General features: G+C 69.1%; 54 protein-coding genes and 10 pseudogenes (2 of these 64 cut by a window edge). 21 read left to right on the top strand and 43 right to left on the bottom strand.

Going from position 1 to position 55674, the window contains the following annotated elements:
• A pseudogene (locus NW895_RS34035) lies at positions 1 to 23 on the bottom strand (IS630 family transposase); its annotated part reaches 540 nt to the left of the window's first position; the annotation flags it as partial.
• 107 nt (positions 24 to 130) lie between these two features.
• On the opposite strand from NW895_RS34035, the gene NW895_RS34030 reads away from it, so the two are divergent.
• On the top strand, positions 131 to 700 hold the full coding sequence (locus tag NW895_RS34030; RefSeq protein WP_289940621.1) for a GNAT family N-acetyltransferase: 570 nt from the start codon (positions 131 to 133) through the stop codon (positions 698 to 700).
• Positions 701 to 965: 265 nt separating this feature from the next.
• Positions 966 to 1361 (top strand): Imm7 family immunity protein, encoded by a 396-nt coding sequence (locus tag NW895_RS34025; RefSeq protein ID WP_289940620.1) that lies wholly within the window; start codon positions 966 to 968, stop codon positions 1359 to 1361.
• Between the two features lie 15 nt (positions 1362 to 1376).
• Here NW895_RS34025 and NW895_RS41335 read toward each other — a convergent pair whose 3' ends face one another.
• Positions 1377 to 1667 carry a transposase gene (locus NW895_RS41335; protein ID WP_354670141.1) on the bottom strand — a complete coding sequence of 97 codons (291 nt, stop codon included), beginning with the start codon at positions 1665 to 1667 and terminating at the stop codon, positions 1377 to 1379.
• A gap of 726 nt (positions 1668 to 2393) precedes the next feature.
• Here NW895_RS41335 and tal point away from each other — a divergent pair.
• The 5 genes and pseudogenes from tal to NW895_RS33995 all read left to right on the top strand — a co-directional run bounded on the left by tal (position 2394) and on the right by NW895_RS33995 (position 7193).
• Entirely contained in the window at positions 2394 to 3515 is a 1122-nt protein-coding gene (gene tal, locus NW895_RS34015) for a transaldolase (RefSeq protein WP_289940619.1), read from the top strand.
• A gap of 1014 nt (positions 3516 to 4529) precedes the next feature.
• On the top strand, positions 4530 to 5474 hold the full coding sequence (locus NW895_RS34010) for an MIP/aquaporin family protein (protein ID WP_289940617.1): 945 nt from the start codon (positions 4530 to 4532) through the stop codon (positions 5472 to 5474).
• A gap of 7 nt (positions 5475 to 5481) precedes the next feature.
• Positions 5482 to 5853: pseudogene (locus tag NW895_RS34005) on the top strand (IS481 family transposase); the annotation flags it as partial.
• Position 5854: 1 nt separating this feature from the next.
• A pseudogene (locus tag NW895_RS34000) lies at positions 5855 to 6317 on the top strand (cation:proton antiporter); the annotation flags it as partial.
• Positions 6318 to 6623: 306 nt separating this feature from the next.
• Positions 6624 to 7193 carry a LuxR C-terminal-related transcriptional regulator gene (locus NW895_RS33995; RefSeq protein ID WP_289940673.1) on the top strand — a complete coding sequence of 190 codons (570 nt, stop codon included), beginning with the start codon at positions 6624 to 6626 and terminating at the stop codon, positions 7191 to 7193.
• 302 nt (positions 7194 to 7495) lie between these two features.
• Here NW895_RS33995 and NW895_RS33990 read toward each other — a convergent pair whose 3' ends face one another.
• From NW895_RS33990 to NW895_RS33970, 5 genes are all read right to left on the bottom strand, one after another.
• A complete protein-coding gene (locus NW895_RS33990) occupies positions 7496 to 8839 on the bottom strand; it encodes an MFS transporter (protein ID WP_289940615.1) in 1344 nt (447 codons plus the stop codon).
• A 913-nt stretch (positions 8840 to 9752) separates the two neighbouring features.
• Positions 9753 to 9884, bottom strand: coding sequence for a hypothetical protein (locus NW895_RS33985; RefSeq protein ID WP_289940614.1), 132 nt, complete (start codon positions 9882 to 9884; stop codon positions 9753 to 9755).
• 312 nt (positions 9885 to 10196) lie between these two features.
• Positions 10197 to 10487: a DUF6510 family protein gene (locus NW895_RS33980; RefSeq protein WP_289940611.1), complete on the bottom strand. Its 291-nt coding sequence runs from the start codon at positions 10485 to 10487 to the stop codon at positions 10197 to 10199.
• Between the two features lie 10 nt (positions 10488 to 10497).
• Entirely contained in the window at positions 10498 to 11217 is a 720-nt protein-coding gene (locus NW895_RS33975; RefSeq protein ID WP_289940609.1) for an FAD-binding oxidoreductase, read from the bottom strand.
• A 10-nt stretch (positions 11218 to 11227) separates the two neighbouring features.
• On the bottom strand, positions 11228 to 11821 hold the full coding sequence (locus NW895_RS33970; protein ID WP_289940608.1) for a molybdopterin-dependent oxidoreductase: 594 nt from the start codon (positions 11819 to 11821) through the stop codon (positions 11228 to 11230).
• A 340-nt stretch (positions 11822 to 12161) separates the two neighbouring features.
• On the opposite strand from NW895_RS33970, the gene NW895_RS33965 reads away from it, so the two are divergent.
• A complete protein-coding gene (locus NW895_RS33965) occupies positions 12162 to 13370 on the top strand; it encodes a cation:proton antiporter (RefSeq protein ID WP_289940607.1) in 1209 nt (402 codons plus the stop codon).
• Between the two features lie 392 nt (positions 13371 to 13762).
• Here NW895_RS33965 and NW895_RS33960 read toward each other — a convergent pair.
• From NW895_RS33960 to NW895_RS33950, 3 genes and pseudogenes are all read right to left on the bottom strand, one after another.
• Positions 13763 to 14139, bottom strand: a pseudogene (locus NW895_RS33960) (alcohol dehydrogenase catalytic domain-containing protein); the annotation flags it as partial.
• A 232-nt stretch (positions 14140 to 14371) separates the two neighbouring features.
• A complete protein-coding gene (locus NW895_RS33955) occupies positions 14372 to 15160 on the bottom strand; it encodes an SDR family oxidoreductase (RefSeq protein WP_289940606.1) in 789 nt (262 codons plus the stop codon).
• A complete protein-coding gene (locus NW895_RS33950; protein ID WP_289940605.1) occupies positions 15124 to 15951 on the bottom strand; it encodes an alpha/beta hydrolase in 828 nt (275 codons plus the stop codon). The genes NW895_RS33955 and NW895_RS33950 overlap by 37 nt, the downstream gene beginning before the upstream one ends.
• A 649-nt stretch (positions 15952 to 16600) precedes the next feature.
• Between NW895_RS33950 and NW895_RS33945 the strand changes: the two are divergent.
• Positions 16601 to 17379: pseudogene (locus NW895_RS33945) on the top strand (alpha/beta hydrolase fold domain-containing protein).
• Positions 17380 to 17462: 83 nt separating this feature from the next.
• Complete coding sequence (locus NW895_RS33940; protein WP_289940603.1) at positions 17463 to 17903, top strand: hypothetical protein; 441 nt, start codon at positions 17463 to 17465, stop codon at positions 17901 to 17903.
• A gap of 51 nt (positions 17904 to 17954) precedes the next feature.
• On the opposite strand, the pseudogene NW895_RS33935 reads toward NW895_RS33940, so the two are convergent.
• From NW895_RS33935 to NW895_RS33915, 5 genes and pseudogenes are all read right to left on the bottom strand, one after another.
• Positions 17955 to 18672 (bottom strand): annotated as a pseudogene (locus NW895_RS33935) (transposase); the annotation flags it as partial.
• Between the two features lie 221 nt (positions 18673 to 18893).
• The gene (locus NW895_RS33930; RefSeq protein WP_289940672.1) at positions 18894 to 19160 is read right to left on the bottom strand and encodes a zinc-binding dehydrogenase; all 267 of its coding nucleotides are present in this window, start codon (positions 19158 to 19160) and stop codon (positions 18894 to 18896) included.
• A complete protein-coding gene (locus tag NW895_RS33925; RefSeq protein ID WP_289940602.1) occupies positions 19136 to 19327 on the bottom strand; it encodes a hypothetical protein in 192 nt (63 codons plus the stop codon). Before NW895_RS33925 ends, NW895_RS33930 begins: the two co-directional genes overlap by 25 nt.
• Positions 19328 to 19481: 154 nt before the next feature.
• Positions 19482 to 19724 (bottom strand): annotated as a pseudogene (locus tag NW895_RS33920) (IS630 family transposase); the annotation flags it as partial.
• Positions 19721 to 20261 (bottom strand): annotated as a pseudogene (locus tag NW895_RS33915) (winged helix-turn-helix domain-containing protein). The pseudogenes NW895_RS33920 and NW895_RS33915, both read right to left, overlap by 4 nt.
• Before the next feature lie 237 nt (positions 20262 to 20498).
• On the opposite strand from NW895_RS33915, the gene NW895_RS33910 reads away from it, so the two are divergent.
• Positions 20499 to 20867: a BlaI/MecI/CopY family transcriptional regulator gene (locus NW895_RS33910; protein WP_289940601.1), complete on the top strand. Its 369-nt coding sequence runs from the start codon at positions 20499 to 20501 to the stop codon at positions 20865 to 20867.
• On the top strand, positions 20864 to 21778 hold the full coding sequence (locus NW895_RS33905; RefSeq protein WP_289940599.1) for a M56 family metallopeptidase: 915 nt from the start codon (positions 20864 to 20866) through the stop codon (positions 21776 to 21778). Before NW895_RS33910 ends, NW895_RS33905 begins: the two co-directional genes overlap by 4 nt.
• Positions 21779 to 22036: 258 nt before the next feature.
• Here NW895_RS33905 and NW895_RS33900 read toward each other — a convergent pair whose 3' ends face one another.
• Positions 22037 to 22807, bottom strand: a complete 771-nt coding sequence (locus tag NW895_RS33900) for a methyltransferase domain-containing protein (protein ID WP_289940597.1) — start codon at positions 22805 to 22807, stop codon at positions 22037 to 22039.
• Between the two features lie 28 nt (positions 22808 to 22835).
• Between NW895_RS33900 and NW895_RS33895 the strand changes: the two genes are divergently transcribed.
• Positions 22836 to 23288: a MerR family transcriptional regulator gene (locus NW895_RS33895; RefSeq protein ID WP_289940596.1), complete on the top strand. Its 453-nt coding sequence runs from the start codon at positions 22836 to 22838 to the stop codon at positions 23286 to 23288.
• A gap of 224 nt (positions 23289 to 23512) precedes the next feature.
• On the opposite strand, the gene NW895_RS33890 is transcribed toward NW895_RS33895, so the two are convergent.
• The 4 genes from NW895_RS33890 to NW895_RS33875 form a co-directional block, all read right to left on the bottom strand.
• Positions 23513 to 25123: a multicopper oxidase family protein gene (locus tag NW895_RS33890; RefSeq protein WP_289940594.1), complete on the bottom strand. Its 1611-nt coding sequence runs from the start codon at positions 25121 to 25123 to the stop codon at positions 23513 to 23515.
• Between the two features lie 95 nt (positions 25124 to 25218).
• Positions 25219 to 25698, bottom strand: a complete 480-nt coding sequence (locus tag NW895_RS33885) for a hypothetical protein (RefSeq protein WP_289940593.1) — start codon at positions 25696 to 25698, stop codon at positions 25219 to 25221.
• A 111-nt stretch (positions 25699 to 25809) separates the two neighbouring features.
• A complete protein-coding gene (locus NW895_RS33880) occupies positions 25810 to 26358 on the bottom strand; it encodes a hypothetical protein (protein ID WP_289940592.1) in 549 nt (182 codons plus the stop codon).
• Positions 26355 to 26603: a hypothetical protein gene (locus NW895_RS33875; RefSeq protein WP_289940591.1), complete on the bottom strand. Its 249-nt coding sequence runs from the start codon at positions 26601 to 26603 to the stop codon at positions 26355 to 26357. The genes NW895_RS33880 and NW895_RS33875 overlap by 4 nt, the downstream gene beginning before the upstream one ends.
• A 125-nt stretch (positions 26604 to 26728) precedes the next feature.
• Here NW895_RS33875 and NW895_RS33870 point away from each other — a divergent pair, with 125 nt between their 5' ends.
• Positions 26729 to 27316, top strand: coding sequence for a TetR/AcrR family transcriptional regulator (locus tag NW895_RS33870; RefSeq protein ID WP_289940590.1), 588 nt, complete (start codon positions 26729 to 26731; stop codon positions 27314 to 27316).
• A 149-nt stretch (positions 27317 to 27465) separates the two neighbouring features.
• Positions 27466 to 28374 (top strand): DUF5134 domain-containing protein, encoded by a 909-nt coding sequence (locus NW895_RS33865; RefSeq protein ID WP_289940588.1) that lies wholly within the window; start codon positions 27466 to 27468, stop codon positions 28372 to 28374.
• 192 nt (positions 28375 to 28566) lie between these two features.
• Here NW895_RS33865 and NW895_RS33860 read toward each other — a convergent pair whose 3' ends face one another.
• A complete protein-coding gene (locus NW895_RS33860) occupies positions 28567 to 29823 on the bottom strand; it encodes a DUF418 domain-containing protein (RefSeq protein WP_289940587.1) in 1257 nt (418 codons plus the stop codon).
• Positions 29824 to 30011: 188 nt separating this feature from the next.
• Here NW895_RS33860 and NW895_RS33855 point away from each other — a divergent pair, with 188 nt between their 5' ends.
• Together NW895_RS33855 and NW895_RS33850 are read left to right on the top strand one after the other, a co-directional pair.
• A complete protein-coding gene (locus tag NW895_RS33855) occupies positions 30012 to 30677 on the top strand; it encodes a response regulator transcription factor (protein ID WP_289940670.1) in 666 nt (221 codons plus the stop codon).
• Positions 30674 to 31804 (top strand): histidine kinase, encoded by a 1131-nt coding sequence (locus NW895_RS33850; RefSeq protein ID WP_289940585.1) that lies wholly within the window; start codon positions 30674 to 30676, stop codon positions 31802 to 31804. The genes NW895_RS33855 and NW895_RS33850 overlap by 4 nt, the downstream gene beginning before the upstream one ends.
• Positions 31805 to 31906: 102 nt before the next feature.
• Here NW895_RS33850 and NW895_RS33845 read toward each other — a convergent pair whose 3' ends face one another.
• From NW895_RS33845 to NW895_RS33780, 15 genes are all read right to left on the bottom strand, one after another.
• Positions 31907 to 32545: a F510_1955 family glycosylhydrolase gene (locus NW895_RS33845; RefSeq protein ID WP_354670140.1), complete on the bottom strand. Its 639-nt coding sequence runs from the start codon at positions 32543 to 32545 to the stop codon at positions 31907 to 31909.
• 3 nt (positions 32546 to 32548) lie between these two features.
• On the bottom strand, positions 32549 to 32773 hold the full coding sequence (locus NW895_RS41330; RefSeq protein ID WP_354670139.1) for a hypothetical protein: 225 nt from the start codon (positions 32771 to 32773) through the stop codon (positions 32549 to 32551).
• 129 nt (positions 32774 to 32902) lie between these two features.
• On the bottom strand, positions 32903 to 33583 hold the full coding sequence (locus NW895_RS33840) for a DUF305 domain-containing protein (RefSeq protein WP_289940584.1): 681 nt from the start codon (positions 33581 to 33583) through the stop codon (positions 32903 to 32905).
• A gap of 87 nt (positions 33584 to 33670) precedes the next feature.
• Positions 33671 to 34132 (bottom strand): hypothetical protein, encoded by a 462-nt coding sequence (locus NW895_RS33835; protein WP_289940583.1) that lies wholly within the window; start codon positions 34130 to 34132, stop codon positions 33671 to 33673.
• Positions 34133 to 34418: 286 nt separating this feature from the next.
• A complete protein-coding gene (locus NW895_RS33830) occupies positions 34419 to 35843 on the bottom strand; it encodes an NADH-quinone oxidoreductase subunit N (protein WP_289940668.1) in 1425 nt (474 codons plus the stop codon).
• Between the two features lie 5 nt (positions 35844 to 35848).
• Positions 35849 to 37357 carry an NADH-quinone oxidoreductase subunit M gene (locus NW895_RS33825; protein WP_289940582.1) on the bottom strand — a complete coding sequence of 503 codons (1509 nt, stop codon included), beginning with the start codon at positions 37355 to 37357 and terminating at the stop codon, positions 35849 to 35851.
• A gap of 5 nt (positions 37358 to 37362) precedes the next feature.
• Complete coding sequence (locus NW895_RS33820; RefSeq protein ID WP_289940581.1) at positions 37363 to 39213, bottom strand: proton-conducting transporter membrane subunit; 1851 nt, start codon at positions 39211 to 39213, stop codon at positions 37363 to 37365.
• A complete protein-coding gene (gene nuoK / locus NW895_RS33815; RefSeq protein ID WP_289940580.1) occupies positions 39210 to 39515 on the bottom strand; it encodes an NADH-quinone oxidoreductase subunit NuoK in 306 nt (101 codons plus the stop codon). Before nuoK ends, NW895_RS33820 begins: the two co-directional genes overlap by 4 nt.
• On the bottom strand, positions 39505 to 40074 hold the full coding sequence (locus NW895_RS33810; protein ID WP_289940578.1) for an NADH-quinone oxidoreductase subunit J: 570 nt from the start codon (positions 40072 to 40074) through the stop codon (positions 39505 to 39507). The genes nuoK and NW895_RS33810 overlap by 11 nt, the downstream gene beginning before the upstream one ends.
• A gap of 14 nt (positions 40075 to 40088) precedes the next feature.
• Positions 40089 to 41033, bottom strand: a complete 945-nt coding sequence (locus NW895_RS33805; protein ID WP_289940574.1) for an NADH-quinone oxidoreductase subunit H — start codon at positions 41031 to 41033, stop codon at positions 40089 to 40091.
• Positions 41026 to 42345 (bottom strand): hypothetical protein, encoded by a 1320-nt coding sequence (locus tag NW895_RS33800; protein ID WP_354670138.1) that lies wholly within the window; start codon positions 42343 to 42345, stop codon positions 41026 to 41028. The genes NW895_RS33805 and NW895_RS33800 overlap by 8 nt, the downstream gene beginning before the upstream one ends.
• 8 nt (positions 42346 to 42353) lie before the next feature.
• Entirely contained in the window at positions 42354 to 42704 is a 351-nt protein-coding gene (locus NW895_RS33795; protein ID WP_289940569.1) for an NADH-quinone oxidoreductase subunit A, read from the bottom strand.
• A 371-nt stretch (positions 42705 to 43075) separates the two neighbouring features.
• Entirely contained in the window at positions 43076 to 44374 is a 1299-nt protein-coding gene (locus NW895_RS33790; RefSeq protein ID WP_289940568.1) for an MFS transporter, read from the bottom strand.
• Positions 44371 to 45513 carry a PLP-dependent cysteine synthase family protein gene (locus NW895_RS33785; RefSeq protein ID WP_289940566.1) on the bottom strand — a complete coding sequence of 381 codons (1143 nt, stop codon included), beginning with the start codon at positions 45511 to 45513 and terminating at the stop codon, positions 44371 to 44373. The genes NW895_RS33790 and NW895_RS33785 overlap by 4 nt, the downstream gene beginning before the upstream one ends.
• A gap of 139 nt (positions 45514 to 45652) precedes the next feature.
• Positions 45653 to 45835, bottom strand: a complete 183-nt coding sequence (locus tag NW895_RS33780; RefSeq protein WP_289940564.1) for a hypothetical protein — start codon at positions 45833 to 45835, stop codon at positions 45653 to 45655.
• 1438 nt (positions 45836 to 47273) lie between these two features.
• Between NW895_RS33780 and NW895_RS41325 the strand changes: the two are divergent.
• The 4 genes and pseudogenes from NW895_RS41325 to NW895_RS33765 form a co-directional block, all read left to right on the top strand.
• Positions 47274 to 47396: pseudogene (locus tag NW895_RS41325) on the top strand (TetR/AcrR family transcriptional regulator); the annotation flags it as partial.
• 37 nt (positions 47397 to 47433) lie between these two features.
• On the top strand, positions 47434 to 47865 hold the full coding sequence (locus tag NW895_RS33775; RefSeq protein ID WP_289940667.1) for a TetR-like C-terminal domain-containing protein: 432 nt from the start codon (positions 47434 to 47436) through the stop codon (positions 47863 to 47865).
• A 279-nt stretch (positions 47866 to 48144) separates the two neighbouring features.
• On the top strand, positions 48145 to 49233 hold the full coding sequence (locus NW895_RS33770; RefSeq protein ID WP_289940563.1) for a homoserine dehydrogenase: 1089 nt from the start codon (positions 48145 to 48147) through the stop codon (positions 49231 to 49233).
• Positions 49226 to 50656 (top strand): aldehyde dehydrogenase family protein, encoded by a 1431-nt coding sequence (locus NW895_RS33765; protein WP_289940561.1) that lies wholly within the window; start codon positions 49226 to 49228, stop codon positions 50654 to 50656. Before NW895_RS33770 ends, NW895_RS33765 begins: the two co-directional genes overlap by 8 nt.
• Before the next feature lie 67 nt (positions 50657 to 50723).
• On the opposite strand, the gene NW895_RS33760 is transcribed toward NW895_RS33765, so the two are convergent.
• From NW895_RS33760 to NW895_RS33730, 7 genes and pseudogenes are all read right to left on the bottom strand, one after another.
• Positions 50724 to 51185, bottom strand: coding sequence for an Lrp/AsnC family transcriptional regulator (locus NW895_RS33760; RefSeq protein ID WP_289940560.1), 462 nt, complete (start codon positions 51183 to 51185; stop codon positions 50724 to 50726).
• 382 nt (positions 51186 to 51567) lie between these two features.
• Complete coding sequence (locus tag NW895_RS33755; protein ID WP_289940558.1) at positions 51568 to 52539, bottom strand: succinylglutamate desuccinylase/aspartoacylase family protein; 972 nt, start codon at positions 52537 to 52539, stop codon at positions 51568 to 51570.
• 17 nt (positions 52540 to 52556) lie between these two features.
• Complete coding sequence (gene solA / locus NW895_RS33750) at positions 52557 to 53696, bottom strand: N-methyl-L-tryptophan oxidase (RefSeq protein ID WP_289940557.1); 1140 nt, start codon at positions 53694 to 53696, stop codon at positions 52557 to 52559.
• A gap of 388 nt (positions 53697 to 54084) precedes the next feature.
• Positions 54085 to 54525, bottom strand: a complete 441-nt coding sequence (locus NW895_RS33745) for a HisA/HisF-related TIM barrel protein (RefSeq protein ID WP_289940556.1) — start codon at positions 54523 to 54525, stop codon at positions 54085 to 54087.
• 44 nt (positions 54526 to 54569) lie between these two features.
• On the bottom strand, positions 54570 to 54935 hold the full coding sequence (locus NW895_RS33740) for a 4-hydroxythreonine-4-phosphate dehydrogenase PdxA (protein WP_289940555.1): 366 nt from the start codon (positions 54933 to 54935) through the stop codon (positions 54570 to 54572).
• Between the two features lie 77 nt (positions 54936 to 55012).
• A pseudogene (locus tag NW895_RS41320) lies at positions 55013 to 55231 on the bottom strand (4-hydroxythreonine-4-phosphate dehydrogenase PdxA); the annotation flags it as partial.
• A gap of 183 nt (positions 55232 to 55414) precedes the next feature.
• Positions 55415 to 55674, bottom strand: the 3' portion of a protein-coding gene (locus NW895_RS33730; protein ID WP_289940553.1) for an Ig-like domain repeat protein. 4135 nt of this gene lie beyond the right edge of the window; the window shows 260 of its 4395 coding nt (coding positions 4136-4395); its start codon lies beyond the right edge, outside the window; the stop codon is at positions 55415 to 55417.

Raw genomic sequence — 55674 nt, 5'->3', positions numbered from 1 at the left:
CCGAACTCTTCGAAGGCGAAAGTATTGACCTGTCTCAGGTGCGCTGGTCGCCGCGGCCTGCCCGGCAGCCCGGGTTGCAAGCCGTCCAGAACTCGATCCATGCCGGTCGGACCGGTCATAGGTTCATGCCATGACGACCGTTGACGACATGGGCTACGAGTTCCGCACTGCCCGGCCTGAGGACACCAAGGCCATCGAGGCACTCGACGGGTCCTTCACCACCCACACCATCTTCCAGGTGGCCATCACCGAGAATGAGTTCGCCCTTCAGGAAATCCCGGTGGACCCGCCCATCCACAAGGTCTTCCCAGCCGAGAACACCGACGACGCGGATGCCCCCGTGGATGAGGAGGATCCGAACAGCCGCACCTTCGTCGCCGTCGGCACCGATGGCAGTCTGGCAGGCTTCGCCACTGTCTCCTACGCTTCGTGGAACCGACGGCTGGTCATCGAGGACATCGAAATCGCTCCGGCACATCGGGGCCGGGGCGTCGGCCGCGCCCTGATCGGCCACGCCGTCAAGTTGGCCCGTGAGTCCGGCGCCGGGCACATCTGGCTGGAAGTCACCAACATCAACGCCCCGGCGATCCACGCCTACCAGCGGTTGGGATTCACCTTCTGCGGCCTGGACACGACGCTCTACGACGGCACACCCTCATCGGGCGAACAAGCTCTCTACATGAGCATGCCCTGCCCTTGAGCAGCCTGCCGACGGCTGACAGCGGAGGCCGGTACGTCGCCCGGCGCGACCGTCATCCCCTGGGGAAACGTGACCGTGAGGGTGGGGAATTATCTCATGCCGAACCCACTTCAGGGTAGGTAATTCCATGACCGTCGACACCAACCGGCACAAGGCCAGTCGATACCAATCCGGTGATCGATTCCGGTCAGAGCGCTAAGGCGTGTCCGGCGGATCATGGCTCCGGCTGGAACGGTGAAGCGGGCCATCTCACTACGATCGCAGGATGTTTGAGTACCACGGGTGGATCACGGTCAGGGAGACCGCGGCCGATGACCCCGATGAGCCCCGGCTGCGGCAGATCGTCGATGAGCTTCGTCTTCGCATTGCCCAGATGGACAGCCCTTACTTGCTTGACCTCAGGTGGATGAACGGCGAGCCGTTCATCCACCTCGGCGGCTATTCCAATCACCGATCGTCGCCTGACGTGGTCGAACTGTTCGAGCATGTGGCCGCGGTAGCCCCTGGTTCCTACGGGCTCCTCCACGTTCGCGATGACGAGGAACCGGGACACGAGAACGATGTGCGCGTGCTAAAGCTCGTTCGAGGCATGGTCACTCAGCACACGGAGGCGCTGCTGACCCCGTACATCCCGACGGTGGAAGATCCCTTCACGGGCTGAGGCGCCGTCGGCGCATCACGCTCGGAGCCAGAGCCGGATCGCGGCCACCGTGACGGTGCCGAGGAAGACGTATGCCCGTTTGTCGAAGCGGGTCGCGGCGGCGCGGTAGCTCTTCAGGCGGTTGGTCGTCCGCTCGACCTCGTTGCGGCGCTGGTACTGATCCTGGTCGAAGCGGACGGGCTGCTCGCGCGGTGCGCCGCCCGCTTCGTACGTGAGGCGGGGGAATCCCCGCGCCCGCGTCGTGCAGCACCTCGTCGTGGTGGGGGCGTGGCGGCCTGTCCCGCGGCGATGCTGCCTTGTGTCCATGGTTCATGCCACGTTGGTGTTCATGACCGCGATCGGCGAGATTCGCCGTCGACAGGGCGACACCCGGCGGCAGCGGACGGTTGCGGCCAGTCGCCGGGCTCTGGCTGGTGGGAGTGGTGCACCAATCTGATGGCGCTCCGCGCGCGAGGCGGTAGAGAAAGCGAACTTGCACAGATCGTCGCTTGAATCTGGGAGGCTCAGGCCGACCACCACCCAATTGTCCTCGTGTACGGGGGGGGGACGGGCTCCTCTCCCCCACGCTCGCCGTACGAGGACCACCGGCCGCTCGGTCCGTGATGCGACGTCCATGCTGACGTCGCCGAGGAAGTAACCGCCGGCCGACGCCAGACCCACGGTGAGCGCTGACTTCATGGCGACTGCCTGCGTCTCGATAGAAGCTGGGTGCTGAGAGACGGGAGCGTTGGTCCCTGTCGGTGACCTTGAGTCCGGTAGCACCGGCCACAGGCTTGTATACCAATACACCCCAAACGATTTTCCCTCGCAGTGCGAGCATCCCAAAGCGTCTTCGGCGCCAGCCCCGCCCGGCGCGTATGGGATGGTCGGCGAGCCGCACAGGCTGGCCGACACGGCGCCTGCCTGGAGCGGATTGCGGGCCGCTGGACTTCCAGAGACGATGGAGCGAGAGGCAAGCTCGGGTGCGGGCCGCGGACGAGCAGGGCCTTGAGCTCCTCACTCCGCCTCGCGCGCGGGAGGAGTGGCGGCGTCATGAATCCCTTGATCACACTGAGCGATGCCGGAGTGTCGATCTGGCTGGACGATCTCAGCCGGGAGCGACTGGTGTCCGGGAGCCTGAAGGACCTGGTCACGCGGGACCGGGTGGTGGGGGTGACCACCAATCCGACGATCTTCGCCAAGGCCATCACGAGCGGCGACGCGTACGACGGCCAGATCCGTGACCTGTCGGCACGCGGAGTCGGGGTCGGTGAGGCGCTGCGGACGCTGACCACAACCGACGTCCGGTGGGCGTGCGACGTGCTGCGCCCCGTCCACGACGCTACGGACGGCGTCGACGGGCGGGTCTCCATCGAGGTCGACCCCCGGCTCGCGCACGACACCGCGGCGACGATCGCGGAGGCGCGGGCACTGTGGTGGCTGGTCGACCGGCCCAACCTGTTCGTGAAGATCCCGGCCGCCCGGCAGGGCCTGCCGGCGATCACCGCGTGCCTGGCCGAGGGAATCAGCATCAACGTCACGTTGATCTTCTCCCTCGCCCGCTACGACGAGGTCATGGCCGTCTTCCTCGACGGGATGGAACGCGCCCGCGATGCGGGCCGGGAGCTGTCCGGGATCGGCTCGGTGGCATCGTTCTTCGTCTCCCGCGTCGACGCTGAAGCAGACGCACGCCTGGACAAGACCGGCACCACCCAGGCGGCCCGACTGCGCGGCCAGGTGGCGATCGCCAACGCGCGACTGGCCTACCAGCACTACGAACAGGTCTTCTCCTCACCCCGCTGGCATGCCCTTCGACAGGCGGGAGCCCACCCCCAGCGTCCGCTGTGGGCTTCGACCTCCGTCAAGGATCCCGCCTACCCCGACACCCGCTACGTGACCGAGCTCGTTGCACCCGGCGTGGTCAACACCATGCCCGAGGCCACGCTGCGCGCGGTCGCCGACCACGGCCGCGTACCGGCCGACTCGGTCCGCGCCCACTACGGTGACGCTCAGCGGGTTCTCGACGGCTTGCGGTCCGTCGGCGTGGACTACGACGACCTCGTGCAAACCCTTGAGGACGAAGGTGTGTCGAAGTTCGACGCCAGCTGGCAGGAGCTGGCCGAGCAACTCGCCGAAACGCTGCGGAGCCGGCCCGCAGCCGTGGCAGGGAACTGACGGTGCCCACGAACGACGCGTGTGTGATCGTGGGGGCCAGTCGGAGGCCGAGTTGCCGCTGCTGCGCGTCCTCGGCCGCGAGGTCGTCCAGGTTTCGCGGACCTGCACCGCGACCGCGGTGTGGACGTGCGGTTCGGGACGCGGGTTGGCGAGATCACCGGCAGCGGAGGCGCGGCGGACGGGGTGCAGTACCCCGACGGCACCCGATCGACGCCGATGTGGTCATCGTCGGGGTAGGACTTCTTCAAACGATCATCCGCACCGCCCAGCCCGTCGAAATGCACCGATGAGCGGTTCAATGCCCCGTCATGCCCTGGCCGGTCTGGCAGTGAGGGTCACCACCGGGGCGGCGTGGGGCGGGCCGAACCGGTAGTGGTCCGGCGCCGGATCCGGTGCCGCCCACGGCACGCTCGACGCCGACGGCGGCTACAGGGCCAGCCAAGTCCGCGTGGGCGGGAAGCCCGACGAGGAACATTGGGGAGAGGAATGCGTCCCATGGTGCCAGTCATGATGTTCTTGGGTGCAGTGGGCGGAGCAGCATTGCGTCTCGTCCTCGAAAAAGGACTTTCAGAGTGTGGCCTCATTACCCTTTTCCGTGGTCCGCTTTCGTGATCAATTTCAGTGGCTGCTTCACGTTGGGCGTCTTTTTGGGAAACGCAATCGCGCGATACCTAGGCTGGCGAACTGTACGGAATGGCCGGGCTGAGGGCGTTCACCGGCTGGCTGGCCGGTGCTGGGCCAGCCACCGTTGGGGTACTGGTGGGCCTGCAGGCAGTCTGAGCAGCACCTTACGTGGTTATGCGGACGATTCGCTCGCGCTTCGACAGGCCCCTGACCCGAAGCACCCCGGTGTCGACTCGCGGCGGCCGCAGCACGGATTTACCTTAGCGACACGGCATGAAGATAAAACAGGCGGCAGGAACGCGGGAACCCATTGCATCCCGTTCCCCCCGCCGCATAACGGCGCGGGCAGCCGCGCTCAGACGCGGCCGGACGAATGTCTGGGAGGATCACATGGCCGTCGAGATCCAGCCCCTGCTGAAGCCCTCTCGGCTCAGGCGCCGCGGAGGCTTGTGGGGCGAATGCCTTGCGGAGTTCCTGGGGACCTTCGTCCTCATCTCGTTCGGTTGCGGCGTGGTCGCGATGGCGGTCGCGGCTCTGCCTGGCTCGGGGCGCACTGAGGGGCCAACCACGTTCTTCCTCGGTGCCGGGGACTGGTTGCTGATCACCTGGGGATGGGCCATGGCCGTGGTCTTCGGCATCTATGTGGCCGGCGGGGTCAGCGGTGCGCACATCAATCCGGCGGTGACCCTTGCCTTCGCTGTTCGTCGCAAGTTCCCGTGGGTCAAGGTCGTCCCCTACTGGGTGTCGCAGGTGCTCGGCGCCCTGGCCGGGGCGGCACTGGTGTACGCCGTGTACCACGACGCCATCAACACCTTCGACGACGCCATGAAAGGACCCAAGACCAACGGGCACACACTCGCCTCGTTCTCGATCTTCGCCACCTTCCCGGCGCCGTTCTTCCACGGCGGCATCTGGGGCCCCCTGATCGACCAAATCGTTGGCACCGCCTTCCTGGTCATGCTGGTGGTGGCAGTCATCGACCTGCGCAACACGGCCGTGAAGGCGAACCTCGGCCCGCTCGTGATCGGATTTGTCGTGGCGGCCATCGGCATGTCCTACGGAGCGAATGCGGGATACGCCATCAACCCGGCCCGCGACTTCGGACCGCGCCTGTTCACCTGGATGGCGGGCTGGGAAGATCTGGCGTTTCCGGGCAGCTTGGCAGGGGCGTTCAGCGGCTACTGGTGGATTCCGATCGTCGGGCCGCTCGTTGGCGGTGTGATCGGAGTACTGGTTTACGACCTGTTCATCGGCGACGTGCTTCACATTCGTGCACAGCTGGGCGAGGCCCCGGAGCCCGGCCGGACGCGCCCCACCACCTCCGAAGAGGACTAATCCCGGCGCCATGGCACACAAGTGGATCCTCCGCTGGCGGACAGACGGCGAGCCAGGGCTGCACAACCGCTCAGCCGACGACTGACGACTCCACACCGCGACAGCGGTGTAGGCCCGGGTACGCCGCCTGCGACCGGTGCGCAAACTCGGCCCAGCTCGCCGACCCCGGCTGGATCCCCGACGGCAGCGGCCACAAGGTCCTGGGCCGAAAGGCCGCCCGCGCCCGCCGCAGCAGCGCTGGCTCCGGGTACGTCCACTCCGTCATTCGACGACCACAGCCGCCCTGCAGCGAGACACACCCGTCCGAGACGGCCACCACCTGCGCAGGCTCCTACGCCGGGCCGCGGCGTTCTTCGCCGCATCGGGCGTCGACCGCATTCCTGGGCTGCGGCCCCGTGACAGCGGTCGTACTGGCCGGCGTCACCTGGGTCTCCTCCTCCGGCGTCATCGCCAAGGTGCTCGGCGACCTCGGACGGCTCGGCAACCGGGAGACACCGGTGTTCCTGAGCATCCTGGTCCTCGAAGACCTCTCCATGGCCGTCTACCTGCCGATCATCACCGCCTTCCTGGCCAGGGCCAGCCTCGCCGCCGGCAGCATCACACTGGCCATCGCTCTTGGCGTCGCCGGTCTGGTGCTCCTGCTCGCGGTGCGCTACGGGCGGCACGTCTCCCGGTTCGTCTCCAGCGCGGACCCGAGAAGCTGGTGTTCTCGGCCTCACCCTCCTCGTCGCCGGTATCGCGCAAGGGCTGTAGGTCTCAGCGGCCCTCGGCGCGTTTCTCGTCGGCATCGCCCTGTCCGGGGAAGTGGCCGAGGGCGCACACCGCCTGCTTTCGCCGCTACGGCAAGACGCTCCTGGAGCTGCCCGATCCGCAGCCGCCCGCGCGGCCGGCCCCGCAACTGCCGGGCCATCCGGCCTACCAGCATGGTGGTGCTCGCCGCGGCCGACACGCCACTGCGGGCGCGGCAGGTTGCGAGGCGATGGATCTGGAGATCGCGCCCAACAACAGCAAGAACACCCGCCTGAAGCTCAAGCGGCTCGCCGAGCGCGGGATCCTGGCCGAGACCGAGCAAGCGGCTCGCCGCCCATCAGCTCTGCCCGCGCTGCGGCAAGCTGGGCTGTCTGCGCGAGGACACCGGCTGGTGCGGTCGTGCTCCGCTCCAGGTACGCCGAAACAGCCGCCCCGGATCTGCCTGAGTGCGGCCAGCTGCGGCGGCATGCCGGACTGGGCTTGTGCTCGGCCTGCTGGCAACGGCACCCCGGCCGCCCCTTCATCCGCGGCAAACACCTCCGCGACCAACTCTCCGATCCGCCCGCCTGGCTCGAAGACTTCGTCGCGCATGTCGCGGCCCGCTGCTGCGTCGCCCGGGCCTGGGCCTCGTCACCAACCTGGGCCGCACTGCACCGGGTCGCGTCAGGTGGCACGGCCATCGACCCCGACTTGGTGGCACGCCTGTTCGCCCGCCACCACGTGCACGAGACCATCCGTCGGCTGACGGCACGGGAGCACGAGGTGCTCTCACTGATGGCACAAGGACTGGGCAATGCTGCTTTCGCCGCGCGGCTCGTCATCACCGAACGCGCGGTACACAAGCACATCCGGAACATCTTCGCCAAGCTCGGGCTCCACCCCACCGACGACAGCGATCGCCGAGTCATGGCCGTCCTGCGGTACGTCGACACCAGAGCCCGTGACATCACACGGCCAAGACGCGGCTGACCTCAAAAACCGCATGGAGTTCTTGATCATGGCGTCGGCGGCTCCGAGAGTTGATACTCGCCCTCACCCTATTGAGACCGCAGGCGTCGTGGACATTGGGCAGATGACCAACCCACAACACACGTCGTGGTAGCTGATGTACGCGGACAACGGGAAGCGGCCGCTCCACAGAGGGTCGGTGATGGATGAGGCAGGACGGGCACGTGACCTTCTGCTTGGCCGGTGGTGATCGTGGACCTGTTGTTTTCCAGGGCTGCGCCCGGCCCAGCCGGACCGCCGGACGAGCGCAGCTCTGTCCAAGATCACCCGGGCGTTTCCTCCCTCACCGCGGCGGGCAGGGAGATTCGCCAGGCGACGCACCCAGCCACAGCGAGCCCAGCGACGGCGAGGGAGCTACTGGCGAGGAACGGGTCGGTACCGTCCAGAGCGGGAGCGAACCCGATGCCGACGTAGAGCGTGACACCGGTGGAACCGCCCAGTTGGTCGGCGGCTCGCTGGATGCCGGAGGCGATGCCGGCGTCGTCCCCGGTCACGCCGGTCACCGCGACGTACTGCAGCCCGACGATCCCGAACCCCATCCCGGCCGCGATGAGCGTCATGGCCGGAATCATCGCCCAGCCTGTGGCCCCGAGGGCGGAGACCAGAGCGATGGCTGCCATCGCCAGCACGGTGAAGCCGATCCCGGCCAGGACACAGGCCCGGGCGCCCCACCCTCCGAGCAGCCGAGGAACCAGCACCGAGGCCACAACCAGGGACACCGCCAGGGGCAGCATGGCCAGACCGGCCTGGAGCGGGCCGGCACCCAACCGATCCTGCAGGTAGTAGGTGAACAGCAGGAACGAGGTTGACAGTGCCGCGCTCAGCAGAGCCGTGGCGAGGTTGGCCAGGACACGCGGCCGGTTGCGGAAGAACCGCAGCGGCACGAGCGGGTTCCGTGAACGGCGCTCGACCTTGACGAACAGGGCTCCGGCCGCCACCGCGCCGGCCAACGCCGTCGGCGGCAGCCATGGCAACGTGCTGTCCGCCTCTCCTGCCGCGATGACGCCGAGGGTGAACAGCAGCGGAGCCGCGATCAGCAGGAGCGAACCGGGAAGGTCCAGTGGTGTGGGCTCGGCGGTCCCTTCGCTCGGCACGAGGAGGGCCGCGGCAACGAGCACGACCAGGATGAACGGCACGGACACCAGGAAGATCCACCGCCAGCCGAGCAGCTCGGTGATGATCCCGGAGACCACGAATCCGAAAACGAGGCCGCAGCTTGCGACGGCCGCCCACACGCTCAGCGCCCGCGACCTGAGCGGCCCCTCGGGGAACATGAGCACGATCACTGCCATCGCTGCCGGAAGCGCGATCGCTTCTCCGGCACCCTGCATCAGCCGGGCTGTCACCAGCACGGCGAAGGATGGCGCGAGCCCGGCCAGCAATGACGCGGTGCCGAAGAGCGTTGTGCCGAGCAGGAGGATGCGGCGTCTGCCGAGCACGTCGCCCAGCCGGCCGCCGAGCATCAGCAGCCCGCCGCCGGTGATCGTGTACCCGACCACGACCCACGTCAGGGCGTGCCCGTCGACCCCGAAATCGGCGCCGATGGAGGGTAGGGCGACATTGACCACGGTCACGTCGACCGCGATGAAGAACTGCAGCATGGCCATGCAGCACAGCACCAGCCACGCACGTACTGGGGACGATCCGTCCCGGCGCGAAGAGAGAATGCCTGAAAACACCGACTGCTCCGTTGCCCAGAAGAAGTTCCGAGCAGCACGAACATGCCGCTCCGGTCCAACCACGGAGCGGCAGAACGTTCAACAGAAGTGAGAGAACGCCCCGCCGCTAGCGGAGCGTCCTCGTCACCGCGGCACAAGCAGCCGCGCAGGAAGCACCGGACATGTCGCCGATGCTACCGGAGCCGACGGCACATGATCCTTTGCCGTCACTCCGCCGCACACCTCCCAGCCACCCCCGCACACCCAACCTCTGTCCTTAGGGTGTCGACGACTCCCCGGTCACCCACCGATTACTGAGGTTGAACTCGTGTTGCCGCATACGGCTGACCGGGGCCTGCTCTGTGCGGTATCACCGGTGGTGCGCTGGGCTGTCGTCCAGTCTGCCGTGAGGTCGTCGACGCCGGTGGGGTCGAACACTGGGCGGGTGACGGCCTGGGCGGCGTGCGCGAGGGTTACGGCGAGGGCCTGGGAGTGCTCGAGCGGGCCGGTGACGGCCTCGTGGGCGAGGGCCTCCCACAGCGGGCGACCAAGACCCTGGCACCTGGTGGCCCTCCCGCACCGCGTACCGCTGCACCTACGCCCGCGCCTGGGTCCAGGTGAACTACTACGGCATGTCGGTCGACTCCACCGAGAAGAGCGCCCTGTCCTCGGTCCTCAACGGCTGCTGACATCCCCCATCCTGACCAGCGCAACACTACCGGCCGGGTCGGGCAGGAACACCGGGAACCGCGCGATCCGACCATGTCGGCGACGCGAGGTCATGGCGCCCCGAGCGAGCTTGACTCGCAGAGCCCGCTTCGGCCGGAGTGACGTCCCTCGTTGCCCTGGTGTGTCAGCGTTCTCACTGTCCTTCGGTGCCGGCTCCGCCGGTTGTGCGCTCCTGCTCGACCCTGGCACGGAACGCGGCCTCCTCCTTGCCCACCGTCACGGCTCCGTCGAGCACGGCGTCGATGTCGGGTTCGGGGATCACCACCGCGCCGGAGTCGTCGGCGAAGACGTACTGCCTCCGCGGAACAGTAGGCCGCGAAGGGGTAGGACTGCAGCAGAGCGCCGAAGGTGTGGGTCTCGGGGTCCACCATCACCGAACAGGAGGGCAAGAAGGAGATCGTGACCGCCGGCCCGAACAGGACCCGGCCTGGTGTCGGAGTGACGAGGTCGTGAATGTGTGCGTGGTGCCGATGGATTCGTCCGAGGGCGTCGACGATGTCCGCGCATGCCAGCGACCGGGCCGCCCGAGCACGCCGCTCGGCCACCGCCTCTAGGTCTTCGCCCGGCGGGGCGGGGGTCACGGCAGCCCCAAGGTACGGACCGACATCAGGGTGAGCTGGAGCCGGCGTGGTCGGTCGACGAGCAGCACCTCGCACGCCGAGCACGCCGGACAGCGCACCACCATGCCGGGACAGCGCAGATAGACCCTGGACTCGGCGACGCGGTGCCGATCCCCGCACTCGGCACACTCCAGGACGATCGTGGTTGCGTCCCGGCCCAGAGCCAGGGACATCGCCCCGGCGACGGCGTTGCCGTCCACATAGCCGTCCTCCGGGGGCACGGAGAGGAGGTCTTCCTCTGCGTTCACTGCGGGCCTCCTATCCGAACCTCTCGGTCCTCAACGAGTCGGCGTCCAAGCCGGCGCCGATCAGTCCGCGGGCGGCTTCCTCGACGAAGGCGGTCGGGCCGGACACGTAAGCCCGCAGCCGCGGCTCGCGAACACCACCCGGACGAAGCAGCGCGCTCAGCTGCTCGGCTCTCAGCCGGCCGTGCTCGAACCCCGCCGCGCGTTCCCGGGTCAGGTGGACGGTGCTCTCCGGCCCGTTGGGACTGCGCAGCTCGTCGGCGAAGATGACCCGGTCCGCGGTGCGCGCGGAGTACACCAGTCGCACCGGAGTGCCGTGAGCGCGGGCGGCCCGCCAGATGGCGCGCATCGGCGCGATGCCGGAGCCGCCGGCGACCAGGAGCAGCGGTACGTCGTCGCCGGGCTGCCACACGAAATAGCCCCCCACCGGTCCCATGACCTCCAGGGCATCACCGTCGGTGGCGACGTCGACCAGGTACGGAGACACTTCGCCGTCGTCCACGCGTTCCACGGTGATCTGCGGCGCCTCCCCGGGCGCGGAGGACAGCGAGAAGCTGCGGGTGGCCTGGTACCCGTCCTCGGCGGTGAGCCGGACGTCGATGTGCTGGCCGGCGACATGCCCCGGCCAGCCGGCGACGGCGAGCCGGATGCTGCGCGCCGAGGCGCTCTCACGCGCCGTACCGGCCACAGTGGCGGCTCGCCAGCCGTGAACGGGGCGCACGCGCGGTGGCATGGCTGAACGGTCAGTCACCGTAGTAGCGCTGTTCGAGGAACGGGTCACCGCGGTGGTGGTAGCCGGCGTTCTCCCAGAACCCTAGCTCGTCCTCGGGCATCACCCGGATCCCGCGCAACCACTTGGCAGACTTCCACAGATACAGGTGCGGCACCAGCAGCCGGACCGGCCCGCCGTGCTCGGCCGGGATCGGACCGCCCTCGTAGCCCACCGCGACTATCGCGTCGCGGTCCACCAGGTCCTCCACCGGGACGTTCGTGGTGTAGCCGCCGTACGAGGACACCAGCGCGTAGGGCTCGTCGGCCACCCCGGCGTCCTCCAGCACGGCCGCCACCGGAACGCCCTGCCAGGTCGTCCCCAGCTTGGACCAGTGCGTGACGCAGTGAATGTCGGTGGTCAGGTCCACCACGCCCAGATCGCGCAGCGATGCCCACGCGTAGGTCCTCTCCGTGGTCCCGTCGGTGACCACCAGCTCCCACGCGCGGGTCGGTACGTGCTGGGTCGGGCCCGCCGTGAGGACCGGGAAGTCACTGGTGACGAACTGCCCCGGCGGGACCGCGCCTTCCGTGCGTCGAGGACGTCCCGTGAATCCGCGCGTGACCATGCGTCGCTCACCACCCATCGTATCGACAGCGTAACCAACTGTGAGCATTCTCGCCTCCGTCACGATCAGCAGCCCGGAAGCCGCCGACCGTGGCGTACACGGTGGAATCGGCCACCTTGACGGTCGCACCAACATCATCGTCGACACTGCCGGAGCCTGAACGCTCCACGCCCCCACATCAGTGAGGCCCGCAGCCACCGCACCCTGGAGGTTCGTTCCAGACCCACGGATCTCCGTTGGATATCAGTGACCTTCTCGTTCTTCGACCGGCCATAACACCATCGCGGATGGGGCAATCTGGGTCAGAACCTTGCCCCGCCGACCGGCCGCCGGAGTCACGATGTCGTACGACAACCTGGTCATCGTTCTCGCGGTAGCCGCCGGCGTCCCCTTCCTCCTCGCCCTGGTGCCCCGCGTCCCTCTCCCGGGCCCGGTCCTCGAGATCGTGGCTGGCGTCGTTCTTGGCCCGGCGGTGCTGAATGTGGTGCAGCCGGACGCCACCGTTCAGGCCTTGTCGATCATTGGACTGTGCTTCCTGTTGTTCCTTGCCGGGCTCGAGATCGACTTCAAGCAACTACGCGGGCCGCGGGCGAGGCTCGTCGGCATTGGTCTGGCCGGCACACTTGCGCTGGCCGCAGCCGTCGGCTGGATGCTGCACATCGCCGGGTTGTTCGAGAGCCCGCTGCTCCTCGGCACCGCGCTGGTGGCCACGTCTCTGGGACTTCTGGTCCCGATCCTCGAGGACGCCGGCGCGGTCGACCGGCCAGTTGGCCAGCTGACCATCGGTGGAGGCTCGGCAGGTGAGATCAGCGCTGTGGTGCTGCTGTCGCTGTTCTTCTCCGAGCATGCATCGGGCCCGGCTTCCAGGCTGCTTCTCCTGCTCGGCCTTGCTTGCCTGATGGTGCTCATCGTGGTGGCCTCAATACGCGCAGGACGCTCCATGTGGCTGTCCCAGACGGTGATGAACCTGGCGGACACGAGCGCTCAAGTCAGGGTCCGCTTGACAATGGTTCTGATCGTTGGTCTGTCCGCGGTCGCCCTGCATCTCGGATTCGAGGCCGTTCTGGGTGCCTTCATCGCAGGGGCCGTGCTACGGCTGGTCGACCCCGACTCCGAACAGACGCACCCGCAGTTCCACGTCAAACTGGAGGGCCTCGGCTATGGCTTTCTCATCCCGGTCTTCTTCGTGACGAGCGGCATCCAGTTCGACCTTGGAGCCCTGTTCGCGGACGCCGGAACGGCGTTGCGGGTACCCATGTTCCTTGCCGCGCTCCTCCTCGTTCGTGGAGTGCCCGCGTTGGTCTACCACAGCGCCGGCCTCTCGCGCGCCGAGGTCATGGCCAGCGGACTCTTGCAGGCCACCTCGCTCCCGGTCATCGTGGCTGCGACGACGATCGGCTTGAAGTTGGAGGCAATCCGACCGGCTAACGCCGCCGCGCTGGTGGCGGCAGGCCTGCTGTCAGTGGTCGTGTTTCCTCTGACGGCCTTGCCATTGCTGAACCGTTCACGGGGATCCGCAAGATCGGGGCCCGAGAAGGAGGCGGATTGATTCGTCGCGACCGCCCACGCGCGGCGCGGGCACCCCCGGTTCCGGACGAACGTCGACCAGGCGCGGGACCGTGCTCCGGCTCACGGCCGCCCCAAAGACGCGGGCCAGGCAGGCACCGGCCCGGCCCGCCAGGGCTGAGCACTACCCGCAGCCCGAGAGCGCTTCGTCTGCCGCAGGGCACATCAGCGGGAAACGGCAGGTAGGCGCCGTGAGCACGGCATAAGACCAAGCTCCGGCACCCGGGCACAAGGCCGTGAGCCACTGGCAGTCCCGGCCACGAGGCATTCGACGGCGTCGATGCCGTCGCCCGCGCCGAATGTGCGTGGCGACGGGATGCGTGCAGGCCTTCGCGCGTGCATGGTGGATTCGTCCGCTGATGGACCGTGCCTGTGGCTCGGCAGCGGCGCAAGGGCGCGTGCCTCGACGACGACATACTCCGCGAGGGTGCCGTCGCGCGTCCAGTCCGTGAGGCCGAACACCCGCTGTCCTAACCGACAGGGCGGTTGTGCCATAGCTGAGGGCGGTGACCACTCCGGCCAGCTCGTGGCCGGGGATCGACGGCGTGCGGTCGGCGGCCGAGGCGATCGGTCCAGGTCGAGGGCCACTCCAGCTCATTCCCGGTGAATCCCGACGCATGAACTTCGACGACGACATCGCCGTAGTTCGCGCCCGAGAGGCTGGCGAGCCTCTCCGCATCCGGCTCGGGCCGCTCCACCAGCTTCATCCTGGCCGTCCTCGCGGCCTGATCCGTCACCACAATCGCCTTCATTTGGACACCTCCCCGTATCTAGTGCTGTGACCGCATAGGTTCACCGGGTTGGCGGTTGGATGGGTGGTGACGAGGTCCCCGGTGTCGGCGTGCTGGCGGCCAGTGCGCCTGCGCGTTGTCTGCGGACGAACGCAACCGTCCCACGCGGTCGCGGTTGCGGGCTTCGGTAGCCGCGACGCGCTCCGCTTCCGCCTCGTCGATACGGGGCCCGGGAGGCGTAGGTCGGGGACCGTCAGGCCGCTGTCCGGCCCGGCCAGTCGCTGTAGCGGGTCTCGCCGAGGATCGCGTCGCTGCCCGGCACCAGAGTTCCCTCGCTCAGTTCGGCTCCGAAGTAGCGGGCGTGGGGGTCCGTGACGACCTCACGCGGGTCGTTGCGGGCAGCTAGGGCCTGCCGGAAGAACTCGTCCATCTGGAACCGCTCGGGCCCGGCGACGTCGACCCTGCCGTTCAGCGGCGGCCCGGTCGAGATTCGGTCCACCGCCTGGGCGACGTCGTCGCCCGCGATGGGTTGGAAGAGCACCGGGGCCAGCCGGACCGTGCCGTCGGCGGTGGCGTCGTCGGCGACGCTCGCGACGAACTCGAAGAACTGTGTCGCGTGCACGATCGAGTACGGGATCGAGGATTTATCGATCAGCTGCTCCTGAGCGACTTTCGCCTGGAAGTAGCCGCTCTCGGGCAATCGCTCGGCCCCCACCACCGATAGTGCGACGTGGTGGGCGACGTCGGCTGCGGCTTCGGCGGCGAGCAGATCGCGCGTGGAGGTCTCGAACAACCTCATCACCGTGCTGTCTTCGAAGGACGGCGAGTTCGATACATCGATCACCACGGATGCGCCGGCCAGCGCGTCGGTGAGTCCTTCGCCGGTGAGGGTGTTGACCCCTGTCGTTGGTGCTGCCGCCACCGTGTCGTGGCCGTGCTGGGCGAGTTGCGGCACGAGTTTCGAACCGATGTTGCCGGTGCCGCCGATGACGACGATGCGGTTTGTCAGCTCGTCTGGGTTCGGGCGTGGCTGGTCGCCCATTCGAGCGCGTAATCGGCCACCTGCTCCCAGCCGGGTTCGACACCGGTGAAGTGTGAGCGGTCCGGGAACTCGTAGGTCTCGGTCAGCGCCTCGGAGTTGCGGTACTTCTTCGCGTTGGAGCGGATCACCGATGGCGGCATCAGGTGGTCCTTGCCGCCCATGATGAACAGCAGCGGCGCCCGGTCGTCCAGGTCGTAGTCGACCCAGGTCTCCTGGTGGCCCGGCTTCCAGTTGGCTATCAGGCCGTAGGCCCACACCCAGCTGCCGGGCGCCGGGATGTGGAGGTGGTCGTAGGCCGCGTCGGACTCCTCCCTGCTGCACGTGTTGGCGAACGCGTAGTGGAACTGCTCCTTGGTGAAGCCCACCGCGCGGTGCCGGTTGGCCGGGTTGGCGAGGATCGGAAACAGGGACTTGATCTGAGACGGTGGGTTCACCCGCACTCCCTCGGGTGGCGCCGAGTCGATCGTCACGGCGGCGGCGCCCAACCCTCGGTTGACCAGGAGTTGGGTGAAGGTCCCGCCGAAGGAGTGGCCCATGATGATCGGAGGACGGTCCAGGTTCTCGACCACGTCGCTGAGATGGTCGAGGGTTTCGGGGACGGATGCCGCGGCGATGATCTCGGGCTTTTCACGCAGCGCCTCCACCTCGATCTCGAACCCTGGGTACGTCGGCACGACCACCTCGTAGCCCTTCGCCCGGTAATACTGCGCCCAGCGATCCCAGCTTCTGGCGGTCATCCAAAGCCCGTGGATCAGCACGATCGGCGGGGCATTGGTCGTCGGCTCGCTCATGGCCCTCCTTCCGAATGCAGGGCTGTAACAATCGTCGACCTCGAACAGCTGTCGTACAACCGCAGCGATGATGTGGCGGCCCGCCGGCGCACGCTCTGCACCGCCGCCCCTCCGGTGGGCGATCGCTTCCGTGGCTTCCTGGCTGTCCGCACATCGGCACGACCGGACGCCCGGTGTCGCGAAGGTCGCGTTACGGTGCATGCTGCTCGGTCCCCGGCAGATCGGGGCGAAACTGAACCGATCCTGGCCGCGCGACGTGGACCTGAACCGGTGTCCCAGACAGTCGCTTCGACAGCGGGGCGTACCCAGGCTGAGCCCGTGACGGAGGCAGATCCGAGGGAAGGGGCCGCCTGGCCAATGGTGGCCGGAAGACTCGCAACCGAAGATCTGCCCGAGATCTCGACCGAGGCGCCTGGCCGCCCGCAGCCGGCCTTCCACCCGCTTCGGCCTCGGCTCGGGCAGCAACAGCACAGTGGTGGTACGGGCCGGGTGGGCGACTGCACGGATGCGATCATGCCTCGGAGGGACGAGGCTGTTGCTTGTGGCAATGCTGCGCTGCCTGCCCAGTGGCGGGGCGCATTGACGCTCCGCGGTCAGGCCGTGCAGGAGTCCTCAGCATCTCTCAGCCCCAGACCTCACGGAGCTGGTCATGACCGCTCCCTCTGGCTCCATCGTTCTGGAGCCCGCAGCCCAGCAGTTCGCAGATGCCACGTCCCAGCCGCCGTTCTTGTACGAACTGGGGCCCGAGAAGGCCCGCAGGGTGCTGGACGACCTTCAAGCGGAACCGATCGAGAAGCTCGATGTCGACTCAGAGTGGATCACCGTTCCTGCCGATGTCGGCGATGTACGTGTCCGCATCGTTCGGCCGCGCGGCGCCGCGCCACCCCTCCCCGTGGTTCTCTACATGCACGGCGGTGGCTGGATTCCGGGCAACGCCGACAGCATGATCGGCCGGTGCGCGAGTTCGCGGACGGGCGCAGGCTGCGGTCGTGTTCGTCGAGTACACCCGCTCTCCCGAGGCGCACTACCCGGTGGCGATCGAGCAGGGCAACGCCACCGCTCAGTGAATCGTCCGGGAAGGCGCTGCCCATGGCCTCGATCCGGACCGCATGGCGGTGGCGGTCGACTCGGTCGGCGGCTACTTCCTCACCGCCCAGGCCATGGAGTGGTTCTGGAACGCCTGCATTCCCGACCGCGCGCAGCGCAGCGAGATCACCGCCCCTCCCCTGAAGGCCGACCTCGATCAGCTCGCCGGTCTCCCACCGGCCTTCCTCCTCGTCGACGAGGCAGACGTCCTACGCGACGAGGGCGAGGCCCCACATCATGATGCTCAACCCTCTCAGCGACACCCATGCCACCCGTGCGGCCGTTGCCCAGGCCGTCTCAGTGCTGCGCGACGCGCTGAGAAGTGGTGTCGCTCCGCCTTGATCTGTGACGTTCCGTGACTCGGCGGTGCTTCGTAGCCCTCGGTCGTTCTCCAGGAGCCAACTGCCCACTTTGGGAGGCTCGGCATGGCATCCGATTCCATCTGGCGGTCCGCAGCGCGACAGTTGCCGCTCAGGCTCCCCGTCGGCACGTTCTTCCTCAACTCCGCGCTGTCGAAACGCGGCGCGGACCAGGCCACCGCTGAGGGACTGCAGCAGTTCGCCACCACCGCCTACCCCTTCTTGGGCAAGCTCGATGCCCAGCAGTTCGTCAGGTTGCTCTCTGCCGGGGAGACCGCCGTTGCCGCCGCGCTGCTCCTGCCGGTGGTCCCTGCCGCTGTTGCCGGAGCCGCGCTGACCGCGTTCTCTGCCGGCACGCTCGGGCTATATCTGCGCGCGCCGGGCATGCGCAAGGAGGGCAGCCTGCGACCCACTGAGCCTGGAACCGCGCTGGCCAAGGATGTCTGGCTGCTGGGCATCGGCACCTCCCTCATAGTCGAGGGCGTCAGCGAACACCGTTGGTGGTAAGGCGGATAGGGTGTCAGCTAGGGCTCTGACCGCATAAGTCCGCCAGGTTGTTCAGGCCACAGCGGCGAGGGGGCGTCCTCCCCAGCGGATGCCCTTCTCGCTGCGGATGCGGGCGCGTTCACGTCGTTCAGCGGCCAGGACGTCGCGGTGGCGGGTGTTGGCATTGCGCCAGCGCAGGTGGGCGTGCAGGCCCGGGTCTGCACGGTGTGGTTGGGGTGGTTCGAGTTGGCGATGGTGAACTGCCGCAGCGGCCCAAAGGGGGCCTCGGTCGGGTTCGCCCACGAGGCGTAGGTCGGGGTGAAGCACAGCCCGACCTTGTGCTTATTCGCCCAGCGGCGGAGGGCGGCGCCCTTGTGGGCGGACACGTTGTCCATGAGCACGTAGATCGGTGTGCCGTCGGGCCTGACGGCGCGGATCGACGTCAGCGCGGCCAGCTTGTTCGCAGGCCCTTTCTTGCGGCGGTTGATGCCCCACAGGCGGTCATCGCCGAGCGAGTAGCAGCCGTGGAAGTAGCGCACCCCGTGAGTGCGGTGGTAGCTGGCGGGCACCCGGTCGGGATGCTTCAGTTCGGCCCAGCCCGAGCCCGCGGTGGGGGCCGGATCCCGAGCGGGCAGAACTCGTCGAAGGCGAACACCCGGTCCGGGAAGCGGTCAATGACCTCCTCGATCCGGTCCAGCTTCGCCTCACGGTCGGGGTCGGAGGAGTCCTTCCATGTCTTGGTGCGCTGGAAGGTGACACGGCAGCGGGCGAACAGGCCGCGTAATGCCTGCACGGCACGTCGGTCCACAAGCTATTGGCGCCGCCAAAGCTCGCCGTCATACCACGCAGATCGAGCTGGCATGAGAGCGCGGCTACACCGCCGCGCCTCAATCAAAGAACGTACACCGCTGACTGTGAGATCGACGCATGTGGGAGCCGCCGTTACGGCGTGACCGACCGGGCCACGCAGCTGACGCTGACCCACGAGGCCCGGTCGCTGTCCCTGAGTTCTTACGGACGAACGCGGATGATCGCCTTCCCCTTGACCCGCTCGGTCGGGTTGAAGGCGGCGACGGCATCGTCGAGCACCGCCACGTTGCCGATGTTCGTGCGCAGCCGACCGTCTCGCACCCGCTGGACGATCTCACCCAGTTGGGCACGATCGGACTCGACGACGAAGTCGATCGCCTGGCCGTGGGCAGCCCGCGCCCCGGGCGGCCCAACGACGGTCACGAGTGTTCCTCCGGGCCTGATCAGGCGCGCGGATCGCTTCTGGATGTCCCCGCCGATGACGTCGAAAACCAGGTCGACGCCGCCGATGTCTTCCGGGTGTCGTTGTCGAGGTCGGCGAACTCTGTCGCGCCGAAGTCGAGTGCCTTGTGACGGTCGGCAGCGCTTCCGGTACCGATGACGTAGACGTCGAACTCACGGGTGAGCTGAGTCACCGTCGACCCGACTGAGCCGGCCGCACCGTGCACTAGGACGCTCCGCCCCGCCTGGAGGTGGCCCTGCTGGAACAGTCCCTGCCATTTGAGGTTGAACTCGTGATATCGGTGGTCAGGGGTTGATCGTCAGTCCCGTTTCTGCGAGGCAGCCGTCTACCGGGCCGCCGAGCTGGGTGTGGGCGGCGATGAGCAGGTCGCGGTAGTCGCGCCAGGAGAAACTCTTGCGTCCGTCACGGCTGCCGTCGTCGCGGCGTGGCCGGCATATCAGCCGTGACCTGCGGCCGGGTTTGTAGCAGGTCAAAGCGGCGATGGAGATGCGTCTGCGGGAGCGGCCGCGAACCCGCACCACCGGGGTGCGTCCTCGCTGCGACCAGGTTCGGGCGTGCGGCGGCGTCATGGAGAAGCCGGCTTCGTCCTCGAAGACGAGCCATGTTCCACGGGCCGCCGCGAGCCTTCCGCGCACGGCCACACCTCCTTCACCCAGCCGGTGACAGCCTCGTCGTCCCGCTCCGGGGCCCGGCGGACGGCGACCTGACACGACCAGCCGTTGCGCACCAGGAGCTTGCGCACACCCTGGACGGTGTAGGTCATGTGGAAGCGCTGGCCGATCACCGTCTTGATCCGGCCCGGGGTCCAGCGCTGGTCCTCCCAGCCGTGCGCGGCCGGGCCCTTGGCAAGCTCCCGTTCCAGATGAGCGAACTGCTCGTCACTCAGTCGCGGCGGCGACGCCGGGCCACTGGAGTTCAGGGCCCGCCAACCGCCCTCGGCGCAGGCCCGGCGCCACCGCTGCACCGACCGGACGCTGACCCGCAACTTCCTTGGCGACCACCGCGTTCGCCTCACCACGTTCGAACCGCTCGGCCGCTTCCAACCGTAACCGTTCCCGAAGCTCCCGGCGCTCGGCGGTCAGCCCGCGCCCTTGTGGATGCCGCATCCAACGGTGATACCGCGCAGAGCAGGCCCGGGTCAGCCGTATGCGACATCACGAGTTCAACCTCAGTAGCCTTCCTTCTCCCCCTGCGCCAGAGATTCCCAGCCCACCTTCAGGCACAAGATTAGACAGCCGATCGACGAGGAGCTCCGTCGAAGCCCCGACGACATCGCGGATATGGGACGGCCGAAGGCACGTTCTACTATGGCGCTGCGTATGTGCGGTGGAAAGGGAGCGATCATGCGGCGTCTGGGGGACCTGGAGGCGGAGATCATGGACCGCCTTTGGCGGTGGCGGCGTCCAGCAACGGTGCGCGAGATCGTCGACGACATCAACAAGGAGCGACCGCTCGCCTACACCACCGTGATGACCGTGGCCAACATCCTCTACACCAAGGGCTGGCTGCTGCGCAGCAAGCAGGGCAGGGCATGGGCGTACACGCCGGTCCGCAGCCGGGAGGAGTACGCGGCGGCGCTCATGGAGGACGCGCTCGGCGCGAGCGAGGACCGCCCGGTGGCTCTCACCCACTTCGTGCAGCAGATGAGTCCCGACGAGATCAGCGCGCTGCGCAAGGCACTACGCGCGGCGGGGCGGAAGGCCGAGTCGTGAACGCGGCGACTGCGCTGCTCGGTTACGCGGCAGGAGTCGGTTTCCTCGCACCGCGGCTGTTGCTGCGCAGCGCCTGGCCGCATCGGGCGCCGGTCCTTGCCGTGGCCGTCTGGCACGGGCTGACCGTGTCGTTCACCCTTGCCGTCGCGCTGGCCGCCCACCACCTCGCCGCCCCTGCCGAGCACCTGCACGCCAACCTGATCGGCGTGCTGCATTCCTGCGGCCTGACCACCGCGACTGCCGCGCCATACCCAACGATCGCCGACCGCTTGGCCATCGCCCTTCCGTTCTCGGTGGTACTTCTCATGCTCGGCTGCTTCGTCTACGAAGTGCTCCTTGGCCGACGTGCCCGCTCCCGCCACCGGCAAGTCCTGGACATGGTGGGCCGACGTTCGCGGCACCTGTGCGCGACCATCCTTGAGCACGACCTGCCCGCCGCCTACAGCCTCCCCGGATACAAGCCGCGCGTCGTCGTCAGCGCGGGCGCCCTGCGGCTGCTGTCCCCGGGCCAACTCGAGGCCGTACTCGAACACGAACGCGCGCACATCGCGGGCCGCCACCACCTGGCGCTGGCCGCGGCCCAGGCATTCGCCCGGGTCTTCCGACGCCTTCCACTCGCCCACCACGCCAAGGAGCAGACCTCCATGCTCCTGGAGATGATCGCCGACGACCGGGCGCTGCGCCGCCAGTCCCGCGAGGTGCTGGCCGCAGCCATGTACGAGATGGCGGCGGCGAAGGCCGCCCCTGCGGGCGCGTTCGCCATGGGCGGCCCGAGCGCGGGGGTCCGGCTGCGTCGGGTGCTCACCCCGCAGCGACGGCCGCATTTCGCGCTCCGTGGATCCGTAGCCGCCGCAGCAGCGGTGGTGCCGGTGATCCCGCTGTTGTTCGGCTGCATACCGGCCATCGGGTAATGCGGGCGACCTCGCTTTCCCGGCATGGATTGCAACCGTGCCCCATCTACGGAGCTACTCAGTTCTCGCGTATTTGATCGAAGCCGACGGCAAGGCACGAGAAACGAGTCTCAGGATGGGAACCCCACCTCAGATCGAAGCCGCCGTCCTGCCCCAGGATCGCCGTCCTGGCTACCTCAGTGGGGGCGTTCTCTTCTCCGAACCAGCTCGCCTGGAGGCCCTCATTGGGTCGATGAGGAGACCTCCCAGAGCCTGGCGCTACCGCGGTGCGGTCGCCGCGGCCATGAACATCGGCAGTGCCAGGAAGAGCCGGTCGGCCTCCGCCCGCGCATCCTGCTCAGCGATCCAGTTCTCCGTCTGCTCGCGTGTGATGGCGCCGGTGGAGCAGGCTCCTTCGGCGAGTCCGGTGAGCAATGGCAACATCGCCGGTCCGGTGAACACACCGGTATGCACCTCGACCGTCACGTCACCGAAGCCGGCATCCAGAAGCAGGTTCCGGTACCGGCGAGCCGCACGCGGGCCGAAGGTCAGGTCTGCGCGGGCGTGCACGATCCTGCGGGTGAGGGCCGCATCGTCGGAGTCGATGACGAACGTGTCCCAGTCCTGCCCGACCAGAATGATCCGCCCGCCGGGTGCGAGAACCCTGCGCGCCTCAGCCAACGCCCGCTCCGGCTCGCCCAGTTCGTGGAACACCTTGTCGGCCCGGTAGCCGTCCATCGAGGCGTCCGCCAAAGGCAGTCCGTACGCTCCCGCGTTCAGGAAGTCCGCCTCGGGCCACCGGATTCGGGCAACAGCAATCATCCGCTCGCTCGGGTCGACGCCGACAGCCCTCACGCCCCGTTCGGCCAGCTCCGCCACGGCCCGTCCGGCGCCGCAGCCCACGTCCACTATGGACTGACCCGGTTTGGCGCCTAGCAGGTCGTAGGACCGAGCGCGCAGTTCACTGGCGCCTGGCAGTCGGTCGGTGGCATCCAGCAGCGCGATGAGGTCGTCCGTCGACTGGTGAGTCTGTTCCGCTTCCTTGGTCATGAGGGCCAGGCTGCGACTTAATGTCGGCATGAAGTCAAGCGAGCACAGGACGCCCGTTCACGAAGAGCGCGACTCGATGACCATCGGCGCTCTCGCCGAACGCTTCGGTCTGGCCACGCACGTTCTGCGTCACTGGGAAGCGATGGGCCTGCTCACTCCTGCCCGCGACGCCGCAGGCCGCCGCCGCTTCGGGACCGCCGACCTCACACGCGTCGCCGTCATCCTTCGTGCCAAGGAGGCAGGACTCTCCCTCGACACCATTCGTTCCCTGGCCGCTACCACCGATCCCGCCAGGCGCAGAGACATGCTGCGCGAAGAGGCCCAGGCGCTTCGCTCCCGTATCGCGGCCGCGCAGGCCTCCCTCGAACTCATCGAGTGCGCCCTCGGCTGCGACCACGAGGACTTCACCCAGTGTGCCCATTTCCGGCAGATGGTGGCAGAGCGCATCGGTACGGACGCTACCGTCCACATCCCCGTCTGAACCGTGAGCTCGACGCGTGGGCCTTTGATCGATTCGGCCTGCCGCACACTGGGTGAGCCCTGATCCGCTGGCCACAGCCACTCTCGAACGCGTGATTCGCTGCCCAGGGTTGGGGTGCCACTGGTGGTCATCGCGTCCTCCTTCATGGCAGCACGCACGCAGACACACCCGGTCCGAGGGCCGGCCGGACGGAGCCGGCCCCGGACCGAGCACGGCGGTGGCGGTCAGGTCTGGTACGCGACCATCGCCATCATGCCGACCTCCCCGTGGTAGGCGTTGTGGCAGTGCAGCATCCACTGGCCGGGGTTGTCGGCGTCGAAGATGACGGAGAGCTCCTTCTTCGGCAGGACGATGGCGGTGTCCTTGCGTGGGCCGCTGTTTCCGAGCTGGTAGGTGTGGCCATGCAGGTGCATCGGGTGCCACATCTCCGAAGTGTTGACGAAGTCCAGCCGGACCCGCTGCCCTTCCTCGATCGTGAGCGGATTCGCGGCTGGGTCCTCCATGTCGAAGGCCTTGCCGTTGATGGCCCAGTTGTACTTGTCCATACCGCCGGTCAGCTCGACGCGGTGCACCCGGTCCACCTTCTTGGGCGGCAGACGGACATCGTCGGCCGCGCGCAGCCGGGACGCCATAAGGATCTTGCCGTTCAGCTCCTCCGGGCGGACGGTGGCCGTCGGGGCACCACCGGACCCCGTGCGCACCAGGGCCATGCCGGTGGCGTCCTTGCCCTCGGCCAGCGCGACCAGTGGGAAGACGCCGTCGCCGAGGGTGACCAGGACGTCGTACCGCTCCCCCATCCCGATCAGCAGGGCATCGGCCTGTTGCTGCTCGACGGGGAACCCGTCGGTGTGGGTGATGGTCAGCTTGTGACCGCCGAGCGCCACCCGGTACGCCGTGTCGCCGCCCGCGTTGATGATGCGCAGCCGGATCCGCCGGCCGGGCTTGCCCTGGTAGACGTCGGGGTCGGCGGGAACACGGCCGTTGACCAGGTGGTACGGGTACTTCACGTCGCCGGCGTCGCCGCCGAGCAGCTCGCTCTCGGCCCCCATCAGCATGAACTTCATCGACATCCCGCCGGACGAGGCAGAGGCGGACGGGGACGAGGAGTCCTCCCCCGTATCCATGCCACCCATGTCGCCCATGTCGCCCATGTCGTGGCCCTCATGGCCGCTGGAGCCGGAGTGGCCGCCCATGCCGCCCATTCCCTGCCGCAGCTCGGCAAAGACCTCGTCGGGGGTTCCGGTGACTCCGTCGACCCAGTCGTCCAGGACGACGACCCATTCGTCGTCGTACGACAGCGGTTCCTCGGGGTCCTCGACGATCAGCGGCGCGTACAGGCCCCGGTCGAGCTGAACGCCGACGTGGGGATGGAAGAAGTAGGTGCCGGGGGCGTCGGCGATGAAGCGGTATGTGAAGTTGGAGCCCGCCCGTACCGCCTGCTGCGTCACCGGGGGCACGCCGTCCATGTCGTTGCGCATGGCGATGCCGTGCCAATGGATGGAAGTCGTGGTCTTGTTCGGCAGTTGGTTGGAGAGTTCGGCCGCCAGAGTGTCGCCGGCGGACAGCCGGATTTCCTTGCCCGGGGCCTGGCCGCTGAAGGCCCAGCTCTTGGCCATGACGCCGCCGAGGTCGAGCATGGCGGGCGCTGCGGTCAGGGTCACCTTCCGCGTCCTGCCGGTGCCCTTTCGCTTCTTCTCGGTCGCAGTGACCGCCGAGCCGGAGGGATTGACCAGAGCGGGCGTCGAGCTGGAGCCGCTGCTGCAGGCCGCGAGCGCGCCCGTGCTCGCGACGCCGAGTCCGGCGAGCAGGACGGATCGGCGGTTGATGCTGTGCATGGATGTCCTCGTTCTCTGTGTACGCATATGGGATTTGGCGTGCTGGGACGGCTCCTCGGCCTGGCAAAGGCGCGAGGAAAGCCGTTGGGCACGGCCTAAATGCGCAACTGAGAGAGAACGGACAGGTCCGGGGGCGCTCGGTCCAGCGTCCCGGCGGCCTTCGGCCCTGGGGCGACGGCGCTGTGCGCGGCGAGACCCGGTTGCCCCGGGGTCAGCCCCGGGGCCGCCAGCTTTACCACCTCGAAGCTCGCGGTCGAGCAGTGCTGCATGGCCATTCCGGAGCAGGCCAGGCCATCAGCACTGTTCATCGTCTGGTCCGCGGCATGCACGGTGGTGCTTCCGTGCGCGTGACCGGACATGGCCGACGCCGGTGCGACGGGGCTGTCCGCCATTACCATGCCGGGCGTCATCACGTGTGCGACGGACGCAGAGGTCGAGCTCACCGCCGCGGCTGCCGTCTCGTGGTGGACCAGTACGGCAAATGCCGCGAGGACAGCGATGACGGCAGCACGCGCCAGGCGGGCGACGCCCTGCGAGGCGCGGATCCGCGGGGGCCAGGCTCCCCGTGCTGTCATCGCATCCCTCTGGGTTCTCGATATGGGAGTGCCGCCAATATACCGGTAGGGGGTAAGCGGCGCTTCCGGGGTGCCGCGGCCGCGCCCACCAGCGGTGTGTGTCTGGCGCCCTCACGCCTGAGACACGGACACCGCCCCCGGCGTGCTGCGGCTGTCGCGCTCCGACTGCTGCTTTCGCCGCCCGTACGGAGTGACGCCCCGCGGCTTGTACACCGCGAGGATCATGGCCAGCAGCAGCACGACCAGCGCCAGGACGGAGTGCAGCACGGGAGAGAAGTTGCGCACCGAAGACAGCTCGGTCTCCGGGTCGCCAGCCATGTGCGCCATTGACCTGAACGTCCCCATGTAGATCAGCAGCACTCCGGTGGCGACCACGTTGATCAGGAGTTTGAACAGCACCCAGTAGTGCCGCAAGAGGCCCCAGGGCGTACCCAGGGACTGGACGATGCCGGTAAGCAGCGCGGTGAAGGCCAGGGGGACCAGGACGTACCAGGCGGCCGGCTCCATCACGAGGTACGCGCCGCGCACTGTCGCGGCATCCTGGCCAGTCACGCCGATCACCGCCAGCGCGAGAAAGACGACGACCGCACCCAGCCACCCAACCGAGGACGTGACGTGCGCAATCAGGGCCAGCCTGCGCAGGCGGGGCGGCATGGTCATCCGATATCCCCCGCATCCGGTCCGACGGCTTCCGTGACACCGACGAGCGGAGCCTGTCCCCCCAGGTGACGCCCCGGGCCATGGTCACCCGCGCCCGTGACCAGATGCATGACCACGAAGAGAAGGACCACGATCAGCGCGAGCCCGGACACCTTCACCCAGCGCGGCATCCCCACGGCCGGGGTCCGGCCGGGAACCTCACCCGTCTTGTCGTGAGAGTTCGACTCCTGCGGCGGATCCACCATGAGGGGTTCTCCTTGTCTCACCTACGCCTGGGCGGCATGCCCTTCGCACGACGCCAGCTTTATCGAGACACTCTGTCACTGTCAAACCATAGTGTTACAACATCGGCATCGCGTACGCTTTCCGCGTGCCGAAGCTGTGGAACGAGACGATCGACGCGCACCGCCGCGAAGTGCGCGACGCCATCCTGGACAGCACAGCCGCCCTGGCGGCCGAAAAGGGCCCCCTGTCGGTGACGATGTCTCAGATCGCCGAGAAGGCCGGCATCGGGCGGGCCACGCTGTACAAGTACTTCCCGGACGTCGAAGCGATCCTGCATGCCTGGCACGCGCGCGAGATCGCGGGTCACCTCGCCCAATTGGCGGAAGTCCGGGACCGGACCGAAGGTGCGCCTGCGCGCCTCGAAGCGGTGCTGGAGGCCTATGCCCTCATCACCCAGGGATCCCACGGCCACCACGACACAGACCTGGGCGCGTTTCTGCACAGGGACAACGGCAACCACCTGACGCACGCACACCAGCGCCTTCAGCACATGGTTCAGGCCCTGCTCACCGAGGCAGCACAGACCGGTGACGTCAGGGACGACATCCCGCCCGCGGAACTCACGCGCTACTGCCTCAGCGCCCTGGCAGCGGCACGAACCCTGCCGTCCGAGGCCGCCGTGCGGCGCTTGGTCACGGTCACCCTGGCGGGCGTGCGCCCTCCACAGGACTGACACTCTCAGGGGAAGAAGTTTCTTCTGCTGAACACCTCTTGGCGCCCTTACGTACTAAGGACATACGTAGATAACAGCCAGAGGACGACGGGAGTCGACGGGCCCGCGGAACAGGGCGCCGGCGACGACGGTCGATGCGGAGGGCAGCGATGGGAAGTCCGGCCCTGAACTGGACGCTGGCGGCGGTCGCCCTGCTCGTGGCTGTCGTGAGCACGGCCCGTGTGGCTGCGGCCGACAGCAGAGAGGCGCGGTTCGCGGCCGGAGGCGACCTCGTCATGGCCGGGGGCATGGCCGCGATGTTCCTGCCCGCGACGGCCACCAGTTTCGGGGACCACAGCCTGTGGTGGGTGGCGGCGTTCACCGCCGTCGGCCTCGGCAGCGTGGCCCTGTCCGTACGCCACGCTCGGCTGCACGGCTGGCGGCACGGCCGTCGCTGGGCGCATCACATCATCGGCAGTGCCGCCATGGTGGTCATGACGCTCGCCATGCCGGGCACTCACTCCGCGCCGGTTCTGGCTCTGGGCGGACACTCGATGGCCGGCGCGAGTCACGGACACGGGCACGGATCCGCCGGAACGGCCGACGCCACGGAGACGGCGGGCATGGCCGGGACGGAGGGCATGGACCACTCCTCGGGGATGGCCGCCCACGACATGGCGTCCGGCACCACCCGCGGCGCCGCGGCGGGAGACTCCACTGCGGTGTGGCGTGTCGTCCTGATCGCGCTTGCCGCGTACTTCCTGATCTCGATCGTCGCGTCCGTGTGGGCGCGACTCCGCGGCACCGACCGGCGGACGGGTGCGGGCCGCAGCGCGGGCAGGGGCCGCTGGGCGCGGCGGCTACTCGCCCTGCCCGACGCAATCGTGGTGTTCACCGCGTCCCTGGCCATCTCCGTCTGGGACAAGGCCCGGCTGGGAGGCGACAAGCGCCGGGCACACGCGGCACAAGGCAGCCGGAGCCGCCGCCGCCCGCCGGGTACGTCACCGGCCGCGGCCCTGACAGCCCACATCGGCATGGGCGGCACGATGTGCGCCATGCTCGTCATGATGGCCGGCTGACGACCCCGTCGCCCGCCTTTCCCGCGCTTTCGAGGTAGTCGACTCGTCGGTGCCCCTCGGCGAGTGGCGGTCATCAGTCGTCAGGCGGGCGCCGTCCTCAAACGCCTGGCGGTCGTGTCACCAGCAGGAGTCTCGAAGTGGGCGCCCGTCGTCAGTGACTGAATCCACGCTGTGTCGCTCCACTGCGGCGGATCACTTGATGTGGCGGGTGACTCTGGTGATGGTGTGGAGCAGGTACTCGAGGGGACCGCGCCGGAACGCGCGGCTCCAGGCGGACGCCAGGACCATGGCGGCGCCTATGAACCCCAGGAGCACCGGCAGCTCCGGGACGTCTTTGCTGTCCGTGCCGAGCACGCGGATGGCGACTATGTGCAGGGTGTACACGGTCAGGGACATCGCGCCGACCGCGCAGACGGGTGTGGTCAGACGCGTGAAACGGCGCATGCGGGCGGTGGCGGCGAGGCACGTGGCGAGGACGACCAGGGCGACGCCCGTGTTGCCGAGTATGGAGGCGGTCGTCTGGCTGTGCGGTGCGGCCATCAGAAGCCAGGCCGGAGTGCGGCCGACCGGCTCACCCACGGCGTCGGACCACCAGGCCGATGATGCCGAGCCGCCGTCCGTTACCGCGGAGATCGCGGCGCTCGCGTGCGGGACGAGGCGCAGGGCAAGCCAGGAGCCGCCGTAGCCGAGCACGGCCAGGCCGGTGCCTGTCAGGGCCAGCCGTGTGCGGAGACGGGCGCGCGTGAGGTCGAGTCGGGCGACCGCCATGCCCGCGATCATGAACGGTGCCCAGGTGAGGACCGGATAAGCGCCGGTGAACAGCAGGTCGAGCAGGCCGTCCGTGTCGCTGATCCGGGCAAGCGGGTCCCAGTTGATGACGGTGTCGGCCCAGCTTCCTTCGTCGATCCACTGGCGGATCAGAAACAGCATCTGGGGCAGGACGAGTGCGCCCACGGCGGCCACGACCGCAAGCGTCGTGGCCGACAGCCGATACAGCGGAAGCACGGAGAGGAACGTCAGCCCGTAATAGGCCAGGATCACCTCGACCGAGGTGCCCAGCGCGGCCAGGGCGAAGCCCAGGGCGATAAGGACGACGGCTCTAAGGACGATCTTTCCCCCTGCCTGGCGACCCGCGCGGCCGGTTCGGGGCTGCGGGCGGCCGGTGATGATGACCAGCGAGAAGCCGGCGAGTACGGCGAACAGCGCGGAGGAACGCCCGCGTGCCGCCTCCATCAGGAAGCCCAGGAGCCCGCCCTGCGACGGCTCGGGGCCGACATGAGCGGCGAACATGCCGAACATCGCCAGCCCGCGGGCCAGGTCGATGCCGATCAGTCGTCCGGCCGACGACGGGGGACGGAGCGGGACACGGGGGCCGTCCCCCTCCCCGATCGCCGTGACGGATGCCGCAGGAGGGCGCGTGGGTGAGGGTGAGGGGGCGTTGTGTGTCATACCTCTTTAGAGTGTGCATTCAACCCATTTCTGCCCATACCGCAGATTTCCGGACCCACCCTGCCGACTGGCGGAGGTCGGCCCGGTCACCTGGCGGCACCCGATGCCGGGCGTCCGGCGGCAGGTCCTCGATGAGATATGGGTCGGACAGCGGTCCCCTTGACGAGTCCCGACGAATGGAGCCGCAGGTGATCCGGGTGCTGGTGGTCGACGACGAGGCCCTGATCCGAACGGGGTTCACACACATCCTCAACGCGTCCGACGACATCGAGGTCGTGGCGGCAGTCCCCGGCAGCCGGGCGGTCCGGACGGCCGAGGAAGTGGGGCCCGACGTCGTTCTCCTCGACATCCGAATGCCTGATGTGGATGGTCTTACCGTGCTGGCCGACCTGTGCGGACTGCCGAACCCTCCGGTGGTCGCCATGCTCACGACCTTCGGCATGGACGAGTACGTGGCGACAGCACTGCGCTCGGGTGCCGCGGGCTTCCTGCTCAAAGACACCGATCCCGCACACCTTGTGCATCTGGTACGCACGTTGGCCGAGGGCGGCGTCGTCCTATCACCCAAGGTCACACGGACCGTGGTGGACGGCTATCTGGACCACGAACCGAGTGAGCCTGCCGCCCGCGCCGTCGCCCGGCTGACCGACCGGGAGCGCGCCATCCTGGTCCTCGTCGCCGAGGGACTGTCGAACGGCGGCATCGGCGGCCGGATGCACCTCAGCGTCGGCACCGTGAAAGAGCATGTCAGCTCCATCCTCACCAAGCTGCGAGTGGGCAGCCGTGTCCAGGCTGCCCTGCTCGCCGAACGCGCCGGCCTGCTGAGACTCCCGCAGGAAGGAGAGGACAGGTGACACCCCGTCGGGTCGGTGTCGTCACCGCACTGCTGGACGGCACGCTCATCGCGGCCTCGCTGCTGGATGTCTGGGTCAACGTCGATACCGAGGACCAGCTGGCCATGGCCTGCGGCCTGCTCGCCACCGCGGGTCTGGCACTGCGTCGTCGGCTGCCCCTCCTCACCTTCGTTCTGACCCTGCCCGCGACCCTGGTCACCGACGCGGTCTTCGCCACCCTGGCCGCGCTGTACACCCTCGCCTCGCATACACGCCGGCGCTCGGTGCTGGTCGTCTGCGCCGCCGCCTTGACGATCAGCGACATCGTTCCGTGGCACTGGCCACCGTCGCTGGAAGCGGTCGGGATCTCCGACAGCTCGTTGCTCGTCAGTCTGGGCTACGCCATGGCCACGGCAGCCGCTCCCGTTTTCCTCGGCCAGCTCGTCCAAGCCCGACGCGACCTGACCATGAGACTCGCCGAAGTGTCCGCAGCACGTGAGCGCGAACGACTGCTGACCGCCCAGTCCTTGCTGGCCAAAGAACGCGCACAGCTCGCCAGAGAGATGCACGACGTGGTATCCCACCAGGTCAGCCTTATCGCGGTACAGGCCGGAGCACTTCAGGTGGGCACTCGGGACTCTGAGGTGAAGGACACCGCGGCTGCGATCCGGCGCCTGAGCGTGCAGACCCTTGACGAGCTGCGGCACATGGTCGGCGTGCTGCGCGCTTCCGGCAGCCGTCCCACTGAACTGACCCCACAGCCGTCCCTCGCCGACCTGCCGCGGCTGGTGAGCGGAAGCGGCATCGAGACAGAGCTGCGGACCGACCTTCCCGACGACCTCCCGCCGACCGTCCAGCGAGCCGTGTACCGCACGGTGCAGGAAGCACTGACCAACGTCCGCAAGCATGCGCCCGGAGCAACGGCGACGGTCTGCGCCAACCACGAGGACGGGACTGTCCACATCACGGTCACCAACACGGCCCCCGAAAGTCCGGCCCTCCCCCTGCCCGGCGGACATCAGGGTCTGGTCGGCCTGCGTCAGCGCGCCGAACTCCTCGGCGGCACTCTCCGTCACGGCCCCACGGCCGATGGCGGCTACGAACTCCACCTTGCAGTCCCCGCCCGGGGCGCCTGGGTCACAGGATGAGCCCGCCGGACTCCGGGGCGCGGAGCCACCCGGCGCCGCAGGGGTCAAGCGGACGCCCAGTCGGGCTCCGGCTCGGGGGCCGCCCGGCGTGCGGGATTCCGCTCAGTGGCTGTCCTTCGATTCGACGGCGAGGCGCCTTGTGAACGCGTTGCCGCCGTCCTTCGACTCGTACACCCCGGTCTGGGTGGCCGCCAGAACGTGCTCGGCGTCAACGGCGGTCAGAGCCTGGGGCCGGCCTCCCGGCACGGTGGAGACCTCTTTCCAGGTGCTCCCGCCGTCGCTGCTGCGGTGCAAACCGCCGGAGGTGTCGATGCCGTACAAAGCCCCTTTCGCCGCCCAGGAGAGGAAGGCCATCACCGGCTCCTCCCCCTTGGCGAATGTCTTGCCGCCATCGGTGCTCCGGGCTATGCCATCGGCGGTCGTGGCGAGGACGAGACTGGGGTCCTGTGGGCTGACCGCGATGTCGAGGGCTTCCAGCCGCGCCCCGTCCTTCCAGGAGACGCCGTCCGTGGTCGTGCGTACCTGGCCGTGGGTGGAGTCGTAGCCGTAGACAGTGCCATGGGCGAAGTCCAGGGCGTGGAAGTCGGACTCGCCCGACAAGGACAGGGACTTCCAGGTCCTGCCCGCGTCGGTGCTCTTGATGAGCCCCTTGTTGCCTCCGGAGGTCGGGTGGCCGCTGGCGTAGAACGTCTTGTCGCCGGCCACGGTGAAGCCCATGAAGTCGTCCTTGCTGTCGCCCACCAGCTAAGGCCCTCCCTGGGCGTCGGGGGTGTAGACCCCTTCGTGGGTGGCGACGTAGAGGCGCTGGCCGGCGGGGTCCAGACCGACACCGTGGATGTGGCTCACGGTCGTCCCGGAAGCGGCGGACGAGCCGGCCGCGTCGTCGCTGCCTCCGCCGTCGGAGCATGCGGCAAGGGCGAGGGTGAGAGCCAGGGCGGTGGTGGTCACTGCGGCGGGGCGCTTGTTCATGATTCCTCGGGATGCGTACGGGTGCACAGGAGCGGCGACCGCCGTGACGGTCGGCCGGCATGGGGAGAGGACCGCCCGGGCTCCTCGCGTGCGCGCCTCGGAGCCTGGGCGGTCAGCGGGTGATGGGGATCAGAGCCGAGCGAGGATCTTCTCGAACTTCTCGACCTCGGCGGACTGGGTCTTCACGACGTTGGCGGCGAGCTTCCTGGCCGTCGCGTTACGGCCGTTCTTCTGCTCGTCCTCCGCCATGGTGATCGCGCCCTTGTGGTGCTCGATCATCATCTCCGCGAACATGCGGTCGAACTCGGCGCCCTCGGCGGCCTGGAGCTGGTTCATGTCCTCGTCGGACATCATTCCGGACATCCCGGAGCCGTGGTCCATGCCGCCGGACCCGTGGTCCATGCCGGGCATGCTCTCCTCGGCGGACTCCGGCTTGCCCCAGGCCTTCAGCCAGGACTTCATGGTCCGGATCTCGGGGTCCTGTGCCTTCTCGATGTCCGCTGCCAGGGTCTTGATCTCCGCGTCGGAGGCCCGGCCGCCCGCGAGCTTGGCCATCTCCAGAGCCTGCTCGTGGTGCGGGATCATCATCTGGGCGAACGTGACGTCAGCGTCGTTGAACGCCCCGGGCGCCGGGGTGTCGCCCGCCTCCTGGGTGGGCGTGGCGGAGGCGGAGCTGCCGCTGCCGTGGTCCATGCCCTCCATGTCGTTCCCACCGCAGGCGGCGAGCAGCAGCCCGCCCGTCATGGTGACGCCCACCACCGCGAGACGGCGGCGAAGACGACGGTTCAGGGCGTGGTTGTAGGCAGTCATGTGTGGAGTACCTCTTGTGGTCCGTTCTGTGGTTGTGGCGTACACGTCTGCGCGGGCAGCACTGAATGGGCCGCGCGGCGGTTCGGCCTAGATCCGCAGAACTGACAACTGAGAGAGTAGTGGTCTTGGTGGCGGAGTGTCAGGGCGTGCCAGGGCCATCGATCGAGCCAGAAGGGCGGTCAAACGCTCTTGCCGACCTGCCACCGCCGCCCGCAGGAACAGCCCGAGCAGCCACACGGTGAGCACCGCCACGCACACGGACATCAGGTCCATGCCGCTCGGGAGCTCGTGCACCGGCAATGTGGCAGCCGACGCCCCGGTCCCGTGCTCGGCCATCACCTCGGACCGGGCCGGGGGCACAGGGGCCGGGGCCTCTTGGGCCACGCCGTCCTGGTGGGTACCTGCGACCGCAGGCATGGTGCCGCTCATGCCGTGACCGGACGACTCTTCCGGGTGGCCCATCGTGTGCATGGCGAAGACGCCCAGCGTGAGCATGACGACCAGCAAGAGGTACCCGAAGGCCCCACCTGCGCGCAGCCGCCCGCTCATTCTCAGCTTGTCCTCCGTACTCGACCTACCGGGATACTACTAAGCGACTTGGCAGTAGGTCGCCGCCACTCAGGCCCCGAGCGGGGCCTGGAGCCCATCTCCGTGGAACTGGTACGCGGCCGTGCATCCGCAGGCCGACGAGCCACTGCTCCGCGGCGGCCAGAGCCGTCCGGCGCCCCCGCAGCCTCGCCGGTGGAGGCCACCGTGGCCGTGCCGCCTCACCGACCAGGATGGACATCAAGCGCGTACTCCCGCCGAGCAGCGGCGACACTCACCTGGACGCTGCTCAGGGGGCGAGTGGACCGCCCAGTACGTCAAGGACGGTCCCACCGAGCAGCCCGAGGACGACGGATCCGGTGGCTGACCCGTAGGCGATCACGGCTGCCGTCCGTACTGTCGTCGTACGGGAGTCACCCGCCGGTCCGCGTGCGAGGAACGCGGGGGCAATCCAGCGCAGGTAGTAGAAGAGGGAGGCCACGGTGTTGACGGCTGCGACGACGGCCAGCCAGGCGTAGTCGCCGTCCATGGCTGCGCTGAAGGCCTCCAGTTTGCCGAGGAAGACTGCCGTCGGAGGCGTGCCCACCAGGCCCAGCAGACAGACGACGAGCGAGCCCAGCAGGGCCGGATGAGCCCGCGCCAGGCCCCGGTAGTCGTCGATGGCGTCGGCTCCGGGGAGTGCGCAGACGACGGCGAAGGCCCCGAGGTTGGTCAGCGCGTACCCGGCCAGGTAGTACAGCAGCGCCTCCTGGTCGAGGCCGGTGCGTCCGGCGACGGCCACCGGGAGCAGGAGATAGCCGACCTGGCTGATCGTGGAGTACGCGAGCAGCCGTTTGACGTCCTGCTGGAAGAAGGCCGCCAGGTTGCCCAGGGTCATCGAAGCGACCGAGAGCACCGCCACCAGGTCGGTCCAGGGCAGCTCGGCGTCCGCCAGCGGAACGGCGGCGAGTCTGTAGAGCGCCGCCAGGGCGCCGATCTTCGGGATGGTGGTGAGGAAGGCGGCAACCGGGGCCGAGCTGCCCTGGACGGCATCCGGCACCCAGAAGTGGCCGGGCACACCTCCGGCCTTGAACAGGACACCGGCGAGCAGGGCGAGCGTGCCGACCGCCACCAGTCCGGCCGGTGCCTCAGCGAGCTCGGGGCGCAGCACGGGGTACGCGGTCGCTCGACCGGCGGCGAGCAGGACGGTGATGCCGGTGAGCATCAGGACGCCGAGGAGCGCGCCGACGACGTAGTACTTCAGCGCCGCCTCGGTACCAGGGCTGTCCTTGCGGAATCCGGCGAGCGCGTACGCGGGCACGCTGGCCAGCAGGTAGCCGGCGGCGAGGAGCAGCAGGTCCTGGGCTCCGGCCAGTACGAGGGCGCCCGCAGAAGCCAGCTGGAGCAGGACGTAGAACTCGGTTTCGCCTGGGTGGGCGTGCACGCGTGGCATGGCGAGCGCGAGGACCAGGAGGGTGGCGCCGAGGATGACGATCCTGCTGGTGGCCGTGACCGGATCGATGGCGAAGGACTCACCGAAGGCCGTCTCCACCGGCCCGGCCGCGGCGATCGCGGCAGCCACGATCCCCCCGATGCAGGCCGCGCCCGCCATGGCCCCGGTCAGCCACTGGCGGCGACGCGGCAGCCACGCTCCGAGCAGCAGCCCGAGCACGGCCGAGGCGGCCAGCAGCACCTCGGGGAGGAGGTCGAGGGGGTTCTCGTTCATCCCGGTCATCTCGTTCATCGCGCGAGCAGCTCCAGCACGGCGCGAGAGGCCGGTCCGATGACGTCGAGGACGAACCGGGGCGCGAGGCCGAGGACCACCCCCAGCGCCAGCAGGGGGATGATCGCGAGCCCTTCGTGGAGACGGATGTCGGGGAACGGCCGGTCGGCGCCGGGCGCGACGGTGGGCAGCCGCAGCGGCCCGAGGAAGACCTGTTGCAGGGCGCGCAGGAACAGGCCCGCGGTGAGCAGGATCCCGAGCACGGCAAGGCCGGTGGCGACCGGCTCCGGCCCCAGGCTCCCGGTGAGGATCTGGAACTCGGCGATGAAGCCGGAAAAGCCCGGCAGCCCGAGCGAGGCGAACGCGGCGACGCCGGTCAGCGCGGCGAAGACGGGCGCCCGCCCGGCGACACCCGAGTACGCGGACATCTCGTACGTCCGCCCGCGCCCGTACAGCACGCCGGACAGCAGGAACAGTGCGCCGGTCAGCAGGCCATGGCTGACCATCTGGAAGACCGAGCCGGTGACGGCGAGGCGGCGGGCCTCCTCCTGGCCGGCGCCGACGGCCCCGGCCGCCCCGATCGCCAGGATGATGTAGCCCATGTGGTTCACGGAGGTGTAGGCGACCATCCGTTTGAAGTCGGTCTGGGCGAGGGCGACCAGTGCCCCGTACAGCACGGAGACCACGCCGACGACGACGAAGACGAGCGCGTAGTCGCGCCACGCGCCGGGCAGGACGGGCATCGCGATGCGCAGGAAGCCGTACGTGCCCATCTTCAGCAGCACGCCGGCGAGGATCGCCGACCCGGCGGCCGGGGCGTCGGTGTGGGCGGGCGGCAGCCAGGTGTGGAAGGGCACGGTCGGGGTCTTCACCGCCAGCCCGACGGCGATGGCGAGGAGGATCAGGGCTCCGTAGGCGGAGCGTCCGGCGAGGGGGTTGGCGTTGGTCAGTTCGACGATGTCGAAGGTGTGCGGGTCGGCGGCCAGGTAGAGGCCGATGAAGCCGAGCAGCAGGGCGAGGGAGCCGATGAAGGTGTAGAGGAAGAACTTCAGCGCGGCGCGGGTGGCGCCCTTGTGTCCCCACCCGGCGATGATGAAGTACATCGCCACGATGGACAGGTCGAAGAAGACGAAGAACAGGATCAGGTCGAGGGCCGCGAACAGGCCGAGGCACGTCGTCTGCAAAAAGAGGAACAGCGCCGCGAACTCCCTGACCCGCCGCGTCTCGCGCCACGCGTACAGCGCACAGGCGAGGAACAGCACGCAGGTGACGGCCACCAGCGGCAGGGACAGTCCGTCGACGCCGACGTGGTAGGTGATTCCCGCGCTGGGGATCCAGCGGGCCCGGGTTTCGTACTGCATCCCGCCGTCGGCTCGGTAGCCCGCCCAGACGATCACGGTCAGGACCAGCTCTGTGGCGGTGGTCGCCGCCCACGCCGACAGGAACAGGAGGCGGGGCGCGCTGCGGGGCACGCACAGCAGGAGGGCCGCCATGGCGGTCGGGAGCAGGACGATGGCCGTGAGCACGGCGGTCACCTCACGAGGACGAGGACGACGGCGAGGACGGTGAAGGCGGCGACCGCCTGGGCGAGGTACTGGTGCAGCTGCCCCGTCTGCGGCCTGCGCGCCCAGCGGCCGAGTGCGCGGGCACCGCCCGCCACACCCTCCACGCCGGCGTCGACGAGCCGTTCCACCTGCTGGTTGCTCCACCGGGCCAGCCCCACCGCCCCACGGGCCGTGCCCTCGACCGCGCGATCCAGCACCCGGTCGTCGAAGGCGGCGAGGGCGTCCGCGAGGCGCAGGACCGGGCGCACGAGGAGCGCGCGTGCCGCGTTCTCCAGGCGGAGCCAGTCCGACGCCCAGGTGGTGATCCGGCTGGGCAGGGTGAGAAGTCGGGGGCCGCGGACCCCGACCATGGCCGAGACGGCGACCGCGAGTGCGCCGGACAGCGCGAACTCCCACACCTGCGGGGGAGGCTGGGCTTCTCCGCCGAGCACCCGCTCGACCGCGTTCCGTACGGGCGGGAACGACGTGACGGTCAGGGCGGCACAGGCGACGGCCAGGATTACCAGCGGCAGTCGCGTCACGTAAGGCAGCGGCTCCTCCGTGTCCTCCGTCGCGGAGGCGGGCTGCCAGACGAACCACAGCGCCTTGGCGCTGTAGACCGCGGAGATGACGGCAGCGGCCAAACCGGTGACATACAGCGCCGCGGTGTCTTCCAGGGCGCCGGCGAGGAGTACGTCCTTGGCCGCCCACAGCGCGAGAGGCGGGACCCCGGCGAGAGTCAGCGCCGCGACGCCGAAGGCAAGCCCGACGGTGCGATGCCGCCGGGCCGCACCGCGCAGGGCGGGAAGTGCCTTGGTGCCGAGGGTCGTCAGCCAGGCGCCCGCGACGAGGAAGGCAAGGCTCTTCGCGGCGGCGTGCGCGATGAGCTGGAGGGTTCCGCCGGTGACCGCTCCGGCCCCGGCGGCGAGGACCATGAAGCCGATCTGGGCGCAGGTGGAAGCGGCGAGCAACTGCTTGAGGTCGGTCTGCGCCACGGCGACCAGGCCGAGCACGACCGCGGTCACCGCACCCGTCCACGCGACGACGGGCCCGCCCCACCCGGACGCGGACAGCAACGGCTCCAGCCGGAGCAACAGATAGGCCCCGGCTACGACCATGGTCGCCGAGTGCAGCAGGGCGGAGACCGGGCTCGGGCCCTGCATGGCCCTGGACAGCCAGAAGCTGAGGGGCAGTTGCGCGGACTTGCCGAACGCGGCCGCGATGACGCCGGCGGTGATGACCGTGGACCAGGCGCCGGTCGTGTCCGGGAGCTCATCGAGGGCGAGGGAAGGGGCCTGTCCGCTCGCCAGCGCCGCCCCGGCGGCCAGATAGAGGCCGAGGTCGGCGGCGCGGGTGGTGAGGAAGGCCGTGTTGGCCGCATCACCGCGCTCGGGGTCGCGCCACCAGTAGCCGATCAGCGCCCAGGAGGTGGCCCCCATGACCTCCCACGCCATCAGCAGGACCGGCAGCGTGGTCGCGGTGACCGTGGTCAGCATCGCACCGCTGAACAACAGCATCAGCCCGAAAAAGCGGGCACGGGCCTCGTCCGGCCCGATGTCCGCGACGCTGAAGAGGAGAACGGCCGCGGTCACCGCCGTGACGGTTACGACCATGAGCCCCGACAGTCCGTCGGCCGCGAGCCCGGCGGGGAGCCCTTCGAGCAGTGGCGCTTCGGCCCGCGGGTGCTCGAACGCCACCGCGACGGCGAGGCCGGACGCGGCTACGGCCGTGCCGACCGCGATACCGGGGGCGTATCGGTCCACTGGGCGGCCGGCGACCGCCAACAGCGTCCCCACCGCCAGCGGCAGCGCGACGAGCGCCCACAGCAGCGCGCTCACTCCCTCAACTCCGCCGCCATGTCGGTCATGTCGACTTCACGAGCCCGGAAGAGCGCGGTGACCACGGCGAACCCGATGGCCATCTCCACCGCCATCACCGTGACCGCGAGGACGACCAGCACCTGTCCTTCGGCGGCGGCCGGGGCGACGTAGTGCCAGACGGCCGCCGCACCGACGATGACGCCGCCCAGCATCAGCTCCAGGCCCATCATCAGCATCACGATCGACTGCTGGGTGAGCGCGCCGAACAGTCCGATGCTGAACAGAGCCGCGGCCAGCAGCAGAAAGAGTTCAAAGGTCACCGGCCATCCCTCCCCGCACGGGGTCCTGGGCGGTACCTGCTGTGAGGTCGTCGCCGAACCGGTCGTAACGGCCTCGGCGGGTGGCCAGGACGACGGTGGCGACGATGGTGGCGAACAAGGCGAGTCCGAGGGTCATCATGGTGAGCATCTGCGGCCCCATCAGCGACAAGCCCAGATCCATGGTGGGATCGGCCGACGGCCGGCCGCGCCGGGACGGCCACGGGGCGAGCAGGATCCCGGCGGCGAGCACGGCGAAGAGCGCCGCGCAGATCACGCCCGCGCCCCTCTTGTTGTGGACCATGGTCATCGGCATGAGCCCGGCCGGGTTCATCATGTACATCACCATGAACACGGCCATGATGGCCATCTCGATGGTCATCATCAGCACGATCACGACCCCGAGGTAGTCCAGCCCGAGCAGCAGCACCTCGCCGCCGACACACAGCAGCGAGGTCAGCAGCGCGTACGTCGCCCGGGCCATGGAGTCGAACCGGAACACCATGACGCCACTGGCCACCGCCAGCAGGGCCAGCACCCAGAAGATCACGTCGTCAAGCATGGCCAGCACCTCACTCATCGGTTCAGGACGACGACGGCCACGACCAGCGCCTGAAGCAGCGTCAGCGGCACCGGCACCATCCACGCCAGCTCCATGTACCGCTCCATCCGCAGCGTGGGCACCAGGCGGCGCCCGGCCACCAGCAGCGCCAGCACCGCCGCGGTCTTCAGCAACGTCCACGCCCAGCCCGGCAGCAGCGGTCCGTGCCCTCCCCCGAGGAACAGCGGCACGCTGAAGCCGGCGGTCACCACGAGCAGCAGCCACCGCCCGCCCAGAAACACCAGCCGGTCCACGCCCGCCAGTTCGGCTGCGGCACCACCGGCCGCGTCCCGCGACAGCGGATGTTCGAACGGCCCCCAGAAGGCCATCGCGAGCGCGCTCAGCAGATAGACGACGAAGGCGGCAGGCATCCACACCGCGAACCACAGCCCGTCCTGAGCCGCGACCACGTCCCCGACCCGCAGGGACTCTGCACCGAGAGCGGCGGTGGTGATGGCGAACATGTGCGGGAGTTCGTACGCCAGTCCCTGAGCGAGGAACCGGTACCCGCCGATCAGCGACAGCGCCGAGTTCGGCCCCCAGCCCGCCAGCCACACCGCCGCCCAGGCCAGCGCCTCCATGGCGTTGAACCACACGACACCGACGGACGGATCGCTCACGGACCGAAAGCCCCACGGCAGTACGGCACCCGCCAGCACCGCGGCCACCGGAACCAGCACCACGCCCAGCCTGCCGAGCAGCCGGTCCGCGGCCGTCGTACGGCGCGGCTGCTGGACGAGCAGCCGCAAAGCTTCCCGTAACGGAGCCACGGCACGCAGCCCGGCCTCCCGGATGCTCCCGGGGGAACCCCGCTCGGCCGAGCCGGACAGCACCGCATCGAACCCGGCCGTAACCACGGCAGCCACCGCCAGGGCGACAGGAAGGACGATGGTCGCCCACAGGGGCGCGGCATCAGACATGGGCCGCCCCGGACACGGTCGCGAGCGCGAGTTCCTCGATGTCGGGGTCCAGGCTGGCGACGATGACCCGCGCGCAGGCGAACTCGGCGCCGGTCAGCAGCTCCGGAAGGATGTCGAGCAGGGCCTGTGACGGCGGCTGTTCTCCGTCGAGCCGTCCGCGCGGGCCGGTGAGTTCGTCCGGCGTCAACGGCCGCTCGTCATCGAGCCCATCGAGGCCGCGCCCGATCTCGCCCAGCCACATCAGCAGCCGGTCGTAGGCGTCCCCGTCCGCAGCGAGCGCCGGCCCGGTCGCCCCTACCGCCCGCGCTCTGGACGACGGCAACTCCCCCAGTCCGGCGACCGTCCAGCGAAGGGTGCGCGACCTCTCCACCTTGCGCAGTGCGCCGCGCAGGTCACCGCTGATCCCCTCACGCGACGCTCCGGACAGCAACTCGTCCCGCAGCCGACGGCACCGCGCTGCGGCGTCGTCCCAGCCGACGACAGCCAGGAGCCGCCCCACGCTGTCCAGATGCGCGGCACAGCGCCGACGCGCCGCACTCCCCCTCGTGACCTCCTCGCCCCGCGCGGCCCGCAGCCACGGTTCGTCCCAGAAGGGCAGGCGAAGGCCGGACGGCACGGGGAGATGGTCCACCTCAACGCCCTGCACGACGTCACCCTGCAGAGTGAGCCGGAGAATGAGCCCCGTTGGCCAGTCGGTCAGGCCGGGGCCGATCGGCACGTGCAGCTGGTCGAGCCTCAACTCGTCACGGTCATCGCCCCGCTCTGCCATCGGCAGGCCTGCGACCTCCCCCATGGCGTGCATGTCGTGACCCATGTGATCCATATGGCCGGCATGGTCTTCATGATCCATGTGGTCCATGTGCGCCGCATGGTCGTCGGGCTGGTGATTCTCATGACCCTCATGACCGGTGTGAGCCGCGTGGTCGCCGTGGCCGTGCTGCCCGCCGTGCGCATGGCCGCCAGGCTCGCCCACAACGGTCTCCTGCTGGTCGCCTGCGTCGGCCTGACCCGGGGTCACCGCCCCGTCCGCCAGACCCCTGCACGCCATGTCGAGCACGTGCGCGACCTGTCCGGCCTCCCGCACCACGATCCGCACGACCGGCTCCGGCATCGACCGCTGGATGCCGTCCAGCCACTCCGCGCCCCCCGGTTCCGGGGCGCCGCAGACGACCAACAGGTCGGCGTCGGCCGGGGCGCCCGCCACCGGCCACCCCCGCCGACGCACCTCCGCCTCCACCGCCATCCGGACTTCCGTCGCTCCAGGCAGCGTGACCGTCAGCACCGCCGGGCGCTGCATCGCGGTACGCCGCAAAAGGCTCCTCAGGTCCACCTCAGGGCCCCCTCACGCCAGGCGTAGGCCACCGCCGCGAACAGGATGCCCAGGAAGAGAAACATCTCCACGACGGCCGTGGTGCCCACCTCGGAAACGACCTTCACCCACGGGTACATGAACAGCATCTCCATGTCGAAGGCCAGAAAAATCATGGTGACCGCGTACCAGCGCACATGAAACCGGGACACAGCGTGCTCACCCGGCTTGAGGCCCCCGGCGAAAGGACCCGTTTCGAGGGGAGTCCGCGCTGCCGCGAGCCAGAGCCCCAGTCCATACAGAGCAGCCAGACCTGCCCCTACCACGCCGAGAAGGACCAGCATCGGCAGCCATGCGTTCATCCCGCCCGACCTCCGTCTTCGGCGTCGTACCGCTTATGTTGCGCGATCGGCTGGTTCGGGCCGTGCAGGCGCGGCCCATGGCACTGGGTGAGGCGAACAAAGCATCCACTAAGGACATTAGTGGATGAGGAGCCACCGCCGCCGCGGTCGACGAGGCCGGCTACGAGCTCGTCGGCGGCGAGAGCCAGTGAACCGGCGGACGGAACCGCTGCGCCGGTCCGCCGGTCATCCGTTCGTCAGGCTCGCGTCCGCGGCCCTTCTCCAGGCCGCGGCCCACGTCGTAGCGCTCCGCCCGGAAGGGCAGGGCCCAGCAGGGGTGGGGCACCGTGTGGTGCCCCACCCCTGCGCCAGAGGGCCGGTGAGCCGGTGGGTCAGACGGCGGCGGGAAGCGCCTCGGAAGCAGACGGCGCCGCCAGTCGGCCGGTGCGATGCAGGCCGTACAGGGCTGCCGCGCACGCCAGGCCGAGCGCGACCAGCGTGATCCACGGCAACGCGGGCATCCCTGCCGCGCGGGCGGCGTCGAGCGCGACGCCCGTGCCCAGGTTCCCGACGGTGATACCGATGCCGCAGATCGTGTTGTACAGCCCGTAGTGGGTGGCGACGAGACGGTCGCCGGAGAGGCGGACGATGGTGTCCATTTCAAACGGGTAGGCGATCATCGTGCCGACGGCCAGCAGCAGCGCGGCGAGCGTCGGCGGCACGGCCGCGAGCAGCCACAGCCCGATCCGGGACTCCGGTACGGGTACGGCGGTGGCCGCCAGCAGAGGCACGAAGGCCAGGCCCATGGCCGCCAGCCCGCGCACGAGCGCCTGCCCGGGCTCGTACCGCGCCTTGCACCAGGCCGTCACCCGCGTCTGGCCGAGGATCGTGCTCAGCCCGGACACGGCGAAGAGTACCGCCACCGCCGCCGTGCCGGACTCCCCGTCGCCGCCGAGCCGGCGCACCTCCAGGGGCAGCGCCAGGTAGACCTGGAAGGACAGGACGTACGAGCCGATCATGGCAACGGAGAAGAGCAGGAACGGCCGGTTGGCGAGGATGCCGCGCCACTGGGCGAGCACTCCCTGACCGCCGTCGCCGTCCTGCCGCTTGGCGTCGGCGCGCCGGGCGGGCAGTGCGCGGATCTGTACGACGCTCAGCAGCGCGAAGATCGCGGCCGCCACCAGGCAGGTGACGCGGAAGTCCACCCCGGTCAGCACCATGCCCACCAGCGGGCCCAGCAGGATCCCGGCCTGGTAGAACACGTTGAACAGGGCGAACGCCTCGACCCTGCGCTCCCCCGCGTCGGCCGCGAGGTACGCGCGTACGGCCGGGTTGAACAGCGCCCCGGCCAGCCCTGTGGCCGCGGAGGCGGCGAGCAGTGCGGGCAGGGAGTCCACGAGTCCCAGCGTGGCGAAGCCGAGGGTGCGCAGCACGCATCCGGCGATGATCATGGGCTTGTAGCCGAGCCGGTCGGCGAGCGTGCCGCCGACCAGGAACATGCCCTGCTGGCTGAAGTTCCGTACACCGAGGACGAGTCCCACGATCCAGCCGGCCAGCCCGAGCGTCCCGGACAGGTGAGCGGCCAGATAGGGCATCAGCATGTAGAAGCCGAGGTTGATGGTGAACTGGTTCACCATCAACAGCTGGACACTGCGTTCGTACGACCGAACCTGGATGAACAGCCCCTTCACCGGTCCTCCTCAGCGGGGTCGGACTCGACGGCGGGAACGTCCTCGGCGACGTGTTGCTCCGTGTCGTGCAGAGTGAGGGGGTCGACCACGGTGGTGCACCGGGTCCAGCGGGTGACCTCCTTTTCGTCCAGGCGGCCGATCAGCTCCGGTTCGGGCGCCGGAGGCGAGTCCAGCAGGCCGTGGGCGGCGCAGTAGTCGTCGTCGTACACCGTCCCCAAGTAACGCTGCGGGCCGTCGGGGAAGACCGCGACGATCCGTGCGTCCGCGGGCATCGTCCGGGCCAGCCAGCCGGCCACCAGCGCGACCGCGCCGACACTCCACCCGCCGGTGGCGTAGTGGGAGGCAGCCAGTTGGCGGCAGGTCCACACGGCCTCGTGCGGGGCGACCCAGTGCACCTCGGAGAACTGCTCGTAGGCGACGTTGCGGGGGTAGATGCTGGAGCCGAGGCCGCGCATCAGCCGGGGCCGCGCGGGCTGGCCGAAGATCGTCGAGCCGGTCGTGTCCACGCCGACCACGGTCAGCTCCGGGTAGAGCTGCCGCAGCACCCGTGAGACACCGGCCGAGTGGCCGCCGGTGCCGACGCTGCACACCAGCACGTCGATATGGCCCATCTCGGCTGCGAGTTCGAGAGCCAGCGGGGTGTAAGCGGCGACGTTGTCGGGGTTGTTGTACTGGTCCGGGCACCAGGAGCCGGGGTGCTGCTCCAGCAGCCGCTGCACCCGGTCGCGGCGGGCCTGCTGCCAGCCGCCCGTGGGATGGGGCTCGGAGACGACGTTGACGCGAGCGCCGTACGCGGTCAGCAGCCGGGTCATGGACAACTCCAGCCCCGGATCGGTGACCAGGGTGACCGGGTGGCCGTACACCATCCCGGCCAGCGCCAGCCCCAGTCCCAGGGTCCCGCTGGTGGACTCGATGATCCGCCCGCCGGGCCGCAGGTCGCCACGGGCCCGGGCCCGCTCCACCATGTGCAGCCCCGGACGGTCCTTGATGCCGCCGGGGTTGAACCCTTCGAGTTTCGCCCAGAAGCCATGTCCGGCCGGGGCCAGCGGCTCCGACACCCGAAGCAGCGGGGTGTTGCCCACCAGCCCGGACAGGGCCGACTGGCCCGAGTTGACCGCCGCCTTGGTCAATGACTGCATGTCTGTGTTTTCACTCTCGCTCGATGAATGCACGGTGAGGGTTCATCTCGCGCGCCACGTCGACAGGACGGACCTTGGGTCCGCGTTTCGGGCATTGGCGCGCGGCAGCCGTGAGATCGGTCGGCTGCGAGCGAGTGGTCTAGATCCGCCACCGCGACGTACGGACGAGCGCCACACGGCCGGTGCGTGCGCGGCGACGTCTGCGGGATTCTTGCCGTACGAGGGGTCTCCCCAGCACAAGGGACACGGCGATGAGTACGACCACGGCCATCGCGCCGAGGGCAAGATCCTCCACCGACTGGGCCCCTGCACGGACGATCACGTCCGCCGTGCACTCCTCGGCCCGGTGAGGACCGTGGGGCTCATGGGGCTGCTTATGGGGCTCGTGGGGCTCCCCGCCCACGGCCATCGCCGACGAAGCGGCAGGGACGGACACCGGCCCGTGCGTCTCCTCGGACAGGCCATGAATGACGGCGCACAGCATGAGCGCCATCAGCAGGGCGCCGCGGATCGCCGAGACAAGTCGGCGCCGCCTTGATGAGCCGCATGGGGCCGATCTGGCATGCGCAGGCATACGGGAATGTGTCGGCACAGGTCCTCCGCGCTGCTGCCACGTCTCCGACGGAGCCGGAGCAAGGCGCAGGCATGGGTGGGGGCAGGACGGCATCGACGAACGTGACGACCCATCATCAGCACGGGACACGACGCTCGTCGCGCGGTATCAGCCGAGCCGGTGACTACCGGCAGGCCGGCTGGAGGACTCCGTACTTCTAGACCTGCTGCACCACGGAGGCTGCTCTCAGGGCCGCGGGTGGGGCACCGTCCATGGGGCTACGAGCGACAGACGCTCGCACGGCCGAGGCGTCGTCGGCACTGGCTGATTCGCGAACCGACGCTGCAAAGCAGGGCGATGTCAGGCCCGGACCCTGCTGTGGCTGACCGGATGCGCAATGCTCGCCAGGATGTGACGCATCATGACCACCGTGGTGATCGCCCGGTTCCGCGGCGAACAACGGCGCAGGTCCGACGGCTGGATGGCGAACCTCGTCGCCCGAGAAAGCCGCAGGTGCCGTTGCGCTGGTCGAGATGTGCCCTTTGACACTGTCGACATGCGCGCCGTGTGTGACGAGGATCCCGAACAGCAGCACGACCAAGGCCGGCAGGCGCAGCAACGGACCCGCACCGGGGCGGGTCCTGACTGTGCGCCAGAGCGACCAAGCCGTAACCATGCCGTGATCCTAGCGGCTCATCGGCAGTGATCGACCACCACTCCTGAAACACCGGGTTAACTCGTCAGGGGAATGGCTTGTTTGCTGCGGCGAGTGTGCAGGTGACACTCAGGAGCGTCGATGCAGCCGCCGCATTCGGGCGCGGGCCCGGCACCGGACTCCGGTGGGCGATCATGCCCCCTCGCGGTCGGGATCGCGAGAGGCAGACCTCGCCCAGCATGAACGACCAGTGGTCAGGAAAGACCTTGCGCATGCCGCGCGGAGGCGTTTGTGTGATGGACTCGGTGCTCAAGTGCGCTCCAAGGAGGCAGGACCAACGGGCTCTTCGGGCCGAAGATCTCTCGGTGTCGTCGGGGAGGTGGAAGGTGGACGGGTGTCAGACACCCGGGGGTGCGGAGAGCCGAGCAGGCCGTGTTGCCTCCCGGTAACCGGTCGTGTCTGCCCGGGAGAGCCGGATGTGAGCCCAGCGGCGGGCGGCCGCGCCAAGGCAGGTGAACGTCACGCTCAGGGTCATGCCGAGCATGAAGTGCAGTGAGAGAGATCCACCAGACCGCCCGGACGCTCCTGGTCACCAAGGGGTCGACGGCGGTCACGATCAACGCGGTAGCACGCGAGATGGGTATGAGCGGCCCTTCGCTGTACCACTACTACGCCAGCCGGGACGCCCGACGCCCCGCTCGCGGAGCGGCTCCTGGCCGCCTGCCGCGCGATGCGCACATGGGCCGTGCCCCATCCCGCCGAGTTCGAGTGGATCTTCGCGAGTCCCATGAGCGGTGCGCAGCACCAGCCCGGCTCGGCCCGCTTCCAGGCCGGTCTGCGCTTCGCGTACGTCCTGCTCGACATGCTCATCGAGTTGTGGAACACCCAGCCGTTCCCGGTGCCGGACCTGGACGAGCTGCCCGCCTCCCTGCGCGAGCAACTGCGCGCCTACTCACGCCTGGTCGACGGGCGCCTGCCGCCCGAGGCGGTGTACGTGTACGTGACCAGCTGGACCACGCTCTACGGGCTGCTGTGTCTGGAAGTCCTCCACCAGATGGACTTCGTCCGGGCCGACATGGGACCGCTCTTCGAACAATGCCTCGACGAACTGGCCGAGGCTCTCGGCCTGAGCACGGAGTCCTGACCACTGCACTGCCCTCCTGCGGCGGGTCCGAAGAGCGGACCGGGGATCTCGTACAAGCCGACCGACGGCCAAGCGAGTCGGCGACGCCAACGCGGCGGGCGCACTGCGTCCGTGCCGAAGCGTCTGCGGTGTCGCAGGAGGTGGGGTGGGCGAATCGCCCGGGGACACGGCAGATCGGCATGTGCCATGGCCGTTGTGACATGGAGGAGGTGACAGGCAGGGAAGCGAGGCTCTGAGCAGCCGCACCGTGAAGGCGGCGGACTGTGAAGGAGCGATCTCATGGGCCGATACGATCTCGCCCTCATCGGGTTCGGAGGCGTCAATCGCGCGCTCGCCGAGCTGATATCCCAACGAGGGGACCGCCTGGCCAGGGAGCTGGGCTTCGCCCTGCGGGTGGTGGCGATCACCGATCTGCGGGCCGGTTCCCTGGTGGACACCGACGGTATCGATCTGGCGCCGCTGCTGGCGGCCGATCCCGGGGAGCTCAGCTTCGCGGGCCTTGCCGGCGGCAGCGCTGATCCGCGCAACGAGTGGGTGATCCGCGAGGTCCCGGCCGACATCCTCGTGGAGGCGACGTTCACCAACCCCACCGACGGCGAACCCGCCCTCTCCCATGTGCGCTGGGCCCTGGAATCGGGCAAGCACGTGTGCACCACCAACAAGGGACCGGTCGCACTCGCCGGCCGTGCACTGAAGCGGCTGGCTGCCGAGCGCGGTGTCGGCTTCGAGTTCGAGGGCTCGGTACTCAGCGGCACCCCCATCCTGCGCACCGCCGAGCGCCTGTTCGGCGGCCTGGAGATCACCGGCGTCCAGGGCATCATGAACGGCACCTCTAACTACATCCTCGGCCGCCTCGAAGAGGGCATCGAGCTGTCGGCGGCCATCGCCGAAGCCCAGGAACTCGGGTACGCCGAAGCCGATCCCACCGCGGACATCGAGGGCCACGACGTCCAGCTCAAGGTCATGATTCTGGCCAACGAGGTCCTCGGCGGAGACCTGCGCCGCGAGGACGTCTTCTGCGAGGGCATCTTGGCGATCACCCCCCACGAGGTACGGGACGCCGCCTCGAAGGGGCTGCGCTGGAAGCTGGTCGGCTCCGCCACCCGCCACGAGGACGGCAGCGTCGATGCCCGCGTCGCCCCGCTCGCCCTGCCCGCCGATCACCCGCTGGCGGGGATCTCCGGTCCCGTCAACGCGGTCGCCTTCCACACCGACCTCCTGGGCACCGTCACGGTCTGCGGGCCGGGCGCCGGGCGCATCGAGACCGCCTACGCCCTGCTGTCGGACATCATCGCCATCCACCAGCGCCACGCGGACGACGACACCGCCCCCACCCGCCCGGTTCTCCAGGAGACTCACCGTGTCTGACACCGCCGTGCCCCCCGGCATCGAATTGGGCGCCGACACCACGCCCGTGCACAACCCCTACACCGGCGAGGTCATCGCCTCGGTGCCCACCGTCGACGCGGGCGCCGCCGGCAGCATCCTGCAGCAGGCCAGGTGCGGGCGCCGTACCGCGGCCGCGCTGTCCCGCGCCTCCAGGGCCTCCGTCCTGGAACGCGCCGCCCGCCTGATCGAGCGGCGCACCGAATCCTTCGCCCGGCTGATCGTCAGCGAGGCCGGCAAGACCATCACCCAGGCCCGCAAGGAAGTCGCCCGAGCGGTCAACACCCTCTCGCTGTCCGCGGCCGAGGCACGGCGCAACGCCGGCGAGGTCATCCCCTTCGACTCCTACGAGGGCTCGGAGAAACGGCAGGGCTGGTTCACCCGCGAACCGCTGGGCATCATCGCCGCCATCACCCCGTTCAACGATCCCCTCAACCTGGTCGCCCACAAGCTCGGCCCGGCCATCGCCGGCGGCAACGCGGTCATTCTCAAACCGTCCGCGCTGACCCCGCTGTCCGCGCTGCGCCTGGTCGACACCCTCATCGAGGCCGGCCTGCCCGAGGAGATCGTCACCGTCGTCAACGGCCATGCCGACATCGGCGCCGCGATCGTGGCCGCCCCCGACGTGCGCATGGTGTCCTTCACCGGCGGATTCGCCACCGGCGAGGCCATCTCCCGCACGGCCGGCCTGAAAAAGCTCGCCATGGACCTGGGCGGCAACGCCCCGGTCATCGTCATGGACGACGCCGACCTGGACGAGGCCGTCGCCTCCTGTGTCTCCGGTGCGTTCTGGGCCGCCGGCCAGAACTGCATCGGCACCCAGCGGATCCTCATCGCCGCCGAGGTCTACGAGCGCTTCCGCGACGCCTTCGTCGCCCGCACCAAGCTGCTCCGCGTCGGCGACCCCCTCGACGAGCACACCGACGTCGGCCCCATGATCACCCCGCAGGCCGCGGCCGCCACCCGGGCCAAGGTCGACACGGCGGTGGCCCAGGGCGCCGTGCTGCTGTGCGGCAATCACGTCACCGGCGCCCTGTACACGCCGACCGTCCTGGTAGACGTCCCGGCGACCTGCTCGCTCTGGCAGGAGGAGGTGTTCGCCCCGGTCGTCGTGCTGCAGCCGTTCACCTCCTTCGAGGACGCCATCGAGCAGGCCAACGCCATCGACTACAGCCTCCACGCGGGCATCTTCACCTCGCGCCTGGACCGCGCCCTGACCGCGGCCCGCCTGCTGGAAGCAGGCGGAGTCATGATCAACGACTCGTCCGACTACCGCTTCGACGCCATGCCCTTCGGCGGCTTCAAGTACGGCAGCATGGGCCGCGAAGGCGTGCGCTTCGCCTTCGAGGAAATGACCCAGCCCAAGGTCGTCTGCGTCAACCACATCACCGACGTGGTCCAATGACCGCCCTCCGCACCGAGCGAACCCCTGGCACTGAACGGTAACCGGCGGGGACCTGCCGATGCGCTGCTCACCCCGGCTCCGTTGAACTCCGCGGTTCTCGCCTACGGTTGACCACCCTGGACAGGGTGAGCGCGGTGACCGTGTCCCGTACACCGGGCATCTGGGCGATACTCTCCCAGATGCCCCGTACGCGTTCCAGTGAGGCCGCTTCCACGCGCACCACGATGTCGAAGTCACCGCTGAGGATCTCGCAGATGACGACCTCCGGAATGCGCTTGAGTCCGGCCAGGACGTCGCCCCCGCGCATACGGTCCTCGCGGTAGACGAGGACCAGCGCCGAGACGACATCGCCGGTGTCCTCGCCCGCGCGGACGATGGTGTAGCCGGCGATGTGGCCCCGGCGCTCAAGCCGTTCGATGCGCTGGCGCACCGCATTGCGGGACAGCAGCACCTTGCCGGCCAACTCCGAGTGCGAGATGCGGGCGTTGCGGGTCAACTCGGCGAGGATCTTCTCATCGATGGCGTCCATGGCGGACCGTCTCCTTCGCGGATCGTCTTCGGCATCCCGGCTCACTTCGGCGAGATCACCCGTGACAAGGGTGTGCTCGTCGGTGTGCTCCTCCACCCGGCCGGCAGGAAGTTGGCCGCACCGAGGAGGTCCGCGACGAAGTGGGTTCCGGCCGTTCGAACAGTCCCCCGGGGGTGTCGAACTGCTCGATCCCGCTTGTCAGGGCGCCGAGCGGTTCGTCCATGAGGCCCGGCGGGCGGTGGACCAGGGACCGGCGATCTCTGCAGACGTCACACCGACGGCGACGACATCACCGTAGGTCTTGCGCAGGGCCGTGTCTTGCGCAGGGCCATGTCTTGCGCAGGGTGACCTGGGGGCGGATCAATGGGCGGGATGAGGCCCGTCAGTCGTGGGGGGCGGCGATGGCGGCGAGGTGTGTGCCGGGGCGGACGGACAGCCCGTTCATGTTGTAGATGATCGTTCCGCTGGAGACGGCGGAGACCTTGTGCTCGGCTCCGTCGATCGGGTCGAGGATGCGGCCGATGGGCTGTCCCTCGGTCACCTCGTCGCCGGTGACCGCGTCCGGGTACCAGAGGCCTGCGGCCGGAGACTCGACCTCACCGGTCCAGATCCACTCGCGTGGCTGCACGGTCGGCTGCTTGATGTGCTCCGACGCCTCGATGACGCCGAGGTGGTGCAGGAGCCGGTACAGCGCGTCGAGGAGCCTGCGCACGGTGGCGGGGTCGCGGTCGCCGAGCTTTCCGGTTTCGACGAGGATCGCGGGGATGCCCTGCCGGTTCGCCGCGGCGTGGCTGTTGCCGCCGTCCGGGCTGGTGCCGAAGATGACCCGCTCGTATCCGACCGCGTGGGCCATCGCCTTGTTCTTGGCGTCCAGCTCGTCGTCGCCGGTCAGGCGGTAGCCGACGAAGTCGAGCAGGTGCTGGTCGATGCCGCCGCTGTGCAGGTCGATGTAGGCGTCGGCGCCGTCGATCAGGTGCTCGAAGAGCCAGGCCGCCATCCGGTCGGTGAGGCCGCCGTCCTTGTCGCCGGGGAAGACGCGGTTGATGTTGACGCCGTCCAGCGGTGAGATGTTGAGCCTGCCCCCGTAGACGGCCGGGGGGTTGGCTACGGGGCAGATCACCAGCTGGCCGGCGACCTCGTCCGGTTCCAGAAGCCCGGCCAGGCGGGTCGTGGCGTCGACGGGGATGAACTCGCCGCCGTGGACACCACCGGTGATCACGACCCTGGGGCCGGGGCGGGAGCCGTTGACGAGAATCAGAGGAACGTCCACCGTCGTGATGCCCAGGTCGGCGGGCAGGCTCCCGCGGGTCTTCTGGCCGGGCTCGGCCCGCAGCGGGCCAATGGTCAGGGTCATGTCTTGCCCCTTCGAACTCAGGCGGCGACGCGGCCGTTTGTGGTGACGAAGTCGATCGGATGGGAGGTGCGGCCGTCCAGGGCGAGGTCCGCGGCGATGTCGCCCATGGCGGGCGAGAGCTTGAAACCCTGGCCGGAGAAGCCGGCCAGCAGAACGATGTCGTCGCAGCCCGGCAGCGGGCCGACCAGCGGCCGGGTGCTCTCGGTGTAACCCTCCATGAAGACGGACAGGCGCACCGGGTCGGGGTTCAGGCCGGGCAGGTGGCGTCGCACCGCCGTGGTAAAGGCCTCCAGTTCCTCCGGTGCGACGGTCCGGTTCAGCCGGTTCGGGTCGTCCACCGGCTGGTGGTGGGCCTGGGGCAGTCCGAGCTTGACGGCCAGGCCGTCCGGGGACGGGATGCCGTAGAAAGGGATGTCGCCGCAGCGGATGAAGGCGGGACGCTCCGCGTCTGCCGGGTGGTCCTCGTGGGGCAGGAACCATGCGCTGATCGCGCGGTAGACGCTCACTTCCCACGGCAGGTCGGGCAGCAGGTCGCCCACCCAGGGGCCGGGGGTGACGACCGCGGCGTCGAAGCGCTCCGTGTCGGTGTCGGTGCGGATCTCCACGCCTCCCCCGGTGACGGGAGTGACTTCCCGTACCGGGGTGTAGCGGCGGATGCGGGCGCCCAACTCCTCGGCGCGCCGGGCCGCGGTCTGGACCGTCAGCTCGGGGCGGACGAACCCCGCGTGGGAGTCGAGGACCACCAGGTCGCCGTCGTCGACGCGGAACTGCGGGAAACGCTTGGCCATCGCCTCGGTGTCGATCACCTCGTGGTCGAGGCCGTGCTCGGCGATGCCGTCCATGACGGTACGTATCTCGGGGTCGTCGGCCGGCCCCATGACCAGGGCCCCGGTCAGGCGGCGCAGTTCCCGCCCGGTCTCCGCCTGCAACTGCTTCCAGAGGGCGTCGGCGTGCCGGACGAGCGGCACATAGCGGCCGTCGTGGGTCTGCACGCTGCGGAAGACCCGGGTCTCACCGCCTGCGGCGCTGCGGTCGTGGCCGGGGGCGAAGCGGTCGTAGCCGACGACCTCGGCGCCCCGTGCCGCCAGCCGCCAGGCGGCCTGGCTGCCCATCGTTCCCACGCCGACCACGGCGACGCGCTTCCTCGCAGCTGACACAGGACTTTCCTTTCGTATCGCCGGGCCGCAAGCTGGGCCCCGAGCGTGAGGATGCTTGGTGGCGACTTGGAGGGGGACGCACCCTTGGGGACCCAAGGCTCGCGTTCGTCCCGGGTTATGGGGAGCCGCCCCAGCTCTCGGACGACCTATGTGCCACAATGTGGTACGCTGTGCTATTATCTGGCACAGAGAATGGCAGTGGCTCAGGGAGGAGTCAAGAGGTCCTGCGGGTGGCCGCGTGACTCGACCTCATCTCGCCCGTGACCCTGCCCGTTCTTCGTGCACTGGCGGATGCCGCTTCATCCCGGACGGCGAAGCGGTGACCGCTCCCCCACGCACGGGGCGCTCCGCGCCGGCTTGCTTCTGAGTTCCCGGGGGGCGGCCCTCGCTACGGACCCACCACTGGTGCCAGTTGGGATCGGAGGGTGCCGGCGTGGGGCTGCAGGGAGCCCTCGAAGGCGGCGGAGCCGATGGTGAAGGCGTCGGCTCCGGCTGATGCGAGCGCCTCTATCTGGTCGGTGCTGGCGATGGAGCCGGCGACGACCAGGCGGCCGGTGGTGGCGGCGCGGGCGGCGCGGACCAGGTCGAGAGGGTCGGCATCGGTGGCGCGGTATGCGAGGAGGTCGACGCCGGCGCAGCCGGCGGCCTCCGCTCGTCGGCAGTCATCGGCGATGCGGACCGGGTTGCCGGCGAGGTGAGGGTCTCCTCGATCCAGGTGCCGCCCATCAGCCAGTCGACGCCGAGTTCGGTGGCGGTTCGTACTGAGGCAAGCCTCGAGGCAGTCGGTGACGGTGCGGTCGTCGCGGGTGAGCATGAAGATGAAGTCCATGGTGTCCTTCGGTTTTCTGTGCCGGGCTGATGGGAGCCGGTGAGTCAGGGGCGGCCCGGCGGCCCTGAGGACAGGCGGTCGGCGTGGGTCAGGGCGGCGAGCAGGCTGGTGTGGCCGGCCGTGCCGAGACCTGCGATGTCGAAGGGCGTGCCGTGGTCGACGCTGGTGCGGACGAAGGGCAGGCCGATGGTGATGTTGACACCGTGTTCGATCCCTAGGTACTTGACGGGGATGAGGCCCTGGTCGTGGTACTGGGCGACCACGGCGTCGAAGGCTCCGGCGCGGGCTCGCATGAAGACGGTGTCGGCGGGCCAGGGTCCGCCGGCCTGGATGCCTTCGCTCTGCGCGGTCTGGATGGCGGGGGTGATGATGTCCAGGTCCTCGCGGCCGAAAAGAGCTCCGCACCGCAATCGGCGCGATCACCACAGGCCGTGTACCCGGGATAGGGGACGCCGGACAGACGCAGTGCTTCCTTGTTGATCGGCGCGGTCACCAGAGCCCGTATCTCGTGGGCCATCGCGAGCTGGACACCGCGGCGGACGTACTGGAAGGACGCCGCTCCGGCTCGGGCGTCGAGGTGGCCCCAGGGCAGGTCGGCCGGAAGGCCGTTCTCGGCAAGGACGTCCACCGTGCCGGGTGCGAACTTCCCCTCGTCGACCCATGAGACCGGTGCCGCCGGCGTGTTGCGAGTAGCCCTTCTGCACACCGACACACGACCGCAGACGTGGGACGACTGGCGACATCACCGGCATGAAAGCAGAGCCCGCCTCCCAGCAGACCCTGGAGCACTTCTACCGCGCTCCATGGCCTTCGCCTTGGTCTTCCGGTCGGCAGCACGCCAGCCGTACGTAGGGACACGACCGGCGTCCGGCAACTGCTCGCGGCAGTATTAGGGCCTGACGGTATGTGTGTCCGTGCCGCTGGAAGCGTCGAAGTCGGCGCTGGCTGTGTAGGCGGCGGTGATGGAGTGGTTGCCCACGCCCTGAAGCCTGGTGGAGATGCCGGCTGTTCCGTTGACAAGGGGGGCACTGATGGGAGGGCGGCTGTCGATGGTGAAGGTGACGGAGCCGGTGGGTGTGCCCGCGCCGGGCGGAACGGCTGTGACCGTTGCCGTGATGGTGAAAGTCTGGCCCGGGGCCGACGGATCCG

This window comes from Streptomyces sp. S.PNR 29 (assembly GCF_030386795.1).
In the GTDB taxonomy this organism is placed as follows: domain Bacteria; phylum Actinomycetota; class Actinomycetes; order Streptomycetales; family Streptomycetaceae; genus Streptomyces.
The sequence above is the reverse complement of the archived record's forward strand: the minus strand, read 5'-3'. Positions and strand labels throughout refer to the sequence as shown.

What these genes read in the sequence shown, in the direction of transcription:
- NW895_RS33970 (WP_289940608.1), bottom strand. Translation starts at nt 11,821, where the DNA reads ATGGTCACGCGCGGATTCACGGGACGTCCTCGACGCACGGAAGGCGCG.
- NW895_RS33900 (WP_289940597.1), bottom strand. Translation starts at nt 22,807, where the DNA reads ATGACCAAGGAAGCGGAACAGACTCACCAGTCGACGGACGACCTCATC.
- NW895_RS33950 (WP_289940605.1), bottom strand. Translation starts at nt 15,951, where the DNA reads ATGAGCGAGCCGACGACCAATGCCCCGCCGATCGTGCTGATCCACGGG.
- NW895_RS33745 (WP_289940556.1), bottom strand. Translation starts at nt 54,525, where the DNA reads ATGGACTTCATCTTCATGCTCACCCGCGACGACCGCACCGTCACCGAC.
- NW895_RS33755 (WP_289940558.1), bottom strand. Translation starts at nt 52,539, where the DNA reads ATGACCCTGACCATTGGCCCGCTGCGGGCCGAGCCCGGCCAGAAGACC.
- NW895_RS33860 (WP_289940587.1), bottom strand. Translation starts at nt 29,823, where the DNA reads ATGACACACAACGCCCCCTCACCCTCACCCACGCGCCCTCCTGCGGCA.
- NW895_RS33955 (WP_289940606.1), bottom strand. Translation starts at nt 15,160, where the DNA reads ATGGGCGACCAGCCACGCCCGAACCCAGACGAGCTGACAAACCGCATC.
- NW895_RS33760 (WP_289940560.1), bottom strand. Translation starts at nt 51,185, where the DNA reads ATGGACGCCATCGATGAGAAGATCCTCGCCGAGTTGACCCGCAACGCC.
- NW895_RS33785 (WP_289940566.1), bottom strand. Translation starts at nt 45,513, where the DNA reads ATGCAGTCATTGACCAAGGCGGCGGTCAACTCGGGCCAGTCGGCCCTG.
- NW895_RS33965 (WP_289940607.1), top strand. Translation starts at nt 12,162, where the DNA reads ATGTCGTACGACAACCTGGTCATCGTTCTCGCGGTAGCCGCCGGCGTC.
- NW895_RS33770 (WP_289940563.1), top strand. Translation starts at nt 48,145, where the DNA reads ATGGGCCGATACGATCTCGCCCTCATCGGGTTCGGAGGCGTCAATCGC.
- NW895_RS33795 (WP_289940569.1), bottom strand. Translation starts at nt 42,704, where the DNA reads ATGAACGCATGGCTGCCGATGCTGGTCCTTCTCGGCGTGGTAGGGGCA.
- NW895_RS33810 (WP_289940578.1), bottom strand. Translation starts at nt 40,074, where the DNA reads ATGCTTGACGACGTGATCTTCTGGGTGCTGGCCCTGCTGGCGGTGGCC.
- NW895_RS33830 (WP_289940668.1), bottom strand. Translation starts at nt 35,843, where the DNA reads ATGACCGGGATGAACGAGAACCCCCTCGACCTCCTCCCCGAGGTGCTG.
- NW895_RS33880 (WP_289940592.1), bottom strand. Translation starts at nt 26,358, where the DNA reads ATGACCATGCCGCCCCGCCTGCGCAGGCTGGCCCTGATTGCGCACGTC.
- NW895_RS33910 (WP_289940601.1), top strand. Translation starts at nt 20,499, where the DNA reads ATGCGGCGTCTGGGGGACCTGGAGGCGGAGATCATGGACCGCCTTTGG.
- NW895_RS34030 (WP_289940621.1), top strand. Translation starts at nt 131, where the DNA reads ATGACGACCGTTGACGACATGGGCTACGAGTTCCGCACTGCCCGGCCT.
- NW895_RS33865 (WP_289940588.1), top strand. Translation starts at nt 27,466, where the DNA reads ATGGGAAGTCCGGCCCTGAACTGGACGCTGGCGGCGGTCGCCCTGCTC.
- NW895_RS33990 (WP_289940615.1), bottom strand. Translation starts at nt 8,839, where the DNA reads ATGGCCATGCTGCAGTTCTTCATCGCGGTCGACGTGACCGTGGTCAAT.
- NW895_RS33835 (WP_289940583.1), bottom strand. Translation starts at nt 34,132, where the DNA reads ATGAGCGGGCGGCTGCGCGCAGGTGGGGCCTTCGGGTACCTCTTGCTG.
- NW895_RS33895 (WP_289940596.1), top strand. Translation starts at nt 22,836, where the DNA reads ATGAAGTCAAGCGAGCACAGGACGCCCGTTCACGAAGAGCGCGACTCG.
- NW895_RS33890 (WP_289940594.1), bottom strand. Translation starts at nt 25,123, where the DNA reads ATGCACAGCATCAACCGCCGATCCGTCCTGCTCGCCGGACTCGGCGTC.
- NW895_RS33940 (WP_289940603.1), top strand. Translation starts at nt 17,463, where the DNA reads ATGGCATCCGATTCCATCTGGCGGTCCGCAGCGCGACAGTTGCCGCTC.
- NW895_RS41335 (WP_354670141.1), bottom strand. Translation starts at nt 1,667, where the DNA reads ATGGACACAAGGCAGCATCGCCGCGGGACAGGCCGCCACGCCCCCACC.
- tal (WP_289940619.1), top strand. Translation starts at nt 2,394, where the DNA reads ATGAATCCCTTGATCACACTGAGCGATGCCGGAGTGTCGATCTGGCTG.
- NW895_RS41330 (WP_354670139.1), bottom strand. Translation starts at nt 32,773, where the DNA reads ATGAACAAGCGCCCCGCCGCAGTGACCACCACCGCCCTGGCTCTCACC.
- NW895_RS34025 (WP_289940620.1), top strand. Translation starts at nt 966, where the DNA reads ATGTTTGAGTACCACGGGTGGATCACGGTCAGGGAGACCGCGGCCGAT.
- NW895_RS33805 (WP_289940574.1), bottom strand. Translation starts at nt 41,033, where the DNA reads ATGTCTGATGCCGCGCCCCTGTGGGCGACCATCGTCCTTCCTGTCGCC.
- NW895_RS33885 (WP_289940593.1), bottom strand. Translation starts at nt 25,698, where the DNA reads ATGACAGCACGGGGAGCCTGGCCCCCGCGGATCCGCGCCTCGCAGGGC.
- NW895_RS33840 (WP_289940584.1), bottom strand. Translation starts at nt 33,583, where the DNA reads ATGACTGCCTACAACCACGCCCTGAACCGTCGTCTTCGCCGCCGTCTC.
- NW895_RS33975 (WP_289940609.1), bottom strand. Translation starts at nt 11,217, where the DNA reads ATGCCACCGCGCGTGCGCCCCGTTCACGGCTGGCGAGCCGCCACTGTG.
- NW895_RS34010 (WP_289940617.1), top strand. Translation starts at nt 4,530, where the DNA reads ATGGCCGTCGAGATCCAGCCCCTGCTGAAGCCCTCTCGGCTCAGGCGC.
- NW895_RS33875 (WP_289940591.1), bottom strand. Translation starts at nt 26,603, where the DNA reads ATGGTGGATCCGCCGCAGGAGTCGAACTCTCACGACAAGACGGGTGAG.